This window comes from Luedemannella helvata, assembly GCF_039528415.1.
Taxonomy (GTDB): Bacteria; Actinomycetota; Actinomycetes; order Mycobacteriales; family Micromonosporaceae; genus Luedemannella; species Luedemannella helvata.
Genome location: NZ_BAAALS010000024.1, coordinates 1 through 57,671, shown reverse-complemented (window position 1 = coordinate 57,671; position 57,671 = coordinate 1). Strand labels below are relative to the sequence as shown.

The 57,671-nt window shown below is 68.2% G+C and carries 47 protein-coding genes and 1 pseudogene (1 of these 48 running past the window's edge); 10 read left to right on the top strand and 38 right to left on the bottom strand.

The features are described from left to right. From ABD191_RS21745 to ABD191_RS21720, 6 genes are all read right to left on the bottom strand, one after another. Positions 1–14, bottom strand: partial view of a cysteine hydrolase family protein gene (locus ABD191_RS21745; protein WP_344085088.1) — the 5' portion only. 637 nt of this gene lie to the left of the window's left edge; 14 of the gene's 651 nt are visible here — the first part of the coding sequence; the start codon lies at positions 12–14; the stop codon falls past the left edge of the window. Continuing rightward, a complete protein-coding gene (locus ABD191_RS21740) occupies positions 11–2,212 on the bottom strand; it encodes an MmgE/PrpD family protein (RefSeq protein ID WP_344085085.1) in 2,202 nt (733 codons plus the stop codon). The genes ABD191_RS21745 and ABD191_RS21740 overlap by 4 nt, the downstream gene beginning before the upstream one ends. Before the next feature lie 88 nt (positions 2,213–2,300). Further along, entirely contained in the window at positions 2,301–2,843 is a 543-nt protein-coding gene (locus tag ABD191_RS21735) for a MarR family winged helix-turn-helix transcriptional regulator (RefSeq protein ID WP_344085082.1), read from the bottom strand. 71 nt (positions 2,844–2,914) lie between these two features. Further along, entirely contained in the window at positions 2,915–4,672 is a 1,758-nt protein-coding gene (locus tag ABD191_RS21730) for a thiamine pyrophosphate-binding protein (protein WP_344085079.1), read from the bottom strand. Positions 4,673–4,677: 5 nt separating this feature from the next. Then, positions 4,678–5,835: an acyl-CoA dehydrogenase family protein gene (locus ABD191_RS21725; protein WP_344085076.1), complete on the bottom strand. Its 1,158-nt coding sequence runs from the start codon at positions 5,833–5,835 to the stop codon at positions 4,678–4,680. 25 nt (positions 5,836–5,860) lie between these two features. Next, the gene (locus tag ABD191_RS21720; RefSeq protein WP_344085073.1) at positions 5,861–7,042 is read right to left on the bottom strand and encodes a CaiB/BaiF CoA transferase family protein; all 1,182 of its coding nucleotides are present in this window, start codon (positions 7,040–7,042) and stop codon (positions 5,861–5,863) included. 126 nt (positions 7,043–7,168) lie between these two features. Here ABD191_RS21720 and ABD191_RS21715 point away from each other — a divergent pair, with 126 nt between their 5' ends. After that, a complete protein-coding gene (locus tag ABD191_RS21715) occupies positions 7,169–7,912 on the top strand; it encodes a maleate cis-trans isomerase family protein (protein WP_344085070.1) in 744 nt (247 codons plus the stop codon). Between the two features lie 119 nt (positions 7,913–8,031). Here ABD191_RS21715 and ABD191_RS21710 read toward each other — a convergent pair whose 3' ends face one another. The 17 genes from ABD191_RS21710 to ABD191_RS21630 form a co-directional block, all read right to left on the bottom strand. Beyond that, positions 8,032–8,571 (bottom strand): hypothetical protein, encoded by a 540-nt coding sequence (locus tag ABD191_RS21710; protein WP_344085067.1) that lies wholly within the window; start codon positions 8,569–8,571, stop codon positions 8,032–8,034. Next, positions 8,568–10,052: an aldehyde dehydrogenase family protein gene (locus tag ABD191_RS21705; protein WP_344085064.1), complete on the bottom strand. Its 1,485-nt coding sequence runs from the start codon at positions 10,050–10,052 to the stop codon at positions 8,568–8,570. The genes ABD191_RS21710 and ABD191_RS21705 overlap by 4 nt, the downstream gene beginning before the upstream one ends. Continuing rightward, positions 10,049–11,476 (bottom strand): UbiD family decarboxylase, encoded by a 1,428-nt coding sequence (locus ABD191_RS21700; RefSeq protein WP_344085061.1) that lies wholly within the window; start codon positions 11,474–11,476, stop codon positions 10,049–10,051. The genes ABD191_RS21705 and ABD191_RS21700 overlap by 4 nt, the downstream gene beginning before the upstream one ends. Before the next feature lie 4 nt (positions 11,477–11,480). Beyond that, entirely contained in the window at positions 11,481–12,980 is a 1,500-nt protein-coding gene (locus ABD191_RS21695) for a 4-hydroxyphenylacetate 3-hydroxylase family protein (protein WP_344085058.1), read from the bottom strand. Continuing rightward, entirely contained in the window at positions 12,977–13,585 is a 609-nt protein-coding gene (locus tag ABD191_RS21690) for a flavin reductase family protein (protein ID WP_344085202.1), read from the bottom strand. The genes ABD191_RS21695 and ABD191_RS21690 overlap by 4 nt, the downstream gene beginning before the upstream one ends. 96 nt (positions 13,586–13,681) lie before the next feature. After that, entirely contained in the window at positions 13,682–15,160 is a 1,479-nt protein-coding gene (locus tag ABD191_RS21685; RefSeq protein WP_344085056.1) for a dihydroorotase, read from the bottom strand. Positions 15,161–15,173: 13 nt separating this feature from the next. Beyond that, positions 15,174–16,592: an MmgE/PrpD family protein gene (locus ABD191_RS21680; protein WP_344085053.1), complete on the bottom strand. Its 1,419-nt coding sequence runs from the start codon at positions 16,590–16,592 to the stop codon at positions 15,174–15,176. Between the two features lie 82 nt (positions 16,593–16,674). Beyond that, the gene (locus ABD191_RS21675; protein WP_344085050.1) at positions 16,675–17,880 is read right to left on the bottom strand and encodes a CaiB/BaiF CoA transferase family protein; all 1,206 of its coding nucleotides are present in this window, start codon (positions 17,878–17,880) and stop codon (positions 16,675–16,677) included. A 64-nt stretch (positions 17,881–17,944) separates the two neighbouring features. After that, the gene (locus ABD191_RS21670; protein ID WP_344085048.1) at positions 17,945–18,748 is read right to left on the bottom strand and encodes a cyclase family protein; all 804 of its coding nucleotides are present in this window, start codon (positions 18,746–18,748) and stop codon (positions 17,945–17,947) included. Positions 18,749–18,794: 46 nt separating this feature from the next. Then, a complete protein-coding gene (locus ABD191_RS21665) occupies positions 18,795–19,574 on the bottom strand; it encodes an ABC transporter ATP-binding protein (protein ID WP_344085045.1) in 780 nt (259 codons plus the stop codon). Between the two features lie 43 nt (positions 19,575–19,617). Further along, complete coding sequence (locus tag ABD191_RS21660; protein ID WP_344085042.1) at positions 19,618–21,342, bottom strand: FAD-dependent monooxygenase; 1,725 nt, start codon at positions 21,340–21,342, stop codon at positions 19,618–19,620. Next, a complete protein-coding gene (locus tag ABD191_RS21655) occupies positions 21,339–22,412 on the bottom strand; it encodes an ABC transporter substrate-binding protein (RefSeq protein WP_344085039.1) in 1,074 nt (357 codons plus the stop codon). The genes ABD191_RS21660 and ABD191_RS21655 overlap by 4 nt, the downstream gene beginning before the upstream one ends. 48 nt (positions 22,413–22,460) lie before the next feature. Next, positions 22,461–23,297, bottom strand: coding sequence for an ABC transporter permease (locus ABD191_RS21650; protein ID WP_344085036.1), 837 nt, complete (start codon positions 23,295–23,297; stop codon positions 22,461–22,463). Positions 23,298–23,355: 58 nt separating this feature from the next. Next, on the bottom strand, positions 23,356–24,468 hold the full coding sequence (locus ABD191_RS21645) for a nitrilase-related carbon-nitrogen hydrolase (RefSeq protein WP_344085033.1): 1,113 nt from the start codon (positions 24,466–24,468) through the stop codon (positions 23,356–23,358). Between the two features lie 467 nt (positions 24,469–24,935). Then, positions 24,936–25,703: a maleate cis-trans isomerase family protein gene (locus ABD191_RS21640; RefSeq protein WP_344085030.1), complete on the bottom strand. Its 768-nt coding sequence runs from the start codon at positions 25,701–25,703 to the stop codon at positions 24,936–24,938. Between the two features lie 223 nt (positions 25,704–25,926). Next, complete coding sequence (locus ABD191_RS21635; protein ID WP_344085027.1) at positions 25,927–26,727, bottom strand: IclR family transcriptional regulator; 801 nt, start codon at positions 26,725–26,727, stop codon at positions 25,927–25,929. A gap of 59 nt (positions 26,728–26,786) precedes the next feature. Continuing rightward, on the bottom strand, positions 26,787–27,641 hold the full coding sequence (locus tag ABD191_RS21630; protein ID WP_344085024.1) for an HpcH/HpaI aldolase/citrate lyase family protein: 855 nt from the start codon (positions 27,639–27,641) through the stop codon (positions 26,787–26,789). A 698-nt stretch (positions 27,642–28,339) separates the two neighbouring features. Here ABD191_RS21630 and ABD191_RS21625 point away from each other — a divergent pair. Further along, positions 28,340–29,712 (top strand): annotated as a pseudogene (locus tag ABD191_RS21625) (IS1380 family transposase). An 849-nt stretch (positions 29,713–30,561) separates the two neighbouring features. Here the strand turns inward: ABD191_RS21625 and ABD191_RS29310 are convergent. Next, a complete protein-coding gene (locus ABD191_RS29310) occupies positions 30,562–30,963 on the bottom strand; it encodes an AHH domain-containing protein (protein WP_425560798.1) in 402 nt (133 codons plus the stop codon). A gap of 433 nt (positions 30,964–31,396) precedes the next feature. On the opposite strand from ABD191_RS29310, the gene ABD191_RS21620 reads away from it, so the two are divergent. Further along, positions 31,397–31,609: a hypothetical protein gene (locus ABD191_RS21620; protein WP_344085021.1), complete on the top strand. Its 213-nt coding sequence runs from the start codon at positions 31,397–31,399 to the stop codon at positions 31,607–31,609. Next, positions 31,606–32,022: a type II toxin-antitoxin system VapC family toxin gene (locus tag ABD191_RS21615; protein WP_344085018.1), complete on the top strand. Its 417-nt coding sequence runs from the start codon at positions 31,606–31,608 to the stop codon at positions 32,020–32,022. The genes ABD191_RS21620 and ABD191_RS21615 overlap by 4 nt, the downstream gene beginning before the upstream one ends. Positions 32,023–32,328: 306 nt before the next feature. On the opposite strand, the gene ABD191_RS21610 is transcribed toward ABD191_RS21615, so the two are convergent. The 9 genes from ABD191_RS21610 to ABD191_RS21570 form a co-directional block, all read right to left on the bottom strand. Beyond that, positions 32,329–32,694 (bottom strand): hypothetical protein, encoded by a 366-nt coding sequence (locus tag ABD191_RS21610; protein WP_344085015.1) that lies wholly within the window; start codon positions 32,692–32,694, stop codon positions 32,329–32,331. 7 nt (positions 32,695–32,701) lie between these two features. Beyond that, a complete protein-coding gene (locus ABD191_RS21605; protein WP_344085012.1) occupies positions 32,702–32,890 on the bottom strand; it encodes a hypothetical protein in 189 nt (62 codons plus the stop codon). Between the two features lie 29 nt (positions 32,891–32,919). Beyond that, positions 32,920–34,116 (bottom strand): integrase core domain-containing protein, encoded by a 1,197-nt coding sequence (locus ABD191_RS21600; RefSeq protein WP_344085009.1) that lies wholly within the window; start codon positions 34,114–34,116, stop codon positions 32,920–32,922. Between the two features lie 196 nt (positions 34,117–34,312). Further along, a complete protein-coding gene (locus ABD191_RS21595) occupies positions 34,313–35,566 on the bottom strand; it encodes an IS256 family transposase (RefSeq protein WP_344085006.1) in 1,254 nt (417 codons plus the stop codon). 106 nt (positions 35,567–35,672) lie between these two features. After that, positions 35,673–35,966 (bottom strand): helix-turn-helix domain-containing protein, encoded by a 294-nt coding sequence (locus tag ABD191_RS21590; RefSeq protein ID WP_425560805.1) that lies wholly within the window; start codon positions 35,964–35,966, stop codon positions 35,673–35,675. Positions 35,967–36,525: 559 nt separating this feature from the next. Continuing rightward, on the bottom strand, positions 36,526–37,071 hold the full coding sequence (locus tag ABD191_RS21585; RefSeq protein ID WP_344085003.1) for a hypothetical protein: 546 nt from the start codon (positions 37,069–37,071) through the stop codon (positions 36,526–36,528). Positions 37,072–37,087: 16 nt separating this feature from the next. Continuing rightward, on the bottom strand, positions 37,088–43,534 hold the full coding sequence (locus ABD191_RS21580) for an RHS repeat-associated core domain-containing protein (RefSeq protein WP_344085000.1): 6,447 nt from the start codon (positions 43,532–43,534) through the stop codon (positions 37,088–37,090). A gap of 970 nt (positions 43,535–44,504) precedes the next feature. Next, positions 44,505–45,521: a LacI family DNA-binding transcriptional regulator gene (locus ABD191_RS21575; RefSeq protein WP_344084997.1), complete on the bottom strand. Its 1,017-nt coding sequence runs from the start codon at positions 45,519–45,521 to the stop codon at positions 44,505–44,507. A 143-nt stretch (positions 45,522–45,664) separates the two neighbouring features. Further along, positions 45,665–48,106 carry an alpha/beta hydrolase-fold protein gene (locus ABD191_RS21570; protein WP_344084994.1) on the bottom strand — a complete coding sequence of 814 codons (2,442 nt, stop codon included), beginning with the start codon at positions 48,104–48,106 and terminating at the stop codon, positions 45,665–45,667. Between the two features lie 1,253 nt (positions 48,107–49,359). Between ABD191_RS21570 and ABD191_RS21565 the strand changes: the two genes are divergently transcribed. Beyond that, positions 49,360–49,626 (top strand): transposase, encoded by a 267-nt coding sequence (locus ABD191_RS21565; RefSeq protein WP_344084991.1) that lies wholly within the window; start codon positions 49,360–49,362, stop codon positions 49,624–49,626. Positions 49,627–50,465: 839 nt separating this feature from the next. Here the strand turns inward: ABD191_RS21565 and ABD191_RS21560 are convergent. Continuing rightward, positions 50,466–50,969 (bottom strand): hypothetical protein, encoded by a 504-nt coding sequence (locus tag ABD191_RS21560; RefSeq protein ID WP_344084989.1) that lies wholly within the window; start codon positions 50,967–50,969, stop codon positions 50,466–50,468. A gap of 409 nt (positions 50,970–51,378) precedes the next feature. Then, complete coding sequence (locus ABD191_RS21555; RefSeq protein ID WP_344084985.1) at positions 51,379–51,675, bottom strand: Imm32 family immunity protein; 297 nt, start codon at positions 51,673–51,675, stop codon at positions 51,379–51,381. Between the two features lie 543 nt (positions 51,676–52,218). Here ABD191_RS21555 and ABD191_RS21550 point away from each other — a divergent pair. Next, positions 52,219–52,683, top strand: a complete 465-nt coding sequence (locus tag ABD191_RS21550; protein WP_344084983.1) for a hypothetical protein — start codon at positions 52,219–52,221, stop codon at positions 52,681–52,683. 33 nt (positions 52,684–52,716) lie between these two features. On the opposite strand, the gene ABD191_RS21545 is transcribed toward ABD191_RS21550, so the two are convergent. The 3 genes from ABD191_RS21545 to ABD191_RS21535 all read right to left on the bottom strand — a co-directional run bounded on the left by ABD191_RS21545 (position 52,717) and on the right by ABD191_RS21535 (position 54,902). Next, positions 52,717–53,286, bottom strand: a complete 570-nt coding sequence (locus tag ABD191_RS21545) for a hypothetical protein (protein WP_344084981.1) — start codon at positions 53,284–53,286, stop codon at positions 52,717–52,719. A 69-nt stretch (positions 53,287–53,355) separates the two neighbouring features. Next, complete coding sequence (locus tag ABD191_RS21540; protein WP_344084979.1) at positions 53,356–54,111, bottom strand: glycosyltransferase; 756 nt, start codon at positions 54,109–54,111, stop codon at positions 53,356–53,358. Continuing rightward, entirely contained in the window at positions 54,108–54,902 is a 795-nt protein-coding gene (locus ABD191_RS21535; RefSeq protein WP_344084973.1) for a GntR family transcriptional regulator, read from the bottom strand. The genes ABD191_RS21540 and ABD191_RS21535 overlap by 4 nt, the downstream gene beginning before the upstream one ends. Before the next feature lie 132 nt (positions 54,903–55,034). On the opposite strand from ABD191_RS21535, the gene ABD191_RS21530 reads away from it, so the two are divergent. The 4 genes from ABD191_RS21530 to ABD191_RS21515 all read left to right on the top strand — a co-directional run bounded on the left by ABD191_RS21530 (position 55,035) and on the right by ABD191_RS21515 (position 57,623). Further along, positions 55,035–55,880: a hypothetical protein gene (locus ABD191_RS21530; RefSeq protein ID WP_344084972.1), complete on the top strand. Its 846-nt coding sequence runs from the start codon at positions 55,035–55,037 to the stop codon at positions 55,878–55,880. Between the two features lie 94 nt (positions 55,881–55,974). Next, positions 55,975–56,430, top strand: a complete 456-nt coding sequence (ssb, locus tag ABD191_RS21525) for a single-stranded DNA-binding protein (protein WP_344084971.1) — start codon at positions 55,975–55,977, stop codon at positions 56,428–56,430. A gap of 11 nt (positions 56,431–56,441) precedes the next feature. After that, a complete protein-coding gene (locus tag ABD191_RS21520) occupies positions 56,442–57,341 on the top strand; it encodes an FtsK/SpoIIIE domain-containing protein (RefSeq protein WP_425560804.1) in 900 nt (299 codons plus the stop codon). Between the two features lie 15 nt (positions 57,342–57,356). Then, entirely contained in the window at positions 57,357–57,623 is a 267-nt protein-coding gene (locus tag ABD191_RS21515) for a hypothetical protein (RefSeq protein ID WP_344084969.1), read from the top strand. Positions 57,624–57,671: the final 48 nt, after the last annotated feature.

Genomic DNA, 57,671 nt, shown 5'->3' with positions numbered 1-57,671 from the left:
TCCGGGGCGCTCACGCCGGGCCCGCCAGCGTGAACAGGCCGTCCACCCGCTCCGCCGGCCCCGCCAGCGTGAACAGGTCGTCCACCCGCTCCGCCGCGTCCAGCGTCATCGCGGCCCGCCACAGCTGCTCCGCGCGGCCGCCGAGCACCGGTGCGGCCAACAGCCGGAATTTGTCGGCCAGCTGGGCATCGGTCATCGGCGCCGCCACGCTGCCGGTGGCGTGCTCGATCACGAACTCGTGCCGGCCGCCGGCCCGGTCCAGGACCTCCACCCGGCAGGCGTCCTTGGGCATCTGCGGGTCGGTGCGCGCCTCGACCCGGCGGCGCAGCTCCACCACGGCCGGGTCGGTGGCGCGGGCGTCGCTGTACTGGGCCGGCCCGGCGCCGCCGTCCAGCAGCCCCACCGCGAAGCAGTGGTACACGGAGAACTTGCTCTGCAGGCCGTCGCGCGGCGCCGCGACGCCCATCACCTCCAAAACCACAGGGCGTACGGTCGCCACCACCCGGTCGATGTCGGCGGCGGTGAGCCCGGCGGCCCGGACGGCGATGGCGGCGTCGATCACGGGGTGGCTGACGATCCCGCAGCTGTACGGCTTGAACGCGTTGTCCTCGATCTCCCACGCGCTGCCCAGCCCGGCCACCGCCGCATCGGGGTCGTACCCGGGGCTGAGGGCCCACCGCAGGCCGCCCGCGGCGCCGAACGGGTCGGGCGCGCCGGTGAGCCCAGCCCGGGCCAGCAGCGCCGCCTGCAACCCGTCGGCGGCGGACCGGCCGACGTGCAGCGCCTTGGTCATCGAGCCCAGCTGTTCGGTCACGCCGCTGGCGAGGTCACCGGCGATCGCCAGCGCCTGCGCGGTCTGCGCGGCGGTGAGCCGCAGCACCCGGGCGGCCGCCGCGGCGGCCGCGACGTGCCCCACCGTACCGGTGACGTGCCAGCCGCGGTCGAAGTGGCCGGGGCCCAGCGCGATGCCGAGCCGGCTGCCCACCTCGACCCCCGCGACCACGCCGGCGAGCACCTCCGCCCCGGACGCCCGCGCCACCTGCGCGGCGGCGAGAGCGGCGGCCACCACCGGCGCCCCGGGGTGCAGGACAGTACGCAGGTGCGTGTCGTCGAAGTCCTCCACGTGCATCGCGTACCCCATGAGCAGCGCCGCCGCGTACGGCGACACCCGCTCGGGGCGCCCGAGCGCGCGGGCGTTGCCGTGCAGGCCCAACTCGCGCAGGGTGGCGGCGACGAGTTCGACCGCGGGGTGTCGCGCCGCGTCGACGGCGAGCCCCACCACGTTGGCCAGGGTGCGCCGGCCCGCGTGGCGTGCCGCCTCGGGCAGGTCCGCCAGGCTGAGGGCGCTGGCGAACCGGGCGAACTGGTCGGCCAGGTCCGCGGCGCCGTCCGGGCCGGTCGGGTTGGCGGGAGCTTGTCCGCTGTCGGGCACCGGCGGGGTCGGCGGGGCATCGAGGACGTACCAGACCGTGCCGAACCCGTCCAGCAGGCCGGCGGCGGCATCGCGCTCGCCGTACGCGTTGAGCAGCCCTCTGGGACCTTCGAGGGCGGTCGGGGATCCGGTCACGCCCTGGCGGCCCAGGGTCGCGGCGAGTACGCCGGCCGCCGCCGCGAACCCGGCGTGCAGACCGCCCAGCGGGGTGCCGGCGTGTACCCGGTGTCCACAGGTGAGGCTCGCGGAGATGGCGACGGCCGACGCGAGTTGGCCGGTGTCGGCGCCGCCGGCGAGGCCGGCGGTGACCGCCGCGCCGATCGCACCGACCCGGCCGGGGGCGTCCCAGGCCGCGGCCACCGGGCCGCGCAGCGCTACCGCGAGGCGGTGGGCGATCTCCGCGCCGATGAGCGCCGCGTCCACGGCCCGGTCACCCTGGGCGGGTTGCCCGGCCAGGGCCGCCGCGACGAGCCGCCACGGCCAGGGCGCGGCGGAGGGGCTGCGCGCCGCGTGCCGCAGCGCCCGGGTGAGCGGGTCGGCCGCCGCGACGGCGTCGCCAGCAGTGTCGTCACCCGCCGCGGTGTCGCCGAAGGCGGCGGCACGGATCGCGGCGTCCACTGTGGCGTCCGCCGTCGTGACCGCTGCGGTGGCCGCGCCGCCTGCCGTCCGTTCCGTGGGGCGGCAGGCCGCGAGCGCGGCGGACGCGGCGGCACGTGCCTCGGCGCCGACTCCCTCGGTGTGGAGTCGGAGAGCGACGGTGGCGAACTGCGATGCGATCAATGAACACCCCTACCATAGCCTGATACCTGAGTTAGGTTAGCTATTCAGGCACAGCATGTCTATGGTCGGGTGGAAGGATCGGCGCAGCTCACCCCTTGGCGGCGGCGCCCAGACCGGCCCGCAGCGTCTCCCCGATGGTCGAATCGCTCCTGACGCCGACGAAGAAGGCGAAGACCACGAGTGCGGCCTGCCGCTGGTCGTCGGTGAGCTGGCGGTGGAAGAGCTGGGCGTGCGCCTGCACCAGGTCATTGATCTCGGCGAGCACCGGACCGGCCTCCGGCGTGGCCACCACCCGGATCATCCGCCGGTCCTCGTCGGTGCGCTGGCGCCGCACCAGCCCGCGGTCCTCCAGGTCCCGCACCAGGCGGGAGGCGAACGCCGGCACGATGTCCAGCCGCTCGGCGAGCTGGTTGACCGCGAGCGGCTGGTCCCCCGCGCCGAAGATCTGGATCAGCGCCTGGTGGGCCAGCGGATCGAAGCCGCGCTCGCGGGCCACATCGTCGACGATCCGGACCACCTTGCGGATGACGTACCGGGCGGTGGCGACGGCCTGCACGTACGCCTTCTGGTCGGTGATCCCGTCCCGCCCGGTCTGTGCCCAGGCAGCCAGCGCGACCTCGGTCTCGTTCAACGCGGTTCCTCTCGACAGCCAACGAAACGCCGCTGTTGAGTAACATACCCCGGTTAGTTTTCCTGCGGCGCTCAGCTCCGGTCGCGGGTCATCTGGGCGTCCACCAGCACCGGGCGCCGCTCGTCGCGCACGATCGACGCCGCCCGGCGCAGGGTGGCCGGCAGGTCGGCCGCGTCCCGTACCGGGCCGAACGCCTCGACACCCTGGGCCCGGGCCAGGCCGGCGAAGTCCACGTCCGGGTCGGTGATGTCGATGCCCACCGCCACGTCCGTGTCCCGGCCACGCTGGTGCCGGATCTCCGTCTGGTGCATCCGGTCCTGGTTGTACGTGCGGTTGTTGGCCATCACCACGAGCATCGGCAGCCGCAGGTTCGCGGCCGTCCACAGCGACGAGGCGGTGTAGAGGAAGTCCCCGTCGGACTGGATGTCGACGACCAGCGTGTCGTCGTCGCGGTGGGCCAGCGCGCAGCCCATCGCCGCCGGTACGCCGTAACCGAGCCCGCCACCACCGGAGATGCCCAGGTAACAGTTCCACCCGGCCATGTCCCAGGCGCGGCGGGTGTTGCCGTAGAGGGCGCCGAAGGCGAGCTGCCATGGGCCGTCGCTGACCGCCTCGAAGGTCTCGGCGGCGAGCCGGGCCGGCCCGAACTCCCCCGCGTCGCGGCGGACCTTCGCCCGCCACATCGCCGGTGTGGTCGCCTGCGCGGTCAGCCGCGCGGTGCGCGCCGCGGCCCGCTCGACCGCGGCCGGGTCCGCGCCGGCCAGCTCGGTCACCATCTGCGCCAGGCGCGGCAGGGCGAGCGTGGCGTCACCGGTGAGCACCGCCTCGATCCGGTCCCAGGCGGCTGCCGAGCGGTCCACCGGGGCCCGCTCGACCAGCGCCGCGCCGGAGAGTACGAAGACCCGCGCGCCGGGCCGGGGCAGCCAGGCGAAGTCCCGCTCGGCCACGTCGGTACGGCCGAGGGCGAAGTACGGGTCACGTACGTCGACCGCGAGCACCACGTCGGCCTCGGCCAGCGCCGCGTGGTGGCGGCCGGTGGCGTCGGCCCAGTGGGTGTTCGGGAAGTTGTGCCGGGCGCCCAGGTCGACCACGCCCGCACCGAGCCGCTCGGCGAGCGCGATCAGCGCGTGGTACGCCGCCTCGCTGCGGCCCGCGTTGTCCGCCAGCAGCAGCGGCCGTTCGGCCCCTACCAGCGCCTCGGCCAGTGGCGCGAGATCGGCGTCGGCGACGGTCGGGGTGGTGTGCCGGGCCAGGGCGGTCTCCGGCGCCCACAGCGGGTTGGCCGCGAGCGGGTCGGGCCACCGGCCCTCCTGCAGGCCGGCGTCCAGGGCCACGTAGACCGGCGCCTGCGGGAACGAGACCGTGGCGTTGTACGCCCGGGCGAGGCTGTGCGGGACGGCGGCGAGGCTGGTCGGCGCGTCGTCCCACTTGGTGAAGTCGCGCACCAGCGCGGCCTGGTCGCGGGCCGCGTGGATCCAGTCGATCCACGGCCGGCGCCGGGTGGCGTCCGCCGGTCCCGCGCCACCGACCACCAGCATCGGGACCTGGTCGAGGAAGGCGTTGAACAGGGCCATCGAGCCGGTCTGCAGGCCCACGAGGTTGTGCAGGGCCACGCCCATCGGCCGGCCGGTGGTCTTGGCGTACCCGTGCGCCATCCCCACCGCCACGTTCTCGTGCAGCGTCAGCACCAGCTCGGGCCGGCCGGCCCGGACCAGCGAGTCGTGGAAGCCCCGCAGGGTGGCCCCCGGGTTGATCGCCACGTGCCCGATGCCGAGCCGGGCGAGGGTCTCGACCATCAGGTCACTGCCGTACCGGGTCTGATCCGCCATGCCGGTCACGCTTCCAATCCGTTGCGGCTGATGAGCTGCCTTACGATGACGTTGCGCTGGATCTCGTTCGTGCCCTCACCGACGATCATCAGCGGGGCGTCGCGGAAGTACCGTTCCACGTCGAACTCGGTGGAGTAGCCGTATCCGCCGTGCACCCGTACCGCGTCCAGCGCGATCTGCATCGCGGCCTCCGAGGCGAACAGCTTGGCCATGCCCGCCTCGAGGTCGCAGCGCTGGCCGGACTCGGCGCGTTCGGCCGCGTGGAGCACGAGTTGGCGGGCGGCGGTCAGCTTGGTGGCCATGTCGGCCAGGTAGTTGCCGATCGACTGGTGTTTCCAGATGGGTACGCCGAACGACGAGCGCTCCTGCGCGTAGCGCAGCGCGTCCTCGAACGCGGCCCGCCCGACGCCGAGCGCCCGGGCGGCCACCTGGATGCGCCCGGTCTCCAGCCCGGTCATCATCTGCGCGAAGCCGTACCCGGGCCGGCCGCCGAGGACGGCGTCGGCCGGCGCCACGTACCCGTCGAACGACAGCTCGCAGCTCTCGACGCCCTTGTACCCGAGCTTGGGCAGATCGCGGGAGACCGTGAGTCCCGGCCCGTGCTCGACCAGCAGGACGCTCACCCCGCGGTGGGCGGGCGTGGCGGCCGGGTCGGTCTTGCACAGCAGCGCGATGAGCCCGGAGCGCCGCGCGTTGCTGATCCAGGTCTTCGCGCCGGTGATCACGTAGTGGTCGCCGTCCGGCCGGGCCGTGGTGGTCATGGCCCGCAGGTCCGAGCCACCGCCCGGCTCGGTCAGCGCCATCGTGGCGCGCAGCGCGCCGGTCGCCATGTCGGGCAGGTACCGGTTGCGCTGCTCGTCCGTGCCGAAGGCGAGCAGCAGCTTGGCCACCACGGTGTGCCCGCCCATCGCCCCGGCCAGGCTCATCCAGCCGCGTGCCAGCTCCTCGGTGACCATGGCGTAGCACGGCATGGAGACGCGGGTGCCGCCGTACTCCTCCGGGATGGCGAGGCCGAAGATGCCCAGCTCCTTCATCGTCTCGATGAGGGCCTCGGGGTACTCGTTGGCGTGCTCCAGCTCGCGGACGACCGGCCGGACCTCGCGGTCGACGAAGTCGCGTACGACGTCGACGATCGCCTGTTCTTCCGCGCTCAAGGTGGTCACGATGCTTCCTTCCGGTCTGTGGTGTTCACACGACTCCGTCGGCACGCAACGCCGCTATCTGGTCGGGATCGCGGCCGATCTCGGCGAGTACCGCGTCCGTGTGCTCGCCGATGTCCGGCACCGGACCGAGGTACGCCTCGGTTCCGCTGACCACGGCGGGTGGCAGCAGCGCACTCACGTCGCCGCCCGGCGTGGCCACGGTGCGCCACCGGTCGCGCTCGGCCAGCACGGGGTGGGCCAGGAAGTCCTCGACGGTGTTGAGCCGGGAGTTGGCGATGCCGGCCCGGTCGAGCAGCCCCCGCACGGCCGGGCCGGCCAGCGCGGCCAGCCGCTCGGCGATGATCCGGTCGAGGTCGCCCCGGTGCGCGACCCGGCTCGCGTTGCTGGCGAAACGCGGGTCGTCGGCCAGTGCGGGCACTCCCAGCACGACCTCGCAGAAGGTGCGCCACTCCCGGTCGTGCTGGATGGCCAGCAGTACGGTCGTGCCGTCGCCGGCCGGGTACGGGCCGTACGGCGCGATCGTGGCGTGTGCCGCGCCGACCCGCTCGGGCTGCCGGCCGCCGTACCGGGTGTAGTAGGCGGGCTGCCCCATCCACTCGGCGAGCGCGTCGAACAGCGACACCTGCACGGCCGGGGCGGTACCGGTGGTGGCCCGGGTGTAGAGGGCGGTGAGGATGCCGCTGTAGGCGTACATGCCGGCGGCGATGTCGGCGATCGAGATGCCCACCTTCGCCACCTGCTCGGCGGTACCGGTCAGCGACACGAGCCCGGTCTCGAACTGGACGAGCAGGTCGTACGCCTTGCGGTGGGCCCACGGACCGTCGGCGCCGAAGCCGGAGATGTCGCAGACGATCAGGTCCGGGTACCGCTCGCGCAGCCTGTCGGCGTCGAGCCCGAGCCGGCCCGCGGCGCCGGGGGCGAGGTTCTGCACGAACACGTCCGCGCGGGACAGCAGGTCGTGCAGGACGGCCGAGCCGGCGGGCCGCTTCACGTCCAGCGTCAGCGACTCCTTGGACCGGTTGAGCCAGACGAAGTAGCTGGACTGGCCGTGCACGGACTCGTCGTAGCGGCGGGCGAAGTCACCGCCGCCGGGTCGCTCGATCTTGATAACCCGCGCGCCGAGGTCGGCGAGCTGGCGGGTGGCGAACGGAGCCGCCACCGCCTGTTCGAGGCTGATCACGGTGACACCGTCAAGCGGTCGCGGCACGGCACATCCTCACGGCTACCTCAGTGAAGTTAGCAACCTGAGCACCGTAATCTGCCAGGTCGCCCCACGTACAGACGGCTAATATCACACTAGAAATAGGCACTCAAGTAAGCTATGCTGGCCGCCATGCTGACTGCAGGCACCATCCGCACCAAGTGGGGGGTCATCATCCCCTCCACGAACATCATGGTGGAGCACGACTTCGCAGCCCTCTGCCCGTACGGCGTAACGTTCCACGCCGGCCGCGCCTACATCGCCAGCCCGTCCATGGCCACCGACGCGGACGCCAAGACGCTGCTGGACGAGATGGACCAGGGATTCTCCACCGCGCTGCGCGACGTGCTCACCGCCAAGCCCGACCGGATCATCATCGCCATGTCCGCCGAGGTGATGCGCCGGGGCGTGCAGGGCGGCCAGGACTTCGTCGACGACATCGCCCAGCAGGCCGGGCTGCCGGTCACCACCGGACCGGAGGCCGTGATCGCCGCGTTGCACCGCATCGGCGCGACCAGGATCGGCGTGCTCACGCCCTACCAGCCGGAGTCCGACGCGCTCACCCGCGACTACTTCGAGGCCAGCGGGTTCGAGGTACGCCAGGTCGCCGGGCTGCGCTGCACCTCGGCCACCGACATCGCCGAGGTCACCCCCGACCGGATCGTCGCCGCGCTGCGTGAGCTGGACCGCTGCGGCGCCGACGCCCTGGTGCAGGTCGGCTCCAACCTCAACGCCGTCGCCCTGGCCGCCCAGGCCGAACGCTGGCTGGACACCCCGACCATCTCCATGAACACCGCGACCGTCTGGCACGCCCTGCGCCAGTCCGGCATCACCGACCAGCGCGGCGACGCGGGCCCACTGCTGCGCGACTTCTGAGCCACCCTGGCGCCTGCCCCGGCGCCTCCGGTCCGGGCCCGCCAGCCCGGACCGGGGCCCAGGCCGGGGACCCGGCACGAACAGGCCCGGCCCGCACGATCGGGCACGCACCGATGTGATCAGGCGCGCGGCCCGGCGCCGTACGGAGTGAAGCGCCAGCGCCGCGACGTGGCATACCAGGCCTGCTCCGCGACGACGGCCCGCTTCGGGCCCCGCGTGGCGGCGTCCCGGTCCGGCCCGGTGAGCACCTCGAGATCGGCCAGCTCGTGCAGGACGTAGCAGTTCAGCTCGCCGTCGGGCGCCTGCGGGGCGTACAGCCGCCGGATGCGCAGCCAGGACGGGGCGTTGAGCAGCAGTGGGGAGTGCTCGCTGTCGTACCAGTCGTCGAAGACCGGCAGCGCCTCCACCGGTACGGCGAAGCTGACCACCAGCAGATGGGCGGTGGCCCGCGCCACCGCCCCGGAGTCGTAGACCAGCTCGCACGCCAGCCCACCCGGTACGGTGCCGGGCAACAGCGCCAGCCCGGTCGTGCCGTCGTTCTCCGGCGCGTACCACTCCCCCGGCCCGGCCGCGGGCCGGATGCCCTCCAGCGGCGCCCGCAACAGCGTGACCCGGGCGCCGGGCGGCTCACCGAACATCATGGACTGGGAATCGATCACCATCGTGTCCTTACGTTGACCGCTTTCACCTGCGCGTACGAACGCAACTCGTCCAGGCACTCCTCCCGGCCGAGGCCGCTGTCGCGTACCCCGCCGAACGGCATGCCCCAGTAGTGCCGGCTCACGTCGTTGACCCACACGTACCCGGTGTCCAGGCCGCGTACGGCGCGCATCGCCTGGCTCAGGTCGTTGGTCCACACCGCGCCGGTGAGGCCGTACTGCACCGCGTTGGCCCGCGCGAGCGCGTCGTCCAGATCGGACCAGCCCAGCACGGAGATGACCGGGCCGAAGATCTCCTCGCGGGCGATGCGCATGCTCTGCTCCACCCGGTCGAAGAGCACGGGGTACTGGTAGTACCCGGCGCGCCGGTCGCGGACGCTCGGCCCGCACACCAGGCGCGCGCCCTCGTCCCGCCCGGCGGTCACGTATCCGGCCACCCGGTCGCGGTGCGCGGCGGAGACGAGCGGACCCATGGCGGTGCCCTCCGCGTACGCCACGCCGGGCTCGATCCTCGCCAGCCGGGCCGCCACGGCCTCGACCACCTCGTCGTGGATGCGCGCGTGCACGAAGACCCGCGAGGTGGAGCCGCACGACTGCCCGGCGCAGCTGTCCAGGTTCATGCCGGCCACGACCGCGTCGGCCACCACGTCCACCGGGGCGTCCGGAAAGACGATCATCGCGTTCTTGCCGCCGAGTTCCAGCGACACGTGCCGCACCGCCGAGCCGGCCGCGGCGCGCTGGATGGCCAGGCCGGTGGCGAGGCTGCCGGTGAACCCGATCCGGCGTACCTCGGGGTGGGTGACCAGCGCCTGGCCGGTCTGCGCGCCGCCGGACAGCACCGTCAGCACCCCGGGCGGAAGCACGTCGCGGGCCAGTTCGGCCAGCCGCAGCGCGGACAGCGGCGTCTGGTCGGCCGGCTTCAGCACGACGGCGTTGCCCATCACCAGCGGCGGCAGCATCGCCTTGATGGCGAAGTACGCCGGGTGGTTGTAGGCGACGACGCGGGCCACCACCCCGTACGGCTGGTACTCGGTGAAGTGCAGGTCGCGCGGGTCGATCGGGATGGTGTCGCCGCCGGTCATGCCGGCCACCGCCGGCCAGGTGACGAACTGGTGCAGGCAGCGTTCGATGTCGGCGACCATCGCCGGGTACGGGTTGCCGCCGTCCATCGCGTCGAGCATCGCCAGCTCGTGCCGGTGCTCCCGGACCACCTGGCCGAACGCGTCCAAATACCGGCGCCGGCCCGGCACGCCGAGGGCGTGCCAGCCGGGTTGGGCCGCCAGGCCGGCCCGGACGGCCCGGTCCACGACGGCTTCGGTGGCCTGCGGGACGTGCGTCAGCGGGGCTGCGGTGGACGGGTCGACCGTCTCGGCCCCGGCCAGGCCGGTCACCGGCTCACCGGCGACGGTGATGCCGGGCGGTTCGGCGGCGAGCCGGTCACGGACCCGGTCGGCCAAGGCCGCGATGCTGCCGGTACTCACTGGGCTGCCTCCGTCGGTCGGTCGCTGTCACCGGCCGGGTTGACCGGCTGTGGCCCGTCGCCGGCGGCAGCCGGGCCGAACAGCTGCGGCCAGCGCGCGCGGACCCGCTCCCGCCAGGGGGCGGGCACGTCGGCGACCAGCGTGCGTTCCGGGTCACCGCCGACCGGCAGGGTCGCGTCGATACCGAGCTTCGTGACGGTACGCCCGACGGACGCCGGGTCCACCGGGTTGGACTTCATGCCGGGTACCACGATCAGGTCCTCATGGGCCCGCATCCGGGTGGCCACCGCCCACTCGACCTGGTCGCTGTCGGCCGGGTCGATGTCGTCGTCGACGACCACGACGTGTTTGATCAGGTCCTGGGCGGCGAACGCGGCGAGCATGGCCAGCCGCGCCTCGCCCGGGTTGCGCTGCTGGATGGCGATGACGGCGTGGAAGCGGCAGCTGCCGCCCTCGGTGAGCACCACGCGCCGGGCGCTGGGCACCACCGCGCGGACCGAGGCCAGCAGGGTCGCCTCCCTGGCCACCGCGCCGGTGATGAGGTGCTCCGGGTGCCGGCCGCCCACGATCATCGACAGCCACGGCGCACGCCGGTGGGTGATCGCGGTGACCCGCAGCACCGGGTTGTCGCGCCGGGGAGCGTACAGGCCGGGAAACTCACCGAACGGCCCTTCCGGCGCGTGTTCGCCGGGATACAGCTCGGCCTCGATGACCACTTCCGCGTCGGCCGGGACGAGCACGTCGACGGTGCGCCCGCGGACCATCCGCAGCGGCCCGCCCAGCATCGCGCCGGCCGCGTGCGACTCGTCGAACGGGACGAGCAGCTGGGAGGCGGCCATGACCGCCGGGTGGCAGCCGATGGCGACCGCCACCGGCATCGGCCGGCCCAGGCTCCACCACTCGTTGAGGAACTGCCACGAGTGGGTGGGGGCGAAGTTGACGCCGAGGCGGTCCGGTCCCTGCACCTGGAGCCGGCAGATGGCCAGGTTCTGCCGCTGCCCGTCCGGCGGGCCGCAGAAGACGACCCCGGCGGAGAGGTACCGGCCGGCGTCGCGTTCGCTGATGGCCGGTATGGGCAGCAGGGCGGTCAGGTCGATGCCCTCGGTGACCACGACCTCCTGGCAGGGCGCGTCCGTCACCTCGACCGGCGGGACCCGACGTTCGATCGCGTCGATGATGGTGTCCGTCAGCCGGTCCGGCTCGGCGTCCAGCACGCAGGCGAGCTTGTCCCGGGTGTTGAGCAGGTTGCCCACCAGCGACGCCTCGTACCCACCGACGGTGGCGAAGCGGACCGCCGGGCCGTGGGACAGTTCCCACAGCACGGCGGCCGCCTCGTACTCCCAGCTGACCGGGTCGGTCAGGGTGATGGCCAGCCCGTGGCGTTCGAGCTTCGCGAACGCGCTGCGCAGGTCCTGGGCCGTCACGCGGTCAGCTCCCCACCGCGACCCGGTCGTCGCGGGCCGCCTCGCGCAGCCCGCCGAGGTCGTAGCTGGCGAGCATGGTGTCGACCAGCTCGCGGCCGGGGGTGAAGTCGTACGCGTCGTACATGCGGCTCTTCACCACGAACGGGGCGCCGGCGTAGAACATCTCGTACTGGTGGTGGCGGCTGGCGAACTCCGAACCGACCATGTCCCACACCAGCTTGAGCAGCTTGACCCGTTCGGTGGCCGGGAAGCCCGGCGACTGGATGAAGCGGTCGAGATCGGCGGCGATGGCGGGGTTGGCGAAGTCGTTGGCCGAGGAGGGCAGCTGGATCAGCCCGCCGCCGCACAGATCCCGGATCATCACCAGCAGTTCGGAGTACAGCTGCGGCTGCAGGGTCATGTTGGCGAAGCACTGCGCCCGGCCGGGCCAGGCCACCCCGTGGGAGTCCACCTCGGCGTTCTGCTCCTGGGCCAGCACCAGGCCGGCGACGGTGGAGACCTTGGCGGCCATCTCGCCCAGCGCGCTGCGTACGGGCGGCAGTTTCACCGAGCCGTTCATCTCGGCGACCCGCTGGGCCAGCCCGACGAGGAACTCCAGCTTGGTCCAGAACCGGATCTGCGCCTGGTTGTTGCCGAGCAGGTGGCCGGCGGTGGCGAACCACTGGCGCTTGACGACGTCGATGTTGCGGTAGGCGAAGACGTTCTCCCACGGCACGAAGACGTCCTCGTAGACGAGCAGCGAGTCGGTCTCGTCGAACCGGGCGCTGACCGGGTAGTCGAAGAGGCTCGACGCGGCCCTGGCGTAGGAGCGGCGGGCGTAGACCTTCACCCCGGGGGCGTTCAGCGGGACCATCGCGGCCAGGGCGTACGCCTCGTCGCCGGGGACCAGGGGCGCGATGTTGCTCAGGTACACGTAGTCGGAGATGGCGGTGCCGGTGCCGAGCATCTGCGCCCCGCGCACCACGATCCCGCCGTCGCGTTCGGCCACCACCCCGGCGTACAGGTCCGGTTCGGCCTGCTGGTGCGCCGGCTTGGTGCGGTCGATCTGCGGCGGCAGGATCGTGTACGTCAGGTACAGGTCCTCGTCGCGGGCCTTGGCGTGGAACCGCTGCACGTTCTCGGCGAAGTGCGCCCCGCCCTCGCCGAAGACGTGCGCGTGTCCGGCGAAGCCGGCGAGGAAGCCGGCGACGTGTTCCGGTCCACGCCCCATCAGCCCGTAGGTCTTCTCGGCCATCGCCTTGAGCGCGATGCGGCGGCGGGTCAGGTCGGCCGCGGACCGGGGGATGAGGTGGGCCAGGCTGGCCGGCTCGCCGGTCGCCGGCGAGGCGAAGGTCAGCTTCTCCCGGTTGGCCGGGTCGTGCACGGTGTCGTAGAGCGCCGCGATCGACTGCACGGCGCCCTTGAACGCCGGGTGGCGGGTGATGTCGGTGACCAGCTCGCCGTCGATGTAGACCTGCCGGCCATCGCGGAGCCCTTCGATGTACTGCGCACCGTCGCGCGTCATGACGCACTGCCTTTCGTCGAGCTCACCGGCCGGGCCGGCTGCGCTGCTGTGCCAACGGGTTCTGAGGTGGTGGTGACGGCCGGGGCCGGTGGTGCCTGGAGCGCGCGGTAGGCGCCCTGGAAGTACAGGAGGGGATCAGGCGGGCCGGCGGCGTCCGCCGGCGCCTCGGCGAGCCCGATGCCCCGGACCCGGCCGACGACGATGTGGTGGCTGCCGGCCGGGAAGTGCCGGTAGATCTCGCAGTCGAAGAAGGCGAGGGAGTCGCGCACCGCCGGGGCCGTCCATTCGGGACGGTTGAGGAGCCACTCCGGGGGCAGCACCTTGGTGCCGCCCGGCCGGGAGCAGAGGTTGGAGATCTCCTCGGCGCCGGCGGCGAGAAGGTTGACCCCGAAGTACCCCGAGCGCAGCAGGCGCTCGTAGGTGCGGGTCTCGCTGTGCAGGCAGATCAGGACGAGCCGCGGGTCCATGGAGACCGAGCTGAACGCGGTCGCCGTCATGCCGATCGGCGCCTGGTCGGCGGCGTGGACGGTGATGAGCGTGACGCCGCTGGCGTAGCGGCGCATCGCTTCCTTGAAGCTGTCCGGCGTATCGCCGGCTGACACCATCACCACGGGTGTCCTCCCGTATCTCCACGACTAGGTATGATACAAGACTAGCTTACTTAAGTCATATATCAAGGCCCAGCCGCGGAGATTCCAGGATCAACTCGAAGCCGGCCCGGCGGTCGGGCGGGCGACGAAACGGCCACGGGGCTCCCCCACGACGGCACCGTCACGCAGCACCGCCTCGCCCCGCAGGAACACGTCGACCACCTTCGCGGTCAGCTCCATGCCCTCGAACGGGGTGTACTCCTGGCTCGACTCCGACTCCTCGGCCCGTACCGTCCAGGTCGCCGTCGGGTCGACCAGCACCAGGTCGGCGTCGTAGCCCTCGGCGATGGTGCCCTTGCGCAGCAGCCCGTAGCGCTGCGCCGGATTCCACGACAGCAGCCGCGCCATGTGCCCGTACGACATGCCCCGGCGGCTGCCCTCGGAGACCAGCCCCGGCAGCAGGTACTCGGTGCCGCCGAACCCCGACTTGGCCAGGAACACGTCGTCGCGGTCGGTGCCGAACTTCTCCTCGTCCCGGCAGCACGCGTGGTCGCTGACCACCCAGTCCACCTCGCCGGCCAGCACGTGCTCCCACAGCCGCTCCACGTCCTCGCGGGGCCGGATCGGCGGGTTCACCTTGGCGCCGACCCCTTTGGTCGTCTCGATGTCGGTGAGCAGATGCCCGATCGTCACCTCCCGCCGGAAGTCCACGTGCGGATAGGCGCGGGCCATCGTCAGGGCCGACTCCATCGCCTTGGCCGACGACAGGTGCAGCAGGTTGATCGTCGGCAGGTCGGTCTCGTGTGCGAGGTACGACGCCACGGCCACGGCCAGCCCTTCCGAGTGCGGCGGGCGCGAGGCGTGGTAGGCGGCCAGTCCGGTGAGCACACCCTCGCCGCGGACCTGCTCGGTGTACGCGGCCATGATCTCGGCCGTCTCGCAGTGCAGGGAGAGCGTCACGTACGGGGCCAGGTCGGGCCGGGCCTGGCGCAGGCGCTGGATGGCGCGCATCACCCGCTCGAAGAACGCCACGTCGTAGCGGTGCCCCGGCGGGGTCATCAGGAACGCGTTCTGGTCCTTCGAGCTGCCGTGCAGCCCATGGCCGCCGTAGAACATGAACACCTTGAACGAGGCGACCCCCTGCTCGTCCACGATCGATTCGAGCTCGTCGAGGTGCTCGGGCAGGATCGGCGCGACGTGGAAGGTGTAGTCCACATAGGTGTTCCCGTCGACCAGCTCCCGGCACACGGGCAGCAGCTCACCGTACGGTCCGCTGCGGTTCAGGTAGAGCTGGCCGGTACGCATGTAGCTGAGCCCGGTCGTGACCCCGCCCTGGGCCGCGGCCCGGCTCTCCGTACGGGCGTCGACGTCGAGCGGGTTGTAGATGCCCCAGTGCTGGTGGGCGTCCACCACGCCGGGGAACGCCAGCAGCCCCCGGCCGTCCACGACCTCCGCGGCGAGGCCCGGGTCGATGTCCGGGGCGATCCGGGCGAAGGTCCCCGCGCGGATGGCTATGTCCAGCGACTCGACCTCGTCGCGGTCGGGCCGCACGACCCGCACGTTGGTGATGATCCGTTCGTACTCAGTCATCTCGTTCTCCAGCTCAGCTGTCGGAATCCGGGCCCGCCCCGGCCGCGGCCACCAGCCCGGTCAGGTCACGCGCCCGGGGCAGGTCGAACACCTGCTCGGCGAGCCGGTCGCAACCGGGCCCGCTGAGCTCGTGCCGGGCGGCGTCGACCAGCTTGACGTACAGTTCGGTGTCGTCGAGCGGGCGTTGCGGGCCGCCCCGGTTGGCCAGCACCCGCTCCTCGAGGCGCCGCCCGTCGTGGGTGCGCACCCGCAGGATCGCCGGGAACTGGTGCGGGAAGATCTCGTCGCAGACCGGATCCGACACGACGCTGATCCGGGCCATGAGTGCCCGCCGGTCGGGGTCACGGGCCAGCTCGTCGGTGAAGTCACCGATGCCCAACCCCAGGCCGCCACCGCCGAACAACGCGGCCGCGACGGTGTACGGGCCGCTGAACTGCGCCTGGTACCCGGTCAGCGGAGCGCGCTTCTCGGCGATCGGTTCGCCGATCGTCCGCAACGGCGCGGCAGCCACGGCCAGTTCGGCCTCGGCCACGTCCTGCGGTCGCAGGCCGGCCGCCGCCATCGCCCGCGCCGCGTCGATGCCCGCGTGCGTGAAGTGGTTGGCCGGGTACGGCTTGAAGAAGATGCCCGGCACCGCCCACCGCTCGCCGAGCCCGCCGGTCAGCTCCCGCTCGTCGTACTGCCCGCTGAGGAACACCTGGTAGAAGCCGAACCGGCCCTCCAGCACCGTGGGCGGGCCGGTGATTCCCGCGGCGGCCAGCTGGGCGGCGCGGACCCCGGCGGCCGCGGCGGAGCCGCAGTGCATCCGCTTGACCGTGCCGCCGGTCCGGTTGCCCTCCAGCACACCCCCGGCGAAGCTTACCGAGATCGCCATCGCGTGACCGACCTGCTCGGCGTCGAGGTTGAACAGCAACGCGGCGGCGGCCGCCGCGCCGACCGTGCCGCAGATGGACGTCGCGTGCTGGCCCCGCTCGAAGAAGAGCGAGGTGTTGGTCGCGGAGTCGTAGCCGGCCATCCCGAGCCGCACCACCACCTCGACGCCGGCCGCCGCCGCCCGGATGAGTTCCTCGCCGGAACTGCCGGCCGCCTCCCCGGCGGCCAGTGCGGCCGGTACCACGCTGGCGCTGGGGTGCAGCACCGAGGGCAGGTGGGTGTCGTCGTAGTCGAGCGAGTGGGCCAGCACCCCGTTGGCGAACGCGGCCTGCGCCGCCGGTACCCGGTGCCCGGTACGGCCGATGATCCCCGCGTCCGGCCGGCCGCCCTCGCCGGCGATCAGCGAGACGACGGCCCGACTGGAGGGCAGCCGGTGCGCGCCGAGGGAGATCCCGAGGATGTCCAGGACCCGTTGACGCATGCTCCGGGAGACCTCCTCGGGTACCCCCTTGTCACGGCACTCAACGGCGAACTCGGCCAACTGTTGCAACGCGTTCATCAGCACTCCGTCTGGATCGGGGAACACCGGGCGGGTCGCGGCCGCCCTCGGGTCGGGACGGACCCGTCTGCGAGGTGCGCCGCTACGCGACAACCCCGCGCTCACGCAGCTCGGCGAGCCGTTCCTGGGCGATACCGAGTTCACCGCCGAGCACCTCGTCGGTGTCGGCGCCGAGGCGCCGCCCGGTCCAGCGGATCGAACCTGGTGTGGCGTCGAGCCGGAACGGGACGTTCTGCATCCGCACCCGGCCGAAGTCCTCGTCCGGTACCTCCACGAGCACCTGCCGCTCGCGTACGTGCGGGTCGGCGCTGAGGTCGGCCACGTCGTAGATGGGCGCGATGGCGGCCTCGGCCCGGGTGAACTCCGCCATGACCTCGTCGCGGGTCCGCTCGGCGATCCAGCCACCCACGTACCCGTCCAGCAGGTCACCGTGTTTGGCCCGGTCCCGACCGGTGGCGAACCACGGCTCGTCGATGACCTCGGGATGGCCGACCAGCCGCATCACGCGTTCGGCGATCGGCGTGGCACTGGTGGAGATCGCCACCCAGGAGCCGTCCTTGGTGCGGTAGGTGTTGCGCGGCGCGTTGTTCGACGAGCGGTTGCCGCTGCGCTGCTGGACGACGCCGAGCTGGTCGTAGATGAGCGGCTGCGGTCCGAGCGCGGTGATGATGGGTTCGAGGATGCTCATGTCGATCACCTGCCCCGCTCCCCCTCGGACGTCGCGGTGGTAGAGGGCCATCATGACGGCGCCCACACCGGTGAGTCCGGCGATGCTGTCGGCCAGGCCGAACGGCGGCAGCGTCGGCGGGCCGTCCGGCTCACCGGTGATCGCGGCGAAGCCGCTCATCGCCTCGGCCAGCGTGCCGAACCCCGGCCGGCTGGCGTACGGCCCGTCCTGGCCGAAGCCGGTGACCCGCAGGATCACCAGGCGCGGGTTGCGTTCGTGCAACGTCGCCGGGCCGAGCCCCCAGGCCTCCATCCGGCCGGGACGGAAGTTCTCCACGACGACGTCGGCGCCGGCCGCCAGCTCGAGGAAGATCTCCGCACCCTCGGGGTCGCCGAGATCGAGCCCGACGGTGCGCTTGTTGCGGGACACGAGCTTCCACCACAGCGGCACGCCGTCCTTGGCCGCGCCGTGGTGGCGCATACCGTCGCCGTACCGGGGGTGCTCGACCTTGATCACCTCGGCGCCGTAGTCGCCGAGGACCTGGCAGGTCAACGGTCCGGCGAGGATCGTGGACGCGTCGATCACCCGGATCCCGGACAGCGGAGGAGGGCCGTCGGTCATCTGATTCCTTTCCTGGGGTACCCCGCCCGCGTCACCGGTGGTGCAGGGACCATCGGGGCCATGCTCAGGACGCGAGCAGTGCCAGTGGACGCACTGGGGAGCCGGTGGCGCCGACGAGCTTGAGCGGGGCCAGCACGAAGCCGAACTCGGCCGCACCCGTCTCGGCGAGCCGGCGCAGGTCCATCACCTCGATGATGTTGATGCCCGCCTCGACCAGCAGGATCCGGTGCACCGGCAACGTGGCGTGCCCCGCACCGGGCGCGATGGCCTCGTACGCGATCGTCTCCGCGCCGGTGACGGCGACCCGGCGCTCGGCGAGCCACTCGGCGGCGGCCGGGCCCGGGCCGGGTGCCCCGCCCACCTGGCCGAGGAACCGGGCGGGGTCGGTGTAGTGCGTCGACCAGCCGCTGCGGATCAGCACGGCGTCCCCGGCCTGGACCGTGACGCCGGCCCGTTCCTCAGCCGCCGCCAGGTCCCCCGCCGTGATCACGTAGTCGTCCGGCAGGACGTCGACGCCGTGCAGCGCGGCGATGTCCAGCAGGACGCCCCGGCAGGTCAACGGCTCGAACGTGTCGACACCGTGCACCGCGATGCCGGCGTGGCTGGTGACCTCTTCGGCCACCACACCGCCGTGCAGCCGGCCGTCCTGGGAGACGTGCGCCAGCGCGTCCAGGTGGGTACCGACGTGACCGCCCATCACGATGATCTCGTTGGCCGCCGATCCGCCGTCCGGGCGCATCATGTCGCCGTGGCGGCGCAGCAGGGCGAGCTGGAACGCCGGATGGTTCGGTGACACCGGGATGCCGCGCCGCAGCTCATGGGCCAGGTCGACGACCTGGGTCTCGCGCAGCGCCTGCCAGAGTTTCACTGTTGCCCACTCTCGGGTCTGCTGGTGGCCATGGTCCGGTGCCCGCTCATCCGCCGAGCGTGGCGGCCCGGTCATGGGCGGCGCCCATGTCGAGCCGCAGCTTGCGGGCGATCTCCCGGAACTCCGGTTCCTCGACCATCTCGATGGTGCGGGGCCGGGGGAAGTTGACCTCGGTGATCGACTGGATGCGACCGGGGCCGGTGGCCATGAGCACGATCCGGTCGGCGAGGAAGACGGCCTCCTGGATCGAGTGCGTGACGAAGACCGCGGTCTTGCGGCTCTCCAGCCAGATGCGCTGCAACTCGACATTCATCGTGTCGCGGGTCTGCGCGTCCAGCGCGCCGAACGGCTCGTCCATCAGCAGCAGCGGCGGGTCGTGCGCCAGGGCGCGCGCCAGGGACACCCGCTGCTGCATGCCGCCGGACAGTTCCCGGGGGTACTTGTCGGCGAAGTTGCTCAGCCCGACCAGGTCCAGCAGCGCCAGCCCGCGTTCGCGCCGCTCGGCCGCGGGGATCCCGGACAGTTCGGCGGACAGTTCGACGTTGCTGAGCGCGGTACGCCACGGCATCAGCGTCGCTTCCTGGAACACGAAACCGATCGGGCTGCGGTCCTGGTGGATGCTGGACGAACTCTCGAACTCGATCGAGCCCGAGGTGGGTGACTCAAGCCCGCCCAGCAGCCGCAGCAGTGTCGTCTTGCCACACCCCGACGGCCCGAGCAGGACCAGGAACTCGCCTTCCTCGATGGTGAGGTTGACGTTGTCGAGGGCGCGGACCTCGCGGTTTTCCCCCGCGTTGAACGTCTTGTTGACGCCCCGAACGGACATGAGATTCATTGCGTCGGTCTCCAGGTCACGATGTGGTTGCCGGTCAGACTGTGCTGCCGACGGGGTCGCGGTCGGGTGCGGGTGTGCCGGGCAGCGGTGACCGCCGGGCTCCGCGGATGACATCGACGACCTCGTCCGGCCGCTCCGGGGCCGTGTCCCCGCGCCACGCGACGTGCCCGTCCGGACGGACCAGCACGTACCGGCGCTCGTACCGGGCGGCGGCGGTGTGGGTGCGCAGCCGTTCGGACGTGACCGGCAGGCCGGCGGCGCGGGCCGCGGACAGCAGCGGCTCTGCCGGAGCCTCGTCGGCGTCCGGGGCCACGACCAGGGTGAATCCGTTGCCGAGGCGGTCCAGGGTGCTGACCCCGTCGCCGTCCCACGCGTGTGGTGCCCGGCAGCCCGGCCAGCTCGACTGGATCACCCGCGTCGGGTCGTCCGGCGGTTCCGGTGTCCCGTCCGGTACGCAGATCGGGGACCGCGAGTACCGGTACCCCAGGTGTAGCCCGGCGCTGTTGAACTGCCGGGACACCCATTCGGCCTTGGCGCGCAGTTCGGTACGGGCCGCCTCGCCCTCCGGGCCCGGTGCCAGTACCGCCCGGTCCGTCTCGGCCATCACGATGTCGAGCCGGTCGGAGTTCATCGCCGAGAGCAGGCCGTTGCGGATCGCGATCGGTTTGCGCTCCGCCTCGTAGCTGTCGAGCAGGTGCTCACCGGCCCACCCGTTGAGGTGCCCCTCGAGCTTCCACGCCAGGTCCCAGGCGTCGCCTATGCCGGTGTTCATGCCCAGCCCACCGGTGGGTACGAACAGGTGCGCCGCGTCCCCGGCCAGGAAGACGTTGCCCACCCGCCACCGGTTGGCCACCGACTGGAAGTGCTTCCAGTGGGTGACCTTGAGCAGCTCGAAGTCGAACGGCTTGCCGACCGCCTTGGCCAGCACGTCGCGCACGTCCAGGTCCCGGGTCGACTTCTCCGGGTCCAGGAAGTAGTACTGGTAGTTCCACAGTTCGCTGCCGTCGATCGCGGTGAAGACACCGAAGCTGTCCGGGTGCAGGGTGAAGTAGAGGTTGGCCAGCCCGCGCCCGTGCACGTCGATGAAGTCGGGGCAGCGGAACAGGAAGCTCACGTTGTCCCGCATGGGGCCCCGCCCGACGAACCGCACGCCGAGCGCCTTGCGGACCAGGCTGCGTCCGCCGTCGCAGCCGACGAGCACCCGGGCCCGGACCCGCTGCCGGGCACCGGAGCGGTGCTCGACCACCGCGTCGACCCCGGACTCGTCCTGCGTGAACCCGGTCAGGGTCCAGCCGTAGAGGGTCCGGGCGGCCTGGTACCCGGCGAGGTGGGCCCGCAGGATCGGCTCCAGCGCCTGCTGGCCGATCTGGGTCTTGCCGTACGGGGACCACTCGACCTCGGGGAACCGGTGGCTGCCCGCGCCGCCGCGCATCTCCACCCGCGACGCCGACCGGAACCGGTGCAGCTCGTGCTTGGCCAGTTCGGTGGCGAACACGATGAAGTACGGGTGGTCCGGGGGGATCGCCGCGTCCTCGACGGCGTCGGCGATCCCCCACCGGCGGAACAGTTCCATGGTCCGGGCACCGACGAGGGTCGCCTTGGGGTGCTCGGTCTCCGACTCGCGGGTCTCGATGACCGCGGATTCGATGCCGCGGCGGGCCAGTTCGGTCGCCAGCGACAGGCCGACCGGCCCGCCGCCGGCGATCAGAACCGGTACCTCGAGCACCGGCAGCGGGTCATGGTTGATCGGGTCGCTCACGCCTTGGCCTTGGTGATGAAGGACGGATCCAGGAACGTCTTCGGGTCGACCACCTTGTTGATCATGCCGGCGCTGTGCATCAGCTTGAGCGTCGACTCCCAGTCCGCCTCGACCAGGTCGAGCATCCCGGTCACGCCGTTGTTGGCCAGCCAGGTGTCGGCCTGGGCCGGGAACTGCTCGTCGAAGGTGTTGCGCTTGGCCTCCGCGTTGTACTTCTGCAGGGCCCCGAAGACGGCGTCGCGGTTCTTCTCGTCGACGGCGAACTTCATGCCGTTGTACAGCCCGCGCAGGAACCGGGTCGGCACGTCGCCGACGTCGGTCTTGGACTGCATCGTCCAGGAGGAGCCGGCCAGCTTGATGTGGTCCTCCGGCACGAGCACGGTGAGCTTCTCGCCGGACTCCTGCTCGAGGGCCTTGCGGACGTAGTTGTGCACGATCCAGCCGTCGACGTCGCCCTTGCGCATGAACTGGTACCCGGCGGCACCGACGCCCACCACGATCAGCTTGAACTCGTCCCGCTTGACCCCGGCGGACTCGGCCAACAGGTGGACCAGCTGCTCGGTGGAGCCACCCTCGGAGGCCACCCCGATCCGCTTGCCGCGCAGGGCGCCGGGCTCGGCGATGGGGGCCTTGCTGAGGGAGCCGATCTCCCAGATGTCGCTGTGCTGGGCGGTAGCGATGATCTTGAGCGGGGCACCTTCGTTGACGATCGCCGGGAGCGCGGTGCGACCGGCCCGGGTGTAGTGGGCGACGTTGCCGATGATCGCCTGGAGCGCGGAGGAGCTGCCCGTCCCGCTCTGCAGGTCGGCCTGGATACCCTCGGTGTCGAAGAAGCCCTGGTGAGCGGCGACGAGCATGTCGAGGAAGCTGACGCTGAAGTCGGCCGGGGCCATCACGGTCTGCTTGACCTTCTGGACGCCGCCGGGAGTGGTCGGCTCCTCGTCGTCACCGCAGGCGGACAGCAACGGCAGCGCCATGAGGCCGGCGCCCATGCCCAGGAGCCGCCGACGGGAGAACCCGGAGGGGACCGAACCACTCGTGTTGTTCTGGAAGAACTTCTGCTGCGACATGACAAAACCCTTCTTGTCGCTTATCGCGACCTGACGTCTGGAGGAGGCTCAGCGCCGGGAGTTTCTGACCGAGTCGTGCCACGGGACCAGGACCCGGTTCACCGCGACGACAGCCGAGTAGAGAAGGAAGCCGAGAAGCGCGATCATGATGATCGCACCGAATACGCGGGCGATCTGCAGGTCGTTCTGCAGCATCACGAGATACCGGCCGAGTCCCTCGTTACCGCCGAGATACTGGCCGACGATGACACCGATGGTCGCCGTGACGATGGCCAACTGGGCGCCGGCCATGGTGTAGGCGAGGGTGTACGGCAGTTCCAGCTTGCGGAACCGCTCCCACTGGCTCGCCTTGAGCGACATCATCAGTTCCTTGAGGGGCTTCGGAATCGATCTGACGCCGAATGCCGTGTTGATAAGGAAGGGGAAGAACGCGCTCAGTGCGGCGATGACGATCTTCGAGAACGACCCGAAGCCGAACCACAGCAGGAAGAGCGGGATCAACGCGATCATCGGTACGACCTGGGAGGCCACCAGGAACGGACGGGTCATCCGCTCCAGCAGCTCCCACTTACCGATGACGAAGCCCAGGGGGATACCGAGGACACAGGCCAGGAGCAGCCCGAACACGATTTCGTAGAACGTCGTCCAGATGTGGCCGGTCCAGACGAAGGGCGTGGTGATCTGTTCGCCGAACGCCACGGCCACCTCTTTGGGCCGGGGCAGGACGAACCTGGACATGTCAGTGACGACCGCGTAGAGGTCCCACAAGGCGATGAAGATGATCACCAGGACCGGTGTGGAGATCCACGCGAACCGCGGGTGCTCCACCAGAGCCCGCCAGCGTCCGCCCTTTTTGCGGGCCGGCGCGGCGGACTTCTGATACACAGCGGACCTTGATGCCATACGAGGGGCTCCGTTCAGTACACCGGTCTTCTGATCCGGACTAGCTGTAGATGGAGGGCTTGATGCTGCCCCGTTCGCGCATTCCGTCGATCGACTTGCGGAGCAGCTCACGGCCTTCCTGCCAGTGCTGGATGGGGGTGTCCTTCCACTGGTCGACCGGACGGTGCTGCGCGGTCTGGTAAACATGCGCGAACAATTCCGGCATCAGTTGCGCGGCGAAGTTCAGACCCATGCTGTTGCGCTCGAAGCGCAGTCGTTCAATGTCGATCGTGCCGATCACGGTGGCCTCACCCGGGCCGCCGATCTCCGCGATCGTGGTGCCGTTGAAGTCGATGACCTCGGAGTTCCCGTGTGAGCGCATGCTGGGCGGGATAGCCACGCTCTGGCGTCGCGCGAACGCCAGGTCCGGCGCGTCGGTCCAGATGCCCTCGTCGGTCTTGGCGTAGTACGCCGCGTGGTTGGCCGAGGCGAGGTACACCTTGTTCTCGTAGGCGCGGGTCGCCTTCGCGCGCCGCCACGCCGGCCGGTGCGCCCCGTACGGCTCACCGGTGGGGTGCAGGATCAGCTCCGCGCCGCGGATCATGAGCGAGCGGGCCACCTCGGGGAAGGTGACGTCGTAGCAGACCATCATCCCGATCCGGCCCAGCGGCGTGTCCACCACCGGGAACAGCCCGTCCAGGCCGTACCGGTCCAGGTACTCCGAGAGGACGTCACCCGGGCTGGTGTTCGTGGCCCGGCCGGTCACGCTGCCGCAGTGGATCTTCCGGTACTTGAGGATGACCTCGCCGCGGTCGTCGATGAGGAACGCGGTGTTGAACCAGCGGCCGGGCCAGTCCGGGTCGACCTCGAAGGCGTTGCCGGCGATGTAGATGCCTTTCTCCGCGGCCACCGCGCTGAGCCGGTCGGTCTCGGGTCCGGGGATCGTCACGCAGACGGCCAGCATCTCCTCGACCGTGTCGAAGTGGTCGTAGCCCTGCAACGAGAACTCGGGCAGCAGCGCGATCTTGGCGCGGCCGAAGCGTCCCGTCGAGTAGTCGATCAGCGACAGGATGCGGTTGGTGTTCGTCTGGATGACCTCGTCGCGGTCGTTCGCGTCGGTGATCTGGCGGATGGGCGACTGAATGCACGCGACTCCATAGGGCGCGATGGCCACAACACACTCCCGATTCTTCAGCTTGATTGGTTCCGCCGAACGCGCTGCCGGCCCGGAGCCGCGAGCGGATCGCCAGAGGAGCGGTATGTCCGCCGCGCACCAGGGCGAACATGTTCCGCTAACAGAAACGCCGTATCTGTTAGGGAGACAGTAGGACCGACCTGAAGATCCGTCAAGGCTTCGACCCCGATTGCAACCTGCGGATTCACCGGCCGCCCCGCACGGTCCACCCGTGGCCGTTCCGCACCGAGACGCCGGCACGCACCGATCGTCAAGGTCGTCCCGTCAGGCATTCCTATATGTAGAAAGGGGCTCGGCGCTCGCGGGCGGCGTCTCGCGCCCAGCGCCGCAACGGCGATCGGAAGGCCCCCGCACGGATGCGCAAGCCTTCCGCCAAGCGGTCCTGCGTTCCAGAACACCACAATGGACGGTCGGCTCGGGCCGGACAGCCGGCCCGGGACGACGGCTCAGGCCGCGGCGAGCCGCTCGGACAGACGCCGCAGCGCCGCGCTCGACGAGTGCCCCGCCAGGTCCGGACGCCCGACCGCGTCCAGCAACGCCCAGGCGCCGGCGAGGTTCGAGGAGAGCATCGGGAGCTGTGCCGCCCCGGCCCGCCGGTCCAGCGCCTCCAGGCTGGGGGCGCCCGTACCGACCACGAGCAGCGCCGTGCCCGCATCGGCCACGCCGACCGAGGACAGCACCCCGTCGAGTACGTCCTGGATCCGATCCGCACCGAGGTCGTAGATCGCGCCGGTACCCGGAATCTCGACCACGTCGCGGACCACCTGACCGGCATCGGTCCAGAACTGGGCGCAGCGACGCGTCAGCCAGGAAGGATACGGGGAGACCAGCACCAGCGAGCGGACGCCGAGACGGGCCAGCACGGCGCGGATCGCCCCGGCGGCGGTGAGCACGGGCGAACCCAGCCGCTGACCGGCTCCCCGGCTCCAGTCCGCGTCCCCGTCGACGCCCAGCGGGTACGAGGACCCGGTGCAGGCCACCAACGCCGCCTTCGGGGCCAGCCCGCGCAGGGTGTCCAGCACCGGCAGCACGTCGTCGACGTAATGCGCCAGGCGGCCGGCCATGTCCAGGTCGGGCAGCGCGGGCAGCCGGGCGACGTGCGGGACGATGCCGGGCGGCAGCAGGCGGTACAGCTCCGGTTCGACGGTCGGGTTCGCCGGCGGGACGACGACGCCGACCCGCAGCGGGCCGCGCGACCCGGCCTCGGCGCTCACCAGAACGTCCAATTGTTCCGCATAGCGGAACGCAGTTCTGAAAATCTTGACATAGTCGGAACCTATCCCACCCGGGACGGCTGCCACAGGGGGCCGAATGGCCAGGTCATGATCAGCATACTGGCCGGTCAACCGACACTCACCCCGGTGCGCCCAGCGGCACGACGTCACCCCCACAGCTCTCTGGGAGCGGGGTGCCGGTCCGAGCCTGGGTTGGAGAAGGTCAGAGCCCTCCGCCACCGAGCCGGTCCGAGATGCCGCGTACCTCGTCGAGCAGGGCGGCGGAAAGCTGGTCGATACGGCCCCGGATCCGCTCGACCGGGCCGCAGATACTCAGGACGGCGACCGGAACCCGGTCGTGGTCGAGGATCGGAGCGGCGACCGAACCGGCGCCGGCCTGCCGCTCGCCGAACGACACCGCGTACCCCCGCTCGCGGGTGATCCGCAGCTCGTCGCGCAGGTGACTGGCGTCCACGAGGGTGTGGTCGGTCATCGCGGTCAGCGGCGCGGCCTCGGTCAGGTACGCCTCCTGCTCGGCTGGCGTCATGAACGCGAGGAACGCCTTGGAGGAACTGCCGGCGTGCAACGGGAACGGATGGCCGATCTGGACCGTCATCCGGACGTCCCGCGCCGGTGCCACCTGGTCGACGTAGATCCGGTGGTTGCCCGTCCTGATCGACAACGTGGAGGTCTCGTTGGCGAACCGGCTCAGCCGACGCATCGGCTCGCGGGCGAGGTCACGGATGTCCACCCGGTCGAGGAAGGCCCGGCCGAGCGCGAGCGCGGCCGGGCCGAGCACGTAACGCCGGGTGTTCTCGTCCACCTCGATGAGTCGTCGGCTGCAGAGCGTCGTCAGGATGCGGTGAATCACCGCCTTCGACAGGCCCATCTGCCGGCCGATCTCGGAGACACCGAGCGTCGGCTGGTCGGACTCGGCGAAGAGCATCAGCACGTCCAGGGCACGCTCGACGCCGCTGACGGTACGAAGCGCCGAATCGTTGGTCGTGCTATCGGTTGCAGCCACCGCTGCCCTCCTGGAATGGAACGCCGTACGCCGCGTGGAGCCGCCGTGCCCGGGGAATCTCAGACGGAGCCATTGTGCCGCAACAGAATCTCCCGCGCGGATCGCACCACGGCAAGGTCGATGAACTGCTGGTTCTCGTCCACGGCCACGCCCGAGCCCAATGCCTCGGCCGCGTCGAGGGCAGCGACGATCCGCCTGGCCTGCGCCACCTCCGCGGCCGACGGCGTGAACACCTCGTTGATCACCGGTAGCTGCCGCGGGTGCAGTGCGGTGCGGGCCCGGAAGCCGAGCGCCAACAGCGCCGTCGTGGTCGTCCGGAGCAGTTCCAGATCGGCCAGCGCGGTCTCCACCGGCCCGATCGGCGCCGCCAGCCCGGCCGCCGAGGACGCGAGCACCAGGTCCAGCCGGATCGGTGCCATCTCCGTGCGCTCGGGCCCGGGCCGCAGGCCGAGTTCGCCGATGAGGTCAGCCTCGCCGATCCCCAGCCGGACCACCCGTGGATGGCTGGCCAGCGTCGCCGCCGACAACACCCCCCGCGCGGTCTCCACCAGCGCGATCACGGCCAGGCTCCGGTCCGCCAGACCTAGGCGGCGCTCGGCCTCCGCCAGCAGGCTGTCCGCCGCCGCCAGCAGCTCCGGCTCGGCCTTGGGCAGGACGATCCCGGCGATGCCGGGACCGGCGACCGCGGCGATGTCCTCGGCGAGCAGCGGCTCCTGGTTGACCCGGACCCACGTCTGGGGCCGGTCCGCGCCGTCGCCGACGGCCCTGGCCACGTTCTCGCGGGCGACCGCCTTCTGCGACGGCGCCACGGCGTCCTCGAGGTCGAGGATGAGCGCGCCCGCGCCGGTCCGTCCCGCCTTGGCGATCTTGTCTGGGGCGTCACCGGGCACGAACAGATAGCTGCTGGGCGTCATCAGATTCCCTCCACGGACAGGCGTCAACGACCGCACCTTCGCGATGTTGGAACGCCTTCCCTGAGGACGGTACACCATGCCAACCTGACCTAGCGCTCCCGCCAGCCGCCCCGGCCGCCCTGTTCGACGTGGGCCGATCGTCGGCTGAATGGTAAATGTTCAGTTCAACACAGTTGTTGTGACCCTCCGGGACCCAGAATGGCCCAGGCCCGACGGCACCATGGCGCCCGCCCAGCCGAGCCTTTGCGGTGACAGTGTCTCCCAAAGCGGAACGTCGTTCGTGAGATAGTGACGCCGGTGCCGGAAGCCGTCGCCCGCCAGACCGTTCGCCTCGCACCGCTGGTGAGCGGGGCGATCGCATGGTCGCTCAGCGGGTCTTGCAGCGGATCAGCAGCGCGGCTTCCGCTGCTATGAACGCGAGGACAACGTCAGCTGCGGCGTGCTCGCGGTGCCCGGCAGCAGCACCGGCAGGCCCTTCATTGATCATCTTCCCCTCAACAAGAAGAATGATCGACCAAGGGCTGTTCCCATCACACCACCGAGGTCGCCGCCAACAACCCCAGGTTAACCTCGGTGATTTACGATGATCGTGATCCGGTCGGGTTTGCCGGCGCGTGGATAAGCGGAAGTGCCTGTCCTGTAAGGGAACTTGTGATTGCGAGATCTACAGGTTTCTCTTCAAGAAAGGCACTTCCGGGGTGCAGTCCACGGCGTGGGCGAAGGATCTGCGGGTCACCGCGGACGGATCAGATGTGGTGTCGCATGTGGGTGCGGCATTGCTGCGGATGCTGGCCGACCGGGCTGGCCTGACCTCGGCGTTGTCGGCCGGGCTGGCCCGGCGGGGCCGCTACCCGACCTATGACCGGGGTCGGGTCCTGGTCGACCTCACGGTGATGATCGCCGATGGTGGTGAGGCGATCTGCGATATCGACACCCTGCGCCACCAGGGCGAGGTGTTCGGTCCCGTCGCGTCGGCGGCCACGTGCTGGCGGGCCCTGGATGAGGTCGACGCGGTACGGCTGCGGCGCATCCACGCCGCCAGGGCGAAGGTCCGCGCTCGGGTCTGGGCACTGCTCGGGCAGGTGCCATCGGCGCGGGCCGCGATATCGGCGCTGGTGTGGTCGTGCTCGACATCGACGCGACGCTGTTGATCGCGCATAGTGACAAGGAAGGCGCCGCAGCGAGCTACAAGGGCACGTACGGGTTCCATCCGATCCTGGTGACCTGCGATAACACCGGTGAACTGCTTGCCGTGAAGCTGCGGCCGGGTAACGCCGGCACGAACACGGCCGCCGACCACCTGCAGGTGCTCGCCGAAGCGATCGCCCAGGTCCCGGCTGATCACCGCCGACACCTGCTCATCCGCGCCGACTCCGCTGGCGCCAGCCACGCCGTGCTGGACTGGCTGGCCGAGCAGAACAGCAAGCGCGCCCGGACGGTCCAATACTCGATCGGCTGGTCAGTCGGCGAGCCCGAACGCGAAGCGATCACCATCCTGCCCGCCGCATGGACGCCGGCCCTCGACGCCGACGGCGAACTGCGCCACGGCGCCGACGTCGCTGAACTGTCCGGCCTCCTCACCCCGCCTGGCCGGCCGGACGGGATGCGGGTCATCGTGCGCCGCGAACACCCCCACCCCGGCGCCCAACTCACGCTGTTCGAGGAGCGTGACGGCTGGCGCTACACCGCCTTCGTCACCAACACCCACACCGGCAGCGTGCAGTGGCTGGAAGCCCGCCACCGCACCCACGCCCGCGTGGAAGACCGCATCCGCTGCGCCAAGAACACCGGCCTGAGCCGGCTACCGTCCCGCGAGTTCGCGATCAACCAGACCTGGTGCCAACTCGCCGCGATCGCCGCCGACCTCACCACCTGGCTACAACTCATCGGCCTCGAAGGCGACCTCGCCACGATCGAGCCGAAACGGCCGCGCTACCAGATCCTGCACACCGCCGCCCGCCTCGTCCACGGTCAACGCCGCCGCACGCTACGGATACCGAAGTCCTGGCCCCGGGCCAAGCAGATCACCACCGCGTTCCACCGGATCGCGGCCATCCCCGACCCAGGCTGACCAGCACAGCCCCGAAACCAACGACCGGAGGACCCCAGGAGACCACGCCCACCGTCGCGACAGACGGCCCACCACCACACCCACCCACCAGCCGCATCGACGAATCACGATAACGACTGCGGTGAAGAGCCGAGTTCAGCTCACGCGCGAATGATCGAGGTTAGGCCCCCAGCTGACGCCAGTCATCGACTTCTTTCCGGAGACGTCGTCGCGGCGATTGCAAGGGAATCCGGCCAGACAAGCACCACAGTGCTCAAGGTTTAGGCCATGTCCGGGGATCCAACGGGGAAAAACGCGGCGAATTAGGATCAACCCAGGCTCGCTCAAACGCGAAACCGGTCAGGCCCGCTTCCTTTATTGCTGCTACCACATCGTCGCCGGCGAGAATCATCTCTCGCATCGAATTCTGTTGAATTCGGAAGATTCGGCCCGCAGCTAACGGCTCCCTATCCTCAGGCACGTGCGGATGCTCAATTAGACCCTTCATTACCGGATGGCGCAATGACCGTTTCTTGTCCACAACATTCAGCCTCGAGACCACCTGCATCACTACAAGTTCTCGACCCCCACAACTAGCCTGAGCAACTACATGAAAATCACGAGAGCACAAGCCGGAAAAAAGTCGTATGCCCTCATGTCACAAACGAAGTCGAGCAAGCCGTTATGCCACCAAACATTCGGAATCTCCTCTCCTTCCCCGGGATCAATCTTGAATTCTATCCGATGTGCCACCCTCGAAAATGGCTGTGTTTGCCAAGGAAACACTACCAATTCTAAACCGGGCCAGGCGTCGGTTCCACCATGCAACAGCCCATATTTCGAGGTGTTGAGCTTAACGATTGAAGCCATTTAGATCAACTGCTGACCGAAGACGCGATTCATGGCGGCAAGTTCACGCTTGGTTCTTGACAGCACTTTCATGACGTGCTTCGCACCACCACTCGCATAGGCATTTACGATTTGGTCATTGATCCATTGAGGATAAATAGTAGCACTGTATCTGGGCCAGTTAAATGTACCAGAGTGAGGCTGCCGACCGAGCCACACGCCATTGAAATGACTGTCCATATCAAGGCCAATACGCGCAAGCACTTGCCGAGCAGGATTCGCGGCGCTTTCCTTTTGGGGAACGATGTGATGAGCTTCGGGTCCGATGGTGCCCGGAGGTGGTTCTTCCCCGTTCTTCCTTAGATTCTTCCCGAGGGTTTTGCTGCAATTATGGACGAGGACGGGTGCGTCCCCTGCTAGCACATAGTACGTTTGGAAACACCAGCGCGAGCGAGGCCGTTACTCAACTTTGATCATGCCGCTAGACAGCGCACTTGCAGAATGACGACAGCGTCGGGTGCCCACGATCGGCGAATTGCCAGCAACCGTGACCGCAACCCCAGCGCACGCGGCAGGTGACGGGTGTCACACCAGCGAAGACGATCAATTAGATCCGGAAGAATGATCGATGGCAGCTGATGTCGCTGTGGCGGCCCGCCCCTGAGCTGTTCCCCGCCAGAGTGCTGCACGTTGCGGCGACGGCCTGCCACACCTGGCCGCGAGACTCGGCCGCCCTGGACATTGGCTTGCCGGGTGGCGGGCCGGAACTGCCCGCGGCCAACGCGTACAGCACGCGAGACGTAGCTGCGGGGACGACCTTGGCTGATCATGAGGGCAGGACGCTTACACTCGTGCCATGACCACGAAGGAGCGGCTACACCAACTGGTCGACGAGATCGGCGACGAGCAGGCCGACGAGCTGCTGCGCCTGGCCGACGCACTGCTCGACCGGCAACGCACGCCGCGACCACGACCGACCTGGGTCGGCGCGCTCGCCAACGCCGAACCAGACCTCGCCGAACGCTCCGAGGAGATCCTGCGCACTGAGCTGGGCCACAACGCCGCGTGATCATCGTTGACACCGGCCCGCTGGTAGCTCTACTCCACGCCGACGACCGCCAGCACGAACGCTGCCTGAACTGGTACGACACCGCACGCGGACCGCTGATCGTGCCACAGACCGTCGCCGTGGAAGTGGCCTACTTCGTGGCGCAACGATGCGGACCTGCCGTAGAGGCCGACTTCGTCCGCTCCCTGGGACCGGACGGGCCCTTCGAACTCGCCGCGCTCAGGCCGACCGACATGGCTCGCGTCGCCGAACTCGTCGAGCAGTACGCCGACTTCCCCCTCGGCACGGTCGACGCATCCGTGATCGCGCTCGCCGAACGCCTCAACATCACGACCGTCGCAACGCTGGACGTTCGACACTTCGCCGCGGTCAGACCCCGCCACGTCGACGCATTCACCCTCCAGCCAGCGTAAAGGCCATCCGCTGGCACTCCGCAGCCAGACAAGCCGCACGGGCGGGCTATGCGCGGGAACCAGTCATGGCGATAGACAACATGCCGAGACGGACACAACTTGGCGGATCATGCCAACGGACAGGTTGTGCCGGGTCGCCACGGACAAGCTGCCTACGGAGCTGGTGTCCGACCAAGCTGCCTGGCGAGAGCTGCGAAGGAACTGTCGGGTCTCAGGACGTGGGTGACAGATCGGTCTCGGGACGTGTGTGACACGCCCGGCTAGACGATCTTCCTCGTTACGGTAGTGCGTTGTAGGGGTCGGTGCCTAGTGGTGGGGTTGGTTGTTGGAGCGTGCGCCGACGCGGGTGATGTCGTTGGTCCGGACTAGTTCTCGGATAGCGGTGACCATGGCGGCGATTCCGGGTTGGGCAACGATCAGTTGGTCGGCGGCCCAGAAGTAGCTGCCGTTGGCGTGTTCGCCAGATTCTTGCCACGTGCGAAGGAGACGACCGATCTCGTCGATGGTGAAGATGGTCAGCGACCAGCTCGATCCGTCGGGTAGATCAACGAAGGCATCGACGTTCTCCACGGATTCCACCTCGCTGCTGGCGAGGACGAATCGTGCGGTGAAAGCCGGTTCCTGTACGACGACGAAGGGCGGGTCGACCACGACCTCGGTTGGCTGGTTCATGAGGTGATCATCGCGTGTGGGCGTCGCTGGGATGTTGTTCCGTGGGCTGCCGGGGAGGTTCGGGTTTGCCGACCTTGAAGCGGACGAGGGTCTTTCCGGTGGTGCGGGCGACCTCGGTGAGTAGTTCGTCGCCGTCGTAGACGCGGAAGGTGTGGTCGGCGGCCTCGACCGTGACGGTGGTGCCGGCGTGGATCATGCCGACGTGGATGCGTTGCCCGGCGATGGTCAGTGAGCCACGGCTGCTGATGCGTCGTTCGACGCGGGTGGGTTCGGTTGCTGGCTGGGGTGGTGGGCCGGCGGGGCGGGCGTCGCGGATGCGGACCATGTCGGTGGGGGTAAGTGGATTGGGCAGGCTGCGCAGCAGGATACCGTTGTCGACGAGCTGAGCAGGTCGCCGTCGAGACGCACGGTCAGGCGTCGGCCGGCGAAGTGGTAGCCGATCGGGTGTTGGCGGCCGGCGAGGCCGATCGCGCCGGTGGCGTTGACGGTGCGGTCGACTTCGATTGCAGTGCTGGGCTGCCCGCCGGGGATGGGCGGTGGTCCGGCTGGGTGGCCGCCGTCGTCGAGGAGCCGTTGCAGATGTGCCACGGTCAGCCGGGACGGGACCGTCTTGAGGCGGACGCCGTTGACGATCAGGTGCACGACGGTGGTGTCGGCCCAGAACGCGACTGTGGTGCCGGCCCGGTCAGGGCCGAGCCAGAACTGTTGACCGCCCACGCTCACGTTCCCGGACAACGGCACCGCACGCGTGAACTCCACCGCCAGGTCGACCGGGTCGACCCCGTTGGTGGACAGCGTCAGCGGCGGCGTCGTGGGCATGGTTGTAACCGGTACGGGCGCCGGTGCGGGGTCTGGCTGGGGCTCGGCAATGGCGGGCTTCAGCTGGGCCGGTAGCCGCAGCGGCAGTCGCTCGTCACCGGCACGGGCGATGAACAGGTCGCCGGGAAATGCCATGTTCAGTGACTGATGGGGCCGTCGGGTGTTGTACTCCTGCCGGAACGCGTCGATCGCCGCCTGTGCGGTGTGGATGTCAGGCCAGACCTCGACGTCGTCGAGGAGTTCGCCCTGCAGCGTCTGGTGGAACCGTTCCACCTTCCCGGTTGTGGTCGGGCTGCGGGGCTTGGTGTTGCGGGCCACGATGCCGTTCTCCCGGCAGATCCGTTCGAACATCACCTCCGCCGGGCGGGGCTGGTTGAACCGGCCGGTGAACTGCTTACCGTTATCGGTGAGCACCTCGTCGGGAATCCCGAACCGTTGCAACGCATCAGCAAACGCCAGGCACACCGCCCGGCCGGTGGCCTTGCGCACGACCCTGGCGATCACGCAGAACCGGGAATGGTCATCCACCCCGGTAACCACCTTCGCCTCACCGCCACCGGTTAGCTTGATTCCGCCGACGATGTCGAGCTGCCACAGCTCCATCGGGACGTCACGTTGCCAACGTTTGTAGTCCTCCCGGCGACGCCGCCGAGGGACCGGGACGACCAGGCCGTGTCGGATCAGGATTCGGTGCACAGTGATCCGCGACGGGACCCGGCCAGGACAGCCGTTACGACCCAACTGGCCGCGTCCACGGGCGTGGTGTAGAAGACGATCACCGTGGAGATCGGGATTGATGCTACGCGGCAATCGCCGCGGTGTCTGCTGGCGTGGTCGGGGTGGTCTCGTCGGCGTCGTTGGCGACGAGGGTCAGGCGGGCCTTGGTCAGGATTTCTAGGCCCATGTAGCGGCGTTGTTCGGTCCATTCGTCGGTCTGTTCGGCCAGCACGGCGCCGACGAGGCGGATGATCGCGGCGCGGTTGGGGAAGATCCCGACGACGTCGGTGCGGCGGCGGATCTCCTTGTTGAGTCGTTCCTGCGGGTTGTTCGACCAGATCTGACGCCAGACCTCGTGCGGGAACGCGGCGAAGGCGAGGAGGTCGTCGCGGGCGTCGTCCAGATGCGTTGCCGCGCTTGGGAACCGGGCCTCGATCGCCTCGACGACCCGGCCGAACTGCTCGCCGACGGCGGTGGCGTCGGGCTGGTCGAAGATGGTCCGGACCATGGTCGCCACCCACGGCTGCGCCGACTTGGGCACCTTGGTGAGCAGGTTACGCAGGTAGTGGGTGCGGCACCGTTGCCAACTGGCTCCTGGCAGGGTGGCGCCGATCGCGTCGACGAGGCCGCGGTGGGCGTCGGAGACGACCAGGCGCACCCCGGACAGTCCGCGGGCGGTCAGTGACCGCAGGAAGGCCAGCCAGCCTGCCCCGTCCTCGGTGGAGGCGACGTCCAGGCCGAGGACCTCACGTTGGCCGTCGCCGTTGACGCCGACCGCGACCAGGGCGTGGACGTTAACGGTCCGTCCGCCTTCACGAACCTTGATCGTCAACGCGTCCATCCAGACGAACGTGTACGGGCCGGCGTCCAACGGCCGGTTGCGAAACGCCTCGACCTGGGCGTCCAGATGCGTGGCCATCTCCGACACCTGCGACTTCGACAACTGGGCGACACCCAGTTGCTCGACCAGCTTCTCCACCCGGCGGGTCGACACCCCGAGCAGGTAACTGGTGGCCACCACGCTAACGAGGGCCTGCTCGGCCCGGCGGCGGTGCTGCAGCAACCAGTCTGGGAAGTAGGACCCCTGTCGCAGCTTCGGGATCGCCAGCTCCACGGTGCCAGCGCGGGTGTCCCACTCCCGTGGCCGGTAACCGTTACGGGAGTTGGTGCGCTCATCGCTGCGGGCACCGTACGGGGCGCCGCAGACCGCGTCGGCCTCGGCCGACATCAGCGCATCAGCGAACGTCTTGACCATCTGACGCAGCAGGTCCGGGCTCGCGGAGTCGAGCTGCTCGCGCAGGAAGACGGCATGGTCCACACTCTTGGGGGCGGTCATCGCGACACTCTCCTTGATCATGACTTGGCGGTCTGAAAAAGGATCTACGCGATGACCGTCTTCTACTTCACGACACGCCCAAGATCAGGCCCGTCGTACACCACCTCTATGGACGCGGCCGACCCAACTCGAACTCGATCCGCCGAGCACCCCACCGCAGATGGGCACGGCGCATCTCACAGATCGCCGCCTCGACCTCCGGTGAGGTCTGCGATGGCGAGGACTGCGGCCGGCTCGACCGGTCCACCAACCCGTCCAAGCCCTCGTCACGATACCAGCCGACCCACCGGTGCACCGCCTGACGGGACACCCCGAACCGTTCGGCGACCTCCGTCACCGGGATCCCGGCCTGGACCTCCAACACGGCCCGATACCGCTGCTCTGTCAACGCCAACTCCACCAACACTCAGCGGAGTGTCACGCACGTCCTGATACCGATCTGTCACGCAGGTCCCGAGACCGGACAAAGCTGCGAAGGAACGTGTGCTCAAATTTGCTTTACAAGGTCAAGACAGCCCCGCCTACCGGCGGGGCTGCGGTGCACGCGCTACGACCTACGGCCACGCGCGCACGCCCGCCGCAGTCGGAGCCATCACGACCAGACGGCGAGCCTCATCGACCACAGGACCGTAACGATGCCTTCACCTGTCACGTCAGCGGGTGCTACCGGGCATCGACGCCGCACCGCTACGCGGCACGCCACCGAACCACGCGGCAGGCGTCCCCTGTGGACGATCTAGCTTGGCAATTGATCGACATATCGGTGTCTATACGAATTGGGTGACAGCAACCGTGACAGCAACCGCCACGCACGCCAGCACATGTCAGCGCACACCGCATGCGTTCGACCACGGGCCGTAATTCCCGTATTGCTTCTCGAATGCTGGTGCTTGCCGGCTTGAGGGCTTCCACCATCAGGACGGCATGTCCCGTTGACTCAATCGACGATGCGACAAGAGCTATGCGCCACCTATAACATCCGCGTATGTCTGCTCGTATCCCTCAGGATCCATAATTAGGCGATTTTCGGCGCCAACAAAGAACGAACCATTGTCAAAACATGCATTGAATACCATGACCATTTGTTCGATGCTGGAAAATTCAACCTCCGTAGGCTCGCCTACCAGCACACCGGCAACTCGAGCTTCGTTGACATTTCGATCCCAGACTGCCGCATATATGTCACCACTCGCGGTGGTCAACAACGGCAAGAACAGCTCACCCAGTGCAGCGTCGCCCTCATAGGAAGCCTTAGCGTACACAGCCTCCTCCACCGAAAGTGGATTATATGCTGGAATAATGTTCACTTCATCCTGCAATTGTCCTGGCCGCGCCTCGACCCCATTGCACCAACCGAACCACATCGCAACCGATTCCGGAACCTCAGTAAGGCCAGCGGTCAACAGCACAAGCTCGCGCGGGACACCCGGTCGCAGAAGATCCACTACGGAGCGGTCAAGCCGCCGTAAGTTCGCGACTAGTCGCTCAAGTTCAACAGTCAGCATCGACTCTCCAGCTCACTTATCTCACCCGAACATAGTACGGGAAGCCGTTGCCAATTCCATTATTTCGAAGGAAATCCCATAAGGTTCGGCCATGAGCAATGTTCTGGTCGCGATTAATCAGTCGCAATGTGGCGCCAGCACCACCTTGATTTGTTGACGCGAATGGGAACTCCTCCCACGAAAGTGCGCCACCCCTCGCGTCCGTCCCGAGCGAGTTTGGGCGAGGCACGCCAGCCTGTGCGGCATTTCGGTTCGCCCGGATAGCCGCCCGGCCAGTGAGCCGAGTAACCAGCGGACTCGCTCCATTTGCCACCGCATTCGTGAAGTTGTCCGCAACATCGGGAAACAACGATGAATTGATCTCATGCACCGGCAAAGCGGTTGTTTCGCCAGCTGAATCGACCGCGAATACTCGTGGAGTGCCGTTTCCGCAGTTGTGGACAAGAACCGGCGACTCACCTGCCATCACATAGTACGTGTGAATGTCTGCGACGGTGAGGTCGCGCATCCATTGCAGGCCGGTCCAAGTCTTGATTGCGACGACGATCTGGGTGGTGTTGCCATGGTCGTCGCGGAGATGGGTGCCGGGTTTCAAGTCGGCTGCGTTGTCCCATTGGTCGGTATCCGCGTTCCAGAAGGGATGGTTCGCGGTGGTGTGTAGGACCGACCGTTCGCCTGTTGTGGTGTCTTGGATCGTGACGTTGGTCAGATCGCGGTCGAGGTTGCGGTAAAGCTCCGTAACGGGTTTGGCAACTGTCTGCCCGGTTTCCGGGTCCGTGGACGTGACCTGGTCGCCAATCTCGACATCCTTAATGGGTGTCTGAGTTCCGTCGGCCATGAGGACTGGTGTATCGGGATCGAAGCTGTGGCAGCCGGAACCGGGAGGTGCGGCTTCGTCTGCTTTGTTCGCTGCGCCCGCTACGTCGTCGGCGACGTTGTCGACTGCTTTGGCCGCGTCTATGGCGTTGTCGGCGGCGTCGATTGCGTTGTCGGCGGCCTTCGCTGCCTTGGCTGCTTTGGCTGCTTTGGCTGCGAGGACGGCCGCGCCTGCGCCGACTGCGGCGGCCACGGCTCCGGCTGCCATGAACGCGGCGTTTTCCCAGTCACCTTGAGCGGCGTAACCGGCGGCGCCGACGACCGAGGCGATCGTTCCGATGGGGCCGGGGATGACGGAGGCGACCTCGGCTACGACGGTGACGACCTTGAGGGCTTTCTTGGCCCAACCCCACATGAGGCCGGTGGGATCCCAGTAGGTGGTGGGGTTGTTGACGGCGTAGCTGTAGAGGTTCAGGTTCTGCGGATCTGTCGGTGTGACGACGGGGTCAGGGCTGATAAACCGGCCGGTGTTGGGGTCGTAGTAGCGGGCGCCGAGTTGGTCGAGGCCGGTGGTGGGGTCGTTGTTCTTGCCGAGGAATCCTCGATTGGTACCGGCAGGTAGGGCTTGGGTGCCGCGCTGTGCTCCGAAGGGCAGCCAACGGGTTTGGGTGGTGGCCCCAGTGGTGGTGTTGATGGCGACCTGGGTGCTCCCGAGTCCGTCGGAGGTGAGCCAGGTGAGTGTGCCGTTGCTGGTACCGCCGACGCGCATGGCGACAGTGGTGTCACCGGAGGTGTAGTAGCGGGTGGGTGTGACTGTGGTGCCGGACAGCCGCAACTCTTGGCCGGCCAGGTAGAGCACTGTTTCACCGGCGGTTTTGCGGAGCAGGCGGTTGCCGTCGGCGTCGTAGATGAAGGATGTGGTCGTCGACCCCGCCGTCATCGACGTCATCTGCTTGAGGGCGTTCCACGTCATGCTCGCCGCCGTGCTGCCGACAGTACGGCTGGTTTGTGCGCCGTTGTTGTCGTAGCCGTAACTGTCCGTGCCCGCGCCGGATCCGGTGTGGACCACGGAGGTGACGGCGTGGGGCCGGGTCGAGCTGGGACCGGATGCCGGGTAGTTGTAGGTGGAGAGTTTGCCGGCGATGAGGTCGTTGACGGTCTTGATGTTGCCGAGCTTGTCGTAGGTGTACTTCAAGTCGTACGGGGCGACGCCGCCGGTGTGGTTGGCGGGCTTCGACGCACAGCTTGATGCCACGGTGGTACTCGTGTACGCCCAGGTCAGGCGGTTGAGGTCGTCGTAGGTAAAGCATTGGGTCTGCTCACCGCCGGCAGTGGACCGGATGGCGGCGAGGTTGCCTCGGGCGTCCTGGGTGTAGGTGTCATCCTGGGCGGTCGTGGTGGTGCCGGCGTTGGTGACGTTGGTGATGATCGAGCTCAACGCGCCGGTGACCTGGTTCCAGCCGTACGCACGTTGGGCGGTGATCGTGCCGGTGCCGTAGGTGCGGGAGGCGAGTGGACCGTAGTTGTTGTAGGTGGTGGCGGACACGTAGGTCGCCAATGGGCTGGTCAGCGTCGATGGCGAGCCCTGGGCGGTGTAGGTGGCGGTGACGGTCTCCGCCGGCAGGCTGTTGCCGCTGGTGCCGACCTGGGGGTAGTTCGTGGTGGTGACGTGTCCGGCGAGGTCACGGCCGTAGGTGGTGGAGTAGCTGCCGGCCAGGGCGCCTTCGGCGGCCGGGATCGTGACCGTGGATCCGGTGGCGAAGCCGTTGCTGTCGTAGGCGTTGACCGTCGTGGTGTACGCGTTCGCGCCGCTGTAGCTGGTTGAGGTGGCGAGTTTGCCCTTGCCGAGGGTGCGGGTGTCATAGGTCCACGCGGCCAGTTTCGTGCCGGTGGTCGCGGCGCTGAGCCACCTCGAAGTGGGCCGGTTGAGCTGGTCGTAAACCGTTGTGACGGTCTGCGACTTGGCGTCGACGGTCGTGACGATGTTGCCGTTGGCGTCGTAGGTGGTGGTCGTCGTGCCGGTGTCGGGGTGGGTGGCGCTGATCTGCCGGCCGGCCCAGTCGTAGGTGTAGCTGATGACGTTGGCCGCCGGGTCGGTGGCCGCGTCCTTGATTGTGAGGAGTTCGTTCTTGAGGTTGTAGGTGTAGCGGGTGACGTTCGGGTTGGCTGGGTCGAGGTCCGGCAGGTTCTGCACGATCTTGGTGGTGTTGCCGTACACGTCGGTGTACGTGTCCGTCGTTCCGCCAACCGCCGGGGTGACCCGCGTGTAGTCGCCGTAGTAGGTGGTGTAGGTGCGCCGGTCGGGCTGGATGGCCCCGTTGGCGAGGATGCGGGTTTCGATGACGCGGCCGGCCCAGTCGTGGATCGGGTCGGTGTACGAGGGAAGGGTGTTCACCTCGGGGTTGACCATGCCGGAGCCGGAGGCCGAGGAGTTGTAGAACGGCGCGGACGTGCCGGTGTTGTTGCTGGAACTGTCGTACCGGATCGTGGTGACGATCCGGCCGGTGCCGTTCGGTGATGTGGACTGCGTTTCACGGCTGCGGCCGAGTCCGTCGAGGTATTCGTACGAGGTCAGGTATGTTCCCGCCGACTGGAGGACCTTCGTGGTGATCCTCGCGGGCCCATTGGCGTAGTCGGGGATATCCGAAATCGTGGCGGTGGGGATGCTGTAGGCGAAGGTCATGGACTTCGCGGCGGTGGGACGCCCGTTGGCGTCCAGTGGCGATCCGTCGGACTCCGACGGCTTCCACACGCTGATCAACCGTCCGGCGTCGTCGTAGTCCAGGTAGGTGATCTTGTTGTTGGGGTCCACGATCTTCCATGGCGCCCCGTTGAACCGGGAGGAATACGTCTTCGTCGCCAACGCCGTCGACGAGCCGTTGGTCCCCGTGGGGTCGGGCACCGGGGTTGTCACGGTCACGCCGTCAAGCGGCCAGTTGGCGACCGGGCTGTAGGTGGTCGTGGTGACGAGGCCGCGCCCGTCGGTACTGGTGAGGACCCGCCCGGCGACGTCGTAGGTCTTCTTCGTAGACGTGAACACCGTCGCGCTGATGTAGGTGTTGACCTGGGTGGGGTTGGAGTCGACGGGCTTGTTGGCGGCCAGCGAGGTCGCCCCGTCGTAGAACGTCGTCACCAGGGAGTCACGGTTGGCGGCGGCGCGGTCGGCGCAGTCGGCCGCGTAGTGATGTTCCTCGTCGATGAGGGCGACCCACCGCTTCACGTCGGTACCGGAAATCAGATCGGTGTTGTAGGCGTACCCGTGGGTGGTGCACCGGTCGTCGGAGACACCGGACTCGCCGTTGTCGTTGGTGCGCGCCGGCAACCCGAACGTCGCCGACGAGGCGTAGGCCGGGTCGTAGACGGTCTCGACGACCTGCTCACGCCACGTGTTCTGGTCGGCGGGCGCGCCGCCGGTCGAGGTGGAGATCCGGGTGCGGGTGCGGGTGTAGTCCTCGCGCACGAACCGGGCGTCCGGCACACCGTCATAGGTGGCCGTGACATACGCCCAGTAACCGTGGTAGACCCGCTTGCGGGACTGCCCCTCATGGTCGCGGTGCGATTCCTCCAACGGCTTGCCCGCCAGATAACGGTGATCCGTACGGTTGGTGCCGGTGCTGTCCTGCAGGACCACCTCCTTGTAGTCGCTGGTGCCTGACGGGTTGCGGACCTTACGGTCGCCGTCCATGCCCTGGTAGATCCAGTAGTACGTCGACTTCTCGTTCACCCCGCCGCCGGAGGTGACCCGCACCTCGCTGTAACCACGCCAGTCCGACCAGGTCTCCTTGGCGTTGGGGGTCAACGGATCGGCCGTGAACCGCCAGTTCGCCTGACCGACATAGTCGTACGTGGTGGTCATGACCGGGCCGCCGTCGTTGTCGGCGCCCAGCCCGAGGCGCGGATCAACCTCTACTTTCTTGACCAGGTGCTTCTTGAACCAACCCCACTTCTGGGTGCCGCCCTCCGGCGTCCACTGCGCCCGGTAGCAGTCCTTATGGTTACTGGCCTCCGACGGCAGCGCGTCGGCCGTACACCCGTTCTCGAAGCCGTATGTCACGGTGATCAGTCCACCGAGGTCGGTGTAGATCTGATCGACCCGCGGGAAGCTCAGGTTGGTGCTACCGATCACATTGTCGAGATCCACACCATTGAAGTTGATGACCGGGTATACGACGTTGTCGTGATGCCCGTAGCCCTCCCGCTGGATATAGTCCAACCAAAGAACCTTGCCGATGGTGCCCGGCGAGTTGGGCAGACCGTGTTTGGTCTGGTACTGCATCACGGTGTCCCAGCCCGAGCCGCTCTGGTCCAGGGCGTAGGTCTTGATGTCCCACAGCATCTGGGAGCCGAAGAACGTTGGCGAGTACGGCCACCACACACACTGACCCGCCGGGTCGTTGCCGGTGCCGTCGCAGATGATGTCGGTCGGCACGTCCGGGTAGTCGTCCGGCTCCGCCGCCGCCGAGCCCAGACACGTCGGGGCCGTGTTGCGCAGCGGGTCGGCCTCCGCCATCCGGGTCACGCACCGGCCGACGTAGTTGAACACGACCTTGTTAGTGAACTTCGCCCCGGTGATCTGCGCGGCGTAGCCGTAAAGGACCTCGGACAGGTACCCGGCCGCCGTGTACGACTTCCACGCGTCCGTACCCGCGATCGAGTAGTAGTAGTTCGTTTCGACCTGGTACTTGTAGGCCGTCTCCACCTCGTTCGGGTCGATGACCCGGTCGAGGTTCCACCGGTACGCCTGCGTACACGGGTTCGGGTGCGACGCATGGCACGGCTCCCCCGAGTCATTACCGACCACCGGCACCGTCCACACCGAGTTCGTGGCGCTGTCGTTCAGTTCCTCGCGGCCGTAGCCGAAGTAGTACCGCGAACCGTCCGGGGTGGAGATCACCCAGTACTCGTCATCGGCGCCGTACCCGCCGGTCAGCCGCTGCACCCGCCAACCCGGGTCGTCCTCCAGATGGTACGAACCGGTCCCGTTGCCGTCCTGGACGAGGTTTGACGACACCCCGTTGAGGCTGATGGTGTAGACAGCCCCGCCGGGCTCGAGGGTCTGGTTCGGCGACTTCCAGCACAGGTCACCCACTAACGGGTTGTTGTTGATGTTCCAGTTGTCACCGTCACCGTCACCGTCATGCTCCGGCGTCTGACACGGCACGTACCTGCGCTCGATGAACCCCGCACCCGTCAACTCCCAGCCCATGCCGACGGCGGAAGCCTGGTTGTTCGTCGCCGACGTACGCCCATCCACCGACTGCGAGTCGTACGCGAAGCCCAGCTCCGGGGCCTTACCAGTCGGCGGCGGCGGCACCGTGATCGGAACCTGGTAGGAGAACGAACCCGACGCGACAGACACATCCCATGTACCCGTCGGGGACAGCGTCGTCGCCTTGTAGTCGCCCGAGTCCGACGACGTACCCGACGCGAGCGCGTACACCACCCCGGTCGGCGCCAACGCCGCCGTCGTCTCCGACTCCGGCGCACCCGAGAACGAACCAGCCTTAGCCACCGGATCAGCCGCCACATCCACGGTGGCCGTCAGCGTCCCAGCCTTGGTGTCATTCACCGCGTCGGGCACGAACGACGGCAATGCCACACAGTCGGCCGCGCGGGGCTGCACCAACGCGCACTCCGGCAACGCCACCAGCCGCAACCGGCCGGCGAAGTCACCCCCGTACGCGTACCGGAACCCCGAGTAGTCCACCACCAACCGCAACCGACCCGCCGCCCCCGACCGGTCCGACCGGGTCACCCGCACACCCAGGCCCAACCCGCCACCCGGCTCCACCGCCGCCCGGTCCAACACCTCCACCTGAACGGACCTCGGCGCCACGTCCACAGCAGCGCGCGCACCACGCGATGCGTCGGCCTCCGACGCCGGCAATGCCTCCGGCGGGCCCACCCGCACGACCCGCCCCGAGCCGCCGCCCGCCGTGCGCGCCCACGTATCCAACGGCGCACCATCGGCCAACTCCCCGGCGCGCAACGCCGCCAGATCCACCGACAACCGCGACGCCGACGGCCACACCGGGGCCGGCAGCGGCCCACCCATCGGCTCAGCCGTCTCATCCGACGGCACCGCCAACGGACGCGACGGCACCGACTTCTGATCACCATCCGGCGCCGCCGCCGGCGCGGCAGCCTGTGCGGCAGACCAACCCGGCACCACGGTCAACAGCGTCGACGCCACCAACGCCACACAACCCATCGCCAACCAGCGACGCCGCCGCGGCCGCCCACCCGGCATAAAACCACCAGGACCGACCAGATGAGCAGGATGCACAACCACGGCTGACCTCCCCGAAGACGAGCGTGGTGCTCCGCGATGAACGCGCCGCGACGGCCAACCGACGCGAATTGATCCGGCACGCTACGCCCACCACAACAACGGATCTACGCCTTGACATCGACATCATCAGATGGCAGCCGCAGACACGCGATCACCGAGCGTCCACAGCAAACGGCCAGCAAGCGTTCACCGCATGGCCAGTACCAGTGAGATCGCCGCATTCATCAAAGAGCTAGGGCGTCACGCAAAGCGATGATCACTCATCGTCACTCAGCCGATCGGCCGATCTACGAGTGAACGATCGGGCAACGGTGGCAGGACGGCCTCATCGCAGCGTCGACTGCCGCTGGATCAGTTCGAAGTCGACGACCACCCTGCGGGGCGCCGGCTGTTCCTCTCGCGGCACACCGTCGAACTGGAGCTGGATCCGCTCTTCCAACAGGGCGACTGCCTGGTGTGCGATCACGTCGCGTCCGGGGTCGATGGTGCTCAGCGGAGGTCGGGAGTAGTTCGTTTCGTCGATGTTGTCGAAGCCGATCAGCAGGACGTCCTCGGGGACCCGTAGGCCGCGGTCCTGAAAGGCGGCGAGCGCACCCAGCGCGAGTGTGTCGGCGAACGCCACAACCGCGTCGGGCTTGACGCCGCTGTCAAGGATGCGAGCGATCGTCGTGGCGCCGGTGGAGTGAAAGTAGTCGGGTACACCGATGATCGCGCGTGGGTCGACGTCGAACCCTCGTGACTGGAGGGCGTCCCGGAAGCCCTGGAACCGCAGCGTTCCACTGCTCGGCGACGGGTCGTCCTTGATTCCCAGGGGGACTACCGTGGTCGCACCTCTGCCCAGGACGTGCTCGGTCGCCGCACGTGCTCCCTGGACGTTGCTCATCGTGACGTGGTCGACGCTGCCGTCGATCACCCGCTCGCCCAGGAGTACGAGGGGGAAGTCGACATCGAACAGCGGGAGGTCTTTCTGCCCCAGCGCGAGTGGGGAGTACAGCACGCCGTCGAAGCGTGACCGGTAGCTGCCGTCCAGTACGCGCAACTCGCGGTCGCGCTCGGCGTTGGTCTGCTCGATGAAGACGGTCAGGCCTCGCCTGGATGCCTCTCGCATGACGGCGTCCGCAAGTTCGGCGAAGTACACAACGCGCAGCGACGGCAGCACCAGAGCGATCGCCCCGGTCCGGCCCCGGCTCAGGTTCCGCGCCGACACGTTCACGTGGTAGCCCAGCTCACGGATCGCGTCGTCCACCCGCTGGCGGGTTTCCGGACGCACATACTGATAGCCGTTGAGGATGTTGGACACCGTCTTGATCGACACCCCGGCGAGTCGGGCGACGTCGCGCATGGTCGCCGACCTGTTGGTCTTGCGTGCCACAGCCCCTCCCGCCGCTCGTCGGCTCGTCGGCCAGCGTATAAGACCCACGTGCCAACCCCGACGCAGCGGCCGGCCCGCCCCGATCCGGGGCAGGCCGGCCGCGTGGCCCAAGGTCAGTTGATGGTCAGAGCGATGGTGTGAACTGAGCTACCCAGGTCGATCTGCAACTCGTAGGCACCCCGGGCGAGCCCTTTCGTGTCCCAGTCGAAGACGTATTCGGCCTTGCCAGGGCTGTAGCGCGCAGTGTTGTCCGCGTTCTTCTGCACGGGTGTGGCCGGGACCCGATCGCCGGCCGTACCGTCCGTCTTCTTCACCAGGTAGAGACGCGGCCGCGCGTCGGTGACGGTCTTGCCGTCCGCGCCGGTCAGGGTGAACTTGACCGGCACGGGGTGTCCGGCTTTGACGATGTCCGAGCCGTCGCCGGCCAGCGGTGGCCGTACCCCGCCGAACCGGTACTCAGGCGCGAAAAGCCGGGGCACGAAGTCGATCAGGTTCGCCATCCAGATGTCGAAGCCATGCGGTCCGACCCAGGTGCCGGCGTACTCGTACTCGATGCCCTGGGAGGTCAGCCACTGCATCGTGCTCTGAGTGAACGAGTACGTGAAGTCGACGTCACCGGAGTACAGCCTCACCAGCTTGGTGCTTTCGTTGACCGCCTGGACGTCGACGGTGGGGTAGGAGAACAGACCCCCCGAGAAGGCGCCGATGTAGGCGAACTCGCCCGGGTGGGCGAGCCAGGTGCCGAGGGTGTTGATGGCTCCCCACGACAGGCCGGCGAGCGCCTGCTCGTCCGAGTCAGTCGAGATGTTGTACTTCTCCGCCGCGGTCGGCATCACGTGCTGGCTGAGGTCGGTCCAGAAGTCGACGCCGTTCTGGTCCGGCATGACCACGACCATCGGCACCATGGTCCCGTTGAGGTAGTGGTTGTCGAGGATCTGCTTGGCCCGCCCGGTCTCGAGCCAGCTGCCGTAGTTCTGGCCACCACCGTGGTACAGGTACAGCACCGGGTAGGCGGCTGCGCGGTCGGCATCGTAGCCGGGCGGCGTCCAGACGTACGCGTATCGCTCTGCGCCCTGGCCTCCGTCGTAGGTCATCAGCGAGACCGTGCCGCCCTTGCCTGCGGGTACGTCGGCGAGCATCGCGTCGGTCTTGCCCGGCACGAACAGCGGCGACTCCGTCGTGTGCTTGTTGACGGTGTCGGTCGGGTCCTTCTTGTCGACGCCGTCGACCACGTACCGGTAGTAGTAGTAGCCGTCGAGCGGTCCGACCGAGATGCGCCAGCGGCCGTCGGGCTGCTTGTTCATCGGGATCCGGAACCACTGGCCGTTCGGGGCCCAGTTGCCCCAGACCGTGACGTCCTTGGCGTCGGCCCACTGGGTGCCGGTCTCGAACGTGACGACGCCGTACGGGTCGATGTGCGGGGTCGTGATCGATCCGGGTGCCGGGGGCTGGTACGGCTGGGTCAGCGGGCGGTGTCCCTTGCTGGCACCGGGGCCGGCGCCCTTCTGTCCGAAGAGGCGAGCGGCGAAGTCGCGCAGGTTCTCCCGCCACGCGTCCCAGGAGGCGTCGTCAGGGTTGACGCCATCGAACTCGTACTTCACCCCGGACTTCTTCAGGTCCACCAGCAGGTCGTAGTTGTCGTTGTACGACGGATCGAGCGTGTTGCCGACGTACACCCGGAGCAGCTTGGTGCCCTTGTTGATCGCCTTGGCCTCCGCCTTGGTGATCGAGCCGTCGGCGGAGCCCGAGAAGGAGCCGACGTAGGCGAATGCGCCGGGATCGCGGCGGAGGATGCTGATCGCCTGCTCGGCACCGGTGCCGACGCCGGCCAGCGCCTGACTCTGGGGCTTAGACGAAATGTTGTAGCCGGCCCGTGCTGCGGGGACGATGGCGTTGAGCAGCTCGGCGCGGGGGTCGGCGGAATTGGCGTCAGCCATCACGACCACCATCGGCTTGCCGTCCCTGCCAGCGGCCAGGTTGTCGAGGATCTGCTTCGCCCGGCCAAGTTCCAGCCACTCACGAGCGGTCTGACCCTCGCTGCTCAGCAGGTACAGGACCGGGTACGCCTCGGCCCGGGCAGAGTTGTAGCTGGGCGGCGTCCACACCACGGCGGTGCGGCTCTCCCCCGACGCCGCACTCCTGTAGGACAGTTCCTTCACCGTCCCGCCCGCAGCGATGTCGTCCATCCACGCGACGGATTCCCCCGGTACGAAGAAGGTGTTCCAGTTCGGCTTCGACGTCACCGCCACGGGGCTGCCAGGCTGGCGGAAGGACACCTTCGACCTGTCCTGCATGGTCGCGGTGTACTGGTAGTAGTACAGCCCGGGCTCGAGCGGACCGACGTTCGCGGCGTAGTCCGAGCCGTTCGGGTCCATCGCGAGCGCCGACCAGGTGCCGCTCGGCCCGATGTTCGCCTCCAGTTCGAGCGTCGCCGGCGTTGCGCCGACGATGCTGCTGACCTCCGATTGCGGCGCCTTGAAGTAGTGGTAGACGTCGTCGTTCGAATGCCATGTGTCGCTCGCGGCAGCCGCCGGGGCGGCCGCGATGATTGACATCACCAAAGCCGCGGCTGCGACAAGGCTGGTCCTTCGGGGGGCACTGCTGTGTGACATCGCGTCGCTGCTCCTCTCAGAGCGTCAAGGCCTCCCGCATCGAAGGCACGCGCCTCACCATCGAATCGGCCACCGAGACGTCTCTGACGGCCGCGACAGCGCACATTCGTAGTAGTCAATACTTCCTACACCGGTGTAGAACGAATGGCAAGAGCCTCTTCATGCCCCCATGACCTCCGTGGCGGACCCTGCACTCGACACCGCTCGACTGCTCCGACGGCAGAGAGGTCTCCATGAGAGCCGACATGAATACGGTCCACACCAAGCCCGCTCAACTGCGGGTACGACACTTCAGCAGGTCAGCGGCTGATCCGTTGAGGAACGTCGACGCCGGTTCGGCGCGACCCGCCTGTGGCGGCGCTGTCGAATGTCGTCCTCCACGTGGTCGACCAGTTCCCGCTCCAGCGCGCGGGCGCCGAGGTAGGTCGCAACGTCCGGCCCGATGCCGCGCAATGGCTGATCCGATGACCGGGTGAGTGGCCTCGGCGACGTGAACGGAAGCCGGGGGGCGCTGCCCGAATGTCTCCAAAGCCGGCCACCACCGCAACCAGCCCATCAAGCAGGCCCTCGGCACTGGTGCGGCTGGCGTAGCCGTCGCGACGCGCGGCGAAGTCGCGCTGACAAAACGAGGCTGGCCCGTCCCGGCTTTCCGTGGACACAAACCAACCCCAGACTCGTGCGCGACACTGGCTTTGAGCCAGTGACCTCTTCCGTGTCAACGATCGGTCCGCAAGCCGCTGACCAGCGACTCTGCAACAGCCTGCGAATACGGCAGCACCGTTCAGTGCAGGTCGCACCGGTTCGGCTCCGTTCAGCGCCATTGGGAGCGACCCACTGCTCCCAATTCTGCTCCCACACTCGTGACAAGGGCGCGGGCCGCCTTGGCCCTGGATATTCCCGGGGATCGCGGGCGCTGGCCTGGATCGACGGGGAAGCTCTTTTCTTGATTCCGTCCTCCCGAAACCGGATCGAGCGGCGGCAAGCCGCGAGGTAGAGTCCCGCCTCGTGACGGCAACGGTTGACCAGGTCGGAGACGACGGGCAGTTAGGCCGCGAGGCCATGCGTCGCCTGCGGCTCAGATCCGTCTGCGCGATCGATCCTGGCCTCACCGACTCGGAGTTCGACAAGATCGAGCAGGAGTTCGGATTCCGGTTCGCGGATGACCATAGGGCCTTCCCTGCCGGGACAACCTCAACGTGCACGTCAGCGCCGCGATGCGTGAACTGGTCGCGGGCCGTGACTGGCTGCACGTGGTTCAACTACCGGCCTACAGTCCTGACCTCAACCCGACTGAGGGTGTGTGGTCGCACGTCAAGCGCAGCCTGGGCAACCTCGCCGCCACCGGCGTCGACCACCTCGCCGCGATCGTGCGCAACCGGCGCAAGCGCATCCAGTACCGACCCGACCTACTCGCCAGCTTCGTCGCGCAGACCGGTCTGACCCTCGACCCGGAATCAATGTAATCCCGATTCAATCTCTGTATCGTGCCAGAACAGGACACGATAGACCGGGTTAAGCATCGCCTAAAAGGCGGCGGATAGTGTCAAACAATTTATCCGCGCCTGATCCCGACCATTTCGACGGCACAACGTACAGCTGAGATTGGCCGTCATTCACTCTCCCGAGTAGTCGCTCCAGAATGAACTCTGCCTTTGACTTCTCATTGCCGTCGTTCCAATGAGAGACATCGTCTGCCGCAGCCCTCAAAATAGGCTCGGCATCATATAACACTAGCCGACCTTCCTCCGGAAGCCGCTGCTTAGAGAGGTCAACGCCTTTAACAAATTCCACATCAGAAAAGACTGCCCTGGAGAAGTCATTTCCCGAGAATTCGTTACGTTCTCTAAGAACAGCGTCACGATACGCATCGGATTGAGGCGGCAGTCCGTGCAAGGATCTGTGCTTGGCGTCTGCCTCCACCCGACCTCGCGGATTATGAGGGCGCCCGTAGAAAATGGCACGCTTGAGTTTTCCGGAGAATTCACAGTCCACAAGTTCCGTATACTCTGCATGCCACTCCCCAATGCTCGCATTCTTAAACACACAGTTTTCGAACCGGGAGTATCCCGTGCTTAGAGACTTCACCTTAAAGTTGTCGAAAACGCAGTCGCGTAAGTACGTGATCCCGTCCAGGTATCCTGTTACCAGCGACCCAACGATGATCCTTTCGAATCTGCAACGGACAAAAGACAGCGCGGCCAAATTTAGCTGATCAAAACTAAGTCGAGAAAACGTTTGGTCCGTCAACTCGTCTTCCCCGCCGATACTAGATACCGTTGGAACTTTCATTACCTGGACCTAACTACTTCTTGGGAAGGTTATAGGTAGCATACCGGCACGTGCCGTATCGAGGGCCTTTATCCTTCTTTGCCTTGTGTCCAGCAACCTGGCCCGGCGTTGTGAGTTCCACATATACCTCCTTAAGAAGATCCCAATAATCCGGACCGATGCTTCGAATATAGATGAACCGAGGAACTAGGTTTTTGCCAATCTTAATCTTGTACTTCTCTGCAAGCCTGTCCGCTACCGCCTGGTGAACGACGTGGCCTTGAGCTCTTTCCAGACCCCGACCATTCTCCTTAATGAAATTCCATTGCCCTTCAGTTACTTTCTCGTTAATACCTTCATATCCTAGCTCGTCTACAATTTGCTGAGCCACTTCGGCAATGAGATCTTCTGGCTCGCATTCGTCTTTACCATTGCCACTGCCAGTCGTAGTCGCTCCGGCTACGACGGCAGCGGCAGCTACAACCGCGGTCTGGCCCTCGTCGCCTGTAGCTTCAGCGAGTGTTATTGAGCTACCCACGACAGCTGTTGCGATCGAACCAGTGACCTCTTCGGTGTGAAGTAGGTCGAGCGCGATGATCTACGTGGACATTCGGCTATACGCCCTAGTCGTGCTGGCAGTGCTGGTGGGTCGGACCAGCGCTGTGCGAGGATGCATCGCAAGATCGTCTCCCAGGTTTCTCCCAGAGGGCTGGAGTGCCAACCGGCCGGGCTTCCCGTCGCGCAGGCTCGCCCCGACCGGGCCTCGCCCGGCTGGTCCAGGTGGAGCGCCCCACCGGACGAACGACCTGGACCAGCCGGGCGAGGTCTGGTGGCCTTCGGTGCGCGACGAGACGGCCGCAACCGGCGCCGGCCTCCCAGAGCGCCAGGGTCCAGGGCGGGACGCCCTGGCCGCCGGAGGCCGGATCCGGGTCGTAGGGCCGGAGGCCCTACCCGCCGGAGGCACTGCAATCGCGTGGCGCGGCCGGGTCGCGTGCCAGCATCAGGGGCGAGGACTCGCACGTCAATGGAACGGTGCCGGGGTCAAGGTGGATATGCGCGCCCGAGCCGGCGCGTTCGTCGGACAACACGAGACACCATCGCGCGAGGTCACGGAGACCGGCTGGATCGCCGAAGATCTCCACTCCCCCATCGGTGATCTCCACGGAGATATAGCCACCCTCGGGAGAGATGACCACGCCGCGACTTGGGTCGTAGTCCGCAACGGACAGCGTGTAATCGCCCACGCGCGAAGCATGCCACCTTAGCCGTCCGAGTTGTTGGCTGGATCTGCCCGGCGTCGCCAGCACGGTGATGCCGGGCTTCGTCGTGCCCGCTGAGGTTGCGCGCCGGTCCGGGGTCAGCGCCGGGAGCGAAGCGGCAAGGCGCTGCGCCCCGGGCCGAGCGCGTGCGGCCCGCTTGCGGGCCGCCTTGAAGAAGTACAGAAAGTTCTCACCGCATGCGGAGCCGGCATGCGGAGCCGGCACGCCGAAGGGCGGCGACGAACACGGCGATGGACGGCGACAGATAGCGATGGATAGCCGCGACGGCCAGCAACCAGCTGGACCACAGGAGGCCCGGTCGCCTTGCGCGCGGCGTGAATGATGGCAGGCATGGATTGGGTGTCCAAATTAGCCGACCCAGAATGGCTATCGGCGTACGGGCAAGCCGCTGGAGCGATTTTCACTGCCCTCGCGGTGGTAGTGGCTTTATGGGTGGCATTTCGAGATGGCTTGTCGCGTCGGCGGGACGAGCGCCGTCGGGCCGAGGCTCAGGCTAGGTTGGTTATCGTGAGCCGAAAGGTCGAAATCGTGGCGCCGGACCACGCACCCGGCCCGCGTGAGGTCGTGTTCTACCACGTGTCGATGACCATAGAGAATCTTGGAGACCGCCCCATCCTCGACCTGACCATGACCGGGCGGGTTGCCAATTGGGAAACGGCCGATCCGCAGCTCACCAATGTGCGCCCGCTGTTGACTGCCTCGCAGCAATATCTTCAGCCCGGGGAGAAGGCATACCTGTCCTTGATCGCCGCACAGGTGACCCACCTGAACCTACGCTCGTGCGAGATCTCATGGATGGACGCAGACGGGCGGCGTTGGAGAGAACGAATCGCTCCCAAGGTCGTGAACCACGCAGCCGATCGGGAAAAGCGGCTTCAAGAGATGCATCCAGGCGACCGCGTGTGGGCGCGGTTAGTAGGCGATGTGCCTTTCCTAGAAGATGCCGATGCGGCCGGCGGTGACAGCGCTTGAGCCGCTGGGTGGACACCCAGCCTACCCAACTGCCTACGACCCCGCTGAATCATCGGCTTTGTCTTGACCGGGCAGGAGCAGGCCACGGTCCGAGTGCGTGTCGGCGTGGAAATGGCCGCCGACACCCAGCTCTCGGCGGGCGGCTTCGTGGAAGCGGTTGATAGCGGCGAAGACTTCGACATGCCGCTGTCGCCAATCGTGCAGCTCGTCGAGGACGACGCCGCGAGCTTGCCACTCGACCCGGGCCACGGCGTCCTTGAGATCGTGGGCGGCGTCGATGACGGTTGCGCCGCCGACCAACATCACGCGCTCGAAGGCGAGTGCTCGCCGCTCGCTGGCGCGGACAAGCGAAGTCAACAGGTCCTGCTGATCGTGTGGATCTTCGCGCATGTTGTTGCGTACCTCGTACAGCAGGACGGCAGCGTGGACTTCGGCGCGGCACCGGTCGATAAACCGGGAGTACGAACTGAGGCGGCGGCCGTCCCACCTGGTCAGCAGGAGCTGCTTGTTGCGGGAACGCTCGGTCAGGTAGTTGGTCAAGTACGTGGTAAGGCCGCCCAGCAGCACGGCGGCGATGGTGACGAGCTGGGTAACTGCGTCCACGCGAATCCTGGCCCTCGGTCTCGACTGCGGTCGGGCCTACGAGCATATGTTGATGCAGTTACATCAATCTCACCCCTGGTAGTGGGCTCCGAGCCGTTGCAGCGCCTCGCCACGCGCCTCGATGACACGCATACGAGTCATCCACTCGGCCGTGCCAGACCATCCGGGTTGGCTGGTGAGCTGAGCGGGATGCTTGCGATAGAGCAGGCCGGGCTTGGCGATGAAGTAGCCGTCGCTGACGACGGAGGCGGCGATGAGTAGGCCCGTGTCTTCGCCGCCAGGAAGGGCCATCCAGCCGCCGAGCGCCATCGCCAGCTCGGTTCGGATGCATAGCGTTGCCGGGTGTACGGGCAGGCGGTACTTGTTTTCGGTGAAATAGCTCAGGACTGCACCGGCCTGTAGGCGTCCCTCGGGTGGGTCGGCGTGCTCCCATCCAACGGTGGTCCCGTCAGGCATGAGATCGAGAACGCTCGCCGTGGTCCATCCGATCGCCGGGTTCTCAGCGAGAACCGTGACGTCGCGTGCGAGGGCACCCGGCGTGATCTGGTCGTCGGCATCCAGGACGCGCAGGATCGATCCTTCGGCCCGGCTCATCGCGAGGTTCCGTGCGACGCCGGGGCCTCCCTTGCTGCCGGTACCGACGCTGATGCGAGAGTCGTCGGGCAAGGCTGCGGCGACATCGCCGGTCTCGCCGTCCTCCTGGACGGTCCATTGCCACGTCCAGTCAGGAGGCAGTTCCTGCGCGGCAAGCGATGCGTAGGCATCCGCGAGGTACGGGATGCTCGGGCCGTGTACCGCCGTGACGATCGTGATCGTGTTGGTCATGCCTGCCACCTGGTCAACTTGGTCGTGTAGACGAACTCGGTGCGATCGGCGGGAATCAGCACGTCGGAGACCTCCACGACGTGGTCGGATGTGTCGATGGAGACCTTGCGCAGCACGAACACGGATACGCCGGGCGGCAACGCCAAGGCCTCGACCTCATCAGGTCCAGGCGGTCGTGCGGTGATGTGGTCGACGATCCGGTCCAGCTCGATGCCGATCGTGTGCAACTGGTGCTGGGTACCGCCCGGCCAGGGTTCCCCGCGTGGGTCCAGTAGTGCCGGGTTCTCTGCGGCCATGTCGTAGACCAGGTACGAGCGGTTGAGGTTGAGCGGCGTGTCTTCCTGCTTGGACCGCGTGCGGTACGTCCGCTGGAGCAACTTCGCTCCGACCGGAACGCCGAACAGCTTGGCAAGGTCCTCGGGTGCCGGACACGTCCGGTACTCGGCATGAAATTCGAGATCGGCCATGGTCAGGCCAGTGTCGCGCTCGGTGGCACCGGTGCGTCGCCGCTGGCTTTCCGGCAGCTTCACCCGATCCTTCTCCCACTGGTACCGCTCGGGCGTTCGTCGCACACGCTGACGTGGCATCCGCACGTACGTGCCCCGACCGTGGACCCGGTCGACGAGCCCTTCGGACTCCAGCATGTCCAGCGCCTGGCGAACGACCGGCAGGCTCACCTTGTAGTCCGCGCGAAGGACCTGCTCTCCGGGCAACTGCATGCCGGGCTGCAACTCACCATTTTGGATCTTTGCTCGTAGCTCTGACGCGATGCGCTCGTACTTGACCGCCATTGCCGCCCCTTCCCGAAGACCACTCCAGTTTAGGTCTTCATGAAGTCTTGTTGTCCATCGGCGACGGGCCCTACACTGAGGTCACGTCTTCATGAAGACATGAAGACATTAATTCTGTGGTGAGGGGATTCGATGGGGCGGCTGTTCGGTGACAAGCCGGCGGGACAGGTGGCGTTGGTCGATCCGCCGGTGTCTCGGGTGTTCGCGCATAAGGCGCGGGTGGCGTTCTTCGCGACGGCGCCGGTGGTCGGTGTGGTAACGGCGGGGCTCATGTCGAGCGTGCTGGCGTGGCCGCTTGCGCTCGGCGTCGGTGTGCTCGCCGGCCTGGTGGTCGGGTTCGCGGTCGCGGTGCTGGTGCGGGTCTGGCCGGTGCTGCGGGTGCTGTGGTGGTGGTCGACCGAGATCACGGCTGGGCTGCTGGTGCTGCTCGGCCTGTCCGGGCTGGCCCGGTTCACCTCGCCGCTGGTGGCGGCGCTCGTGGTCGTGCCGGTCGTCGGCGTCGTGGCTGGTGTGCCGGTGGTGCGTCGGTTCGTGGTGGCGTGGTGGTGGTGTGCGGTGGTGCGTCACCGGTTGCGGGCCTGCTTCGCGCAGTTCATCCGTACGCCGGGCAAGGGGCACGTTGCGTCACTGCCGCTGATCCTCGCGGCCCGTCCGACGCCGGCGGGTGAGCGGGTGTGGGTGTGGCTGCGTCCGGGCCTGGACTTGACGGATCTGGACGGGCGTACGGGCAAGTTGGCGGTGGCGTGCTGGGCGGGTGAGGCGCGGGTGGTGCGGGCGTCGGCCCGGTTCGCGGCGCTGATCCGGGTGGACATCACCCGCCGCGATCCTCTGGCTCGGTTGGTGTCCTCGCCGCTGCCGACGCTGCTGGATGGGTACGGGCCGGCGCCGGTGTCGCCGGGGATGCCGCCGCTGGATCTGGGCCTGGACCTGGACGACGTACCCGAGCCGCCGGTCGAGCCGGAGCGGCGGCGCCGCTGACCGCCTCTGTGCCAACCAACCTGCGGGCTGGTTGGTGCGGTGGCCGCCAGACCTGGCGTGACCAACAGTGATCGATTCGAGGGAGTGACGTTCGGTGGCGAACGAAACGAGTTTGACGGTGGTCGGGAACCTGACCGGCGACCCGGAGCTGAAGTACACCACGGCTGGTGTGGCGATGGCGAAGTTCACGGTGGCGTCCACGCCGCGTGTGTTCGACCGGGCCACCGGCCAGTACAAGGACGGCGAGGCGTTGTTCATCTCCTGCACGGTGTGGCGGGAGATGGCCGAGCACACCGCCGAATCCCTCCGCAAGGGCCTACGCGTCGTGGTGACGGGCCGGCTGCGCCTGTCGCGGTGGGAGACCGAGGAAGGCGAGAAGCGTTCCGCCTACGGGCTGGATGTGGATGAGGTCGGCCCGTCGCTGCGTTTCGCCACGGCGGCCGTGAAGAAGGCCACCCGCACGGGTGCCCGCGACGGGTTCGTCCCCGACCAGGTGCCTGACGAGCTGTGGGACTCCGCCGCCCCGGCCGGCATGAGCCACGCGGCCTGACAAGGGAGCGGATTATGCCGACGTTGGTTGCTTCGGGTCCGGCCGGTGACATGCCGGCCGGCCCGGCCCTGTCCATCTTCGACCCGGTGTTCATCGGCATCGACGAGTTCGGCCACCGGGTCACCACCCCTTTGATCTACCGCAACATGCTCATCGGCGGCGAACCCGGCGCCGGCAAGTCCGCCCTGTTGAACCTGTTGGTCGCGCACGCCGCGTTGTCGCTGGACTGCCGGCTGTGCCTGCTCGACGGCAAGCGGGTCGAACTCGGGCAGTGGCGGCGGTGCGCGGACGTGTTCGTCGGCCCCGACCAGGGCCACGCGATCCGCACCCTGCAACGGCTGCAAACGGTGATGGACAACCGGTACGCCTACCTGGAGTGGTTCGGCGAGCGCAAGGTCGGCCCCGTCCACGACTTCCAACCGATCGTGGTCGCGATCGATGAGATCGCCTACTTCTCCGCAACAGCCGGCGACAAGAAGACCCAGGAGCTGTTCGCCGCGCTGCTGCGGGACCTGGTCGCCCGGGGCCGGGCGGTCGGGATCATCGTCATCGCCGCCACACAGCGCCCGTCGTCGGACATCATCCCCACGTCGTTGCGGGATCTGTTCGCGTGGCGGTTCGCCGGCCGCTGCACCACCGATGTGTCCTCCGACATCGTGCTCGGCCACGGGTGGGCCAACAAAGGGTGGTCGTCGAACACGATCAGCCCGAACAACCAGGGCGCCGGCCTGCTCATCGCCGAGGGCGGCAGCCCGCAACTGGTCAAGACCGCCTACCTGACCGATACCGACTGCGCCCGCATCGCCGCCTACGCGGCCACGATGCGCGACGCGCTGCGTGCCGAGGGCCACGCCGCCGCGCCGGCTGTCCCACCGTCCAAGCCGGCCGCTGGCCTGCCCGAAGCCGCCTGAACAGGAGACCACCCGATGAACCCGATCACCCGCCTGCTCAACGCCATCGCCGACCGCCAGGGCGACGACGCCGCCGACCGCGCCCGCGGCCTTCACGTCACCTACGTCAACGGCGTCCGCACGGTCCACCTGCCTGAGCTACCCACGGTCGCCACGGCGTACCGGTCGCGGCTGCTCGCCGCCGGGGAGCTGGACGACCCGGCCGCGTGGGCGCTCGCCCACCGCGAGGCCGCTGCCCCTGCGGCGTCGGCGGGCCGGCCGGTCCTGCGTCGGGTCGCCTGACCGCTTCCGTGCCGGCCGAGCGAGTCCGTTCGGCGGGTGCGGTGGCCG

Bases quoted from the DNA above. Each gene is read 5' to 3' on its own strand.
- ABD191_RS21680 (WP_344085053.1), bottom strand. From the start codon at position 16,592: ATGAACGCGTTGCAACAGTTGGCCGAGTTCGCCGTTGAGTGCCGTGAC.
- ABD191_RS21675 (WP_344085050.1), bottom strand. From the start codon at position 17,880: ATGACCGACGGCCCTCCTCCGCTGTCCGGGATCCGGGTGATCGACGCG.
- ABD191_RS21730 (WP_344085079.1), bottom strand. From the start codon at position 4,672: ATGGCGGATCAGACCCGGTACGGCAGTGACCTGATGGTCGAGACCCTC.
- ABD191_RS21610 (WP_344085015.1), bottom strand. From the start codon at position 32,694: ATGAACCAGCCAACCGAGGTCGTGGTCGACCCGCCCTTCGTCGTCGTA.
- ABD191_RS21570 (WP_344084994.1), bottom strand. From the start codon at position 48,106: ATGTCAATCATCGCGGCCGCCCCGGCGGCTGCCGCGAGCGACACATGG.
- ABD191_RS21620 (WP_344085021.1), top strand. From the start codon at position 31,397: ATGACCACGAAGGAGCGGCTACACCAACTGGTCGACGAGATCGGCGAC.
- ABD191_RS21540 (WP_344084979.1), bottom strand. From the start codon at position 54,111: ATGACCAACACGATCACGATCGTCACGGCGGTACACGGCCCGAGCATC.
- ABD191_RS21695 (WP_344085058.1), bottom strand. From the start codon at position 12,980: ATGACGCGCGACGGTGCGCAGTACATCGAAGGGCTCCGCGATGGCCGG.
- ABD191_RS21585 (WP_344085003.1), bottom strand. From the start codon at position 37,071: ATGCTGACTGTTGAACTTGAGCGACTAGTCGCGAACTTACGGCGGCTT.
- ABD191_RS21605 (WP_344085012.1), bottom strand. From the start codon at position 32,890: ATGATCCACGCCGGCACCACCGTCACGGTCGAGGCCGCCGACCACACC.
- ABD191_RS21595 (WP_344085006.1), bottom strand. From the start codon at position 35,566: ATGACCGCCCCCAAGAGTGTGGACCATGCCGTCTTCCTGCGCGAGCAG.
- ABD191_RS21575 (WP_344084997.1), bottom strand. From the start codon at position 45,521: ATGCGCGACGTCGCCCGACTCGCCGGGGTGTCGATCAAGACGGTGTCC.
- ABD191_RS21515 (WP_344084969.1), top strand. From the start codon at position 57,357: ATGAACCCGATCACCCGCCTGCTCAACGCCATCGCCGACCGCCAGGGC.
- ABD191_RS21655 (WP_344085039.1), bottom strand. From the start codon at position 22,412: ATGTCGCAGCAGAAGTTCTTCCAGAACAACACGAGTGGTTCGGTCCCC.
- ABD191_RS21530 (WP_344084972.1), top strand. From the start codon at position 55,035: ATGGGGCGGCTGTTCGGTGACAAGCCGGCGGGACAGGTGGCGTTGGTC.
- ABD191_RS21715 (WP_344085070.1), top strand. From the start codon at position 7,169: ATGCTGACTGCAGGCACCATCCGCACCAAGTGGGGGGTCATCATCCCC.
- ABD191_RS21600 (WP_344085009.1), bottom strand. From the start codon at position 34,116: ATGGAGCTGTGGCAGCTCGACATCGTCGGCGGAATCAAGCTAACCGGT.
- ABD191_RS21665 (WP_344085045.1), bottom strand. From the start codon at position 19,574: ATGTCCGTTCGGGGCGTCAACAAGACGTTCAACGCGGGGGAAAACCGC.
- ABD191_RS21630 (WP_344085024.1), bottom strand. From the start codon at position 27,641: ATGACGCCCAGCAGCTATCTGTTCGTGCCCGGTGACGCCCCAGACAAG.
- ABD191_RS21685 (WP_344085056.1), bottom strand. From the start codon at position 15,160: ATGACTGAGTACGAACGGATCATCACCAACGTGCGGGTCGTGCGGCCC.
- ABD191_RS21690 (WP_344085202.1), bottom strand. From the start codon at position 13,585: ATGGTGTCAGCCGGCGATACGCCGGACAGCTTCAAGGAAGCGATGCGC.
- ABD191_RS21535 (WP_344084973.1), bottom strand. From the start codon at position 54,902: ATGGCGGTCAAGTACGAGCGCATCGCGTCAGAGCTACGAGCAAAGATC.